This window comes from Tildeniella sp. (assembly GCF_059505325.1).
On sequence record NZ_JCACKI010000053.1, the window covers coordinates 277,810 to 335,480 of the forward strand.

The 57,671-nt window shown below is 51.5% G+C and carries 51 protein-coding genes, 1 tRNA gene and 2 pseudogenes (1 of these 54 running past the window's edge); 27 read left to right on the forward strand and 27 right to left on the reverse strand.

Features of this window, described 5'->3' with window-relative positions; all coding sequences use genetic code 11:
• Positions 1-340 carry the 3' portion of an alpha/beta hydrolase gene (locus AC5JO6_RS19690; RefSeq protein WP_496082748.1) on the forward strand. 209 nt of this gene lie to the left of the window's left edge, so only the last 340 of its 549 coding nucleotides appear in the window; its start codon lies off the left edge, out of view; it ends in the stop codon at positions 338-340.
• 16 nt (positions 341-356) lie between these two features.
• On the opposite strand, the gene AC5JO6_RS19695 is transcribed toward AC5JO6_RS19690, so the two are convergent.
• Entirely contained in the window at positions 357-605 is a 249-nt protein-coding gene (locus tag AC5JO6_RS19695; protein ID WP_496082749.1) for a hypothetical protein, read from the reverse strand.
• Positions 606-827: 222 nt separating this feature from the next.
• Between AC5JO6_RS19695 and AC5JO6_RS19700 the strand changes: the two genes are divergently transcribed.
• Positions 828-2,297 (forward strand): molybdopterin molybdotransferase MoeA, encoded by a 1,470-nt coding sequence (locus AC5JO6_RS19700; RefSeq protein WP_496082750.1) that lies wholly within the window; start codon positions 828-830, stop codon positions 2,295-2,297.
• A 36-nt stretch (positions 2,298-2,333) separates the two neighbouring features.
• Positions 2,334-4,175, forward strand: a complete 1,842-nt coding sequence (locus AC5JO6_RS19705; RefSeq protein WP_496082751.1) for a glycosyltransferase — start codon at positions 2,334-2,336, stop codon at positions 4,173-4,175.
• A gap of 6 nt (positions 4,176-4,181) precedes the next feature.
• On the opposite strand, the gene AC5JO6_RS19710 is transcribed toward AC5JO6_RS19705, so the two are convergent.
• Both AC5JO6_RS19710 and AC5JO6_RS19715 read right to left on the reverse strand, forming a co-directional pair.
• Entirely contained in the window at positions 4,182-4,319 is a 138-nt protein-coding gene (locus tag AC5JO6_RS19710; protein ID WP_496082752.1) for a hypothetical protein, read from the reverse strand.
• Positions 4,279-9,957 carry a tetratricopeptide repeat protein gene (locus AC5JO6_RS19715; protein ID WP_496082753.1) on the reverse strand — a complete coding sequence of 1,893 codons (5,679 nt, stop codon included), beginning with the start codon at positions 9,955-9,957 and terminating at the stop codon, positions 4,279-4,281. The genes AC5JO6_RS19710 and AC5JO6_RS19715 overlap by 41 nt, the downstream gene beginning before the upstream one ends.
• Before the next feature lie 74 nt (positions 9,958-10,031).
• On the opposite strand from AC5JO6_RS19715, the gene AC5JO6_RS19720 reads away from it, so the two are divergent.
• The 4 genes and pseudogenes from AC5JO6_RS19720 to AC5JO6_RS19735 all read left to right on the forward strand — a co-directional run bounded on the left by AC5JO6_RS19720 (position 10,032) and on the right by AC5JO6_RS19735 (position 13,563).
• A complete protein-coding gene (locus tag AC5JO6_RS19720) occupies positions 10,032-10,256 on the forward strand; it encodes a hypothetical protein (protein WP_496082754.1) in 225 nt (74 codons plus the stop codon).
• 201 nt (positions 10,257-10,457) lie between these two features.
• The gene (locus AC5JO6_RS19725) at positions 10,458-12,992 is read left to right on the forward strand and encodes an ATP-dependent Clp protease ATP-binding subunit (protein ID WP_496082755.1); all 2,535 of its coding nucleotides are present in this window, start codon (positions 10,458-10,460) and stop codon (positions 12,990-12,992) included.
• 118 nt (positions 12,993-13,110) lie between these two features.
• A pseudogene (locus AC5JO6_RS19730) lies at positions 13,111-13,332 on the forward strand (PIN domain-containing protein); the annotation flags it as partial.
• 3 nt (positions 13,333-13,335) lie between these two features.
• Positions 13,336-13,563 carry a hypothetical protein gene (locus AC5JO6_RS19735; protein WP_496082756.1) on the forward strand — a complete coding sequence of 76 codons (228 nt, stop codon included), beginning with the start codon at positions 13,336-13,338 and terminating at the stop codon, positions 13,561-13,563.
• 11 nt (positions 13,564-13,574) lie between these two features.
• Here AC5JO6_RS19735 and AC5JO6_RS19740 read toward each other — a convergent pair whose 3' ends face one another.
• Positions 13,575-13,760, reverse strand: a complete 186-nt coding sequence (locus tag AC5JO6_RS19740) for a hypothetical protein (protein ID WP_496082757.1) — start codon at positions 13,758-13,760, stop codon at positions 13,575-13,577.
• A gap of 235 nt (positions 13,761-13,995) precedes the next feature.
• Here AC5JO6_RS19740 and AC5JO6_RS19745 point away from each other — a divergent pair, with 235 nt between their 5' ends.
• Positions 13,996-15,471 (forward strand): IctB family putative bicarbonate transporter, encoded by a 1,476-nt coding sequence (locus AC5JO6_RS19745; protein ID WP_496082815.1) that lies wholly within the window; start codon positions 13,996-13,998, stop codon positions 15,469-15,471.
• A 23-nt stretch (positions 15,472-15,494) separates the two neighbouring features.
• Here the strand turns inward: AC5JO6_RS19745 and smpB are convergent, their stop codons facing one another.
• Positions 15,495-15,962 carry an SsrA-binding protein SmpB gene (smpB, locus tag AC5JO6_RS19750; protein ID WP_496082758.1) on the reverse strand — a complete coding sequence of 156 codons (468 nt, stop codon included), beginning with the start codon at positions 15,960-15,962 and terminating at the stop codon, positions 15,495-15,497.
• Between the two features lie 336 nt (positions 15,963-16,298).
• On the opposite strand from smpB, the gene AC5JO6_RS19755 reads away from it, so the two are divergent.
• Positions 16,299-17,144, forward strand: a complete 846-nt coding sequence (locus AC5JO6_RS19755) for a M48 family metallopeptidase (RefSeq protein WP_496082759.1) — start codon at positions 16,299-16,301, stop codon at positions 17,142-17,144.
• Between the two features lie 6 nt (positions 17,145-17,150).
• On the opposite strand, the gene AC5JO6_RS19760 is transcribed toward AC5JO6_RS19755, so the two are convergent.
• A complete protein-coding gene (locus tag AC5JO6_RS19760) occupies positions 17,151-18,002 on the reverse strand; it encodes an alpha/beta fold hydrolase (protein WP_496082760.1) in 852 nt (283 codons plus the stop codon).
• On the reverse strand, positions 18,003-19,136 hold the full coding sequence (locus AC5JO6_RS19765) for an SAM-dependent methyltransferase (protein WP_496082761.1): 1,134 nt from the start codon (positions 19,134-19,136) through the stop codon (positions 18,003-18,005).
• A 114-nt stretch (positions 19,137-19,250) separates the two neighbouring features.
• Between AC5JO6_RS19765 and AC5JO6_RS19770 the strand changes: the two genes are divergently transcribed.
• Both AC5JO6_RS19770 and AC5JO6_RS19775 read left to right on the forward strand, forming a co-directional pair.
• Positions 19,251-20,348 carry a fatty acid desaturase family protein gene (locus AC5JO6_RS19770; protein WP_496082762.1) on the forward strand — a complete coding sequence of 366 codons (1,098 nt, stop codon included), beginning with the start codon at positions 19,251-19,253 and terminating at the stop codon, positions 20,346-20,348.
• A 99-nt stretch (positions 20,349-20,447) separates the two neighbouring features.
• Positions 20,448-21,044, forward strand: coding sequence for a DUF4126 domain-containing protein (locus AC5JO6_RS19775; protein ID WP_496082763.1), 597 nt, complete (start codon positions 20,448-20,450; stop codon positions 21,042-21,044).
• A 433-nt stretch (positions 21,045-21,477) separates the two neighbouring features.
• Here AC5JO6_RS19775 and AC5JO6_RS19780 read toward each other — a convergent pair whose 3' ends face one another.
• The 12 genes from AC5JO6_RS19780 to AC5JO6_RS19835 form a co-directional block, all read right to left on the reverse strand.
• Positions 21,478-21,903 (reverse strand): hypothetical protein, encoded by a 426-nt coding sequence (locus AC5JO6_RS19780; protein ID WP_496082764.1) that lies wholly within the window; start codon positions 21,901-21,903, stop codon positions 21,478-21,480.
• A 25-nt stretch (positions 21,904-21,928) separates the two neighbouring features.
• On the reverse strand, positions 21,929-23,005 hold the full coding sequence (locus AC5JO6_RS19785; protein ID WP_496082765.1) for an ABC transporter ATP-binding protein: 1,077 nt from the start codon (positions 23,003-23,005) through the stop codon (positions 21,929-21,931).
• A gap of 57 nt (positions 23,006-23,062) precedes the next feature.
• Positions 23,063-23,947, reverse strand: coding sequence for a carbohydrate ABC transporter permease (locus tag AC5JO6_RS19790; protein ID WP_496082766.1), 885 nt, complete (start codon positions 23,945-23,947; stop codon positions 23,063-23,065).
• 3 nt (positions 23,948-23,950) lie between these two features.
• Positions 23,951-24,868, reverse strand: a complete 918-nt coding sequence (locus tag AC5JO6_RS19795; RefSeq protein WP_496082767.1) for a carbohydrate ABC transporter permease — start codon at positions 24,866-24,868, stop codon at positions 23,951-23,953.
• A gap of 133 nt (positions 24,869-25,001) precedes the next feature.
• Positions 25,002-26,330: an ABC transporter substrate-binding protein gene (locus AC5JO6_RS19800; protein ID WP_496082768.1), complete on the reverse strand. Its 1,329-nt coding sequence runs from the start codon at positions 26,328-26,330 to the stop codon at positions 25,002-25,004.
• A gap of 472 nt (positions 26,331-26,802) precedes the next feature.
• Positions 26,803-29,742: an FkbM family methyltransferase gene (locus tag AC5JO6_RS19805; protein ID WP_496082769.1), complete on the reverse strand. Its 2,940-nt coding sequence runs from the start codon at positions 29,740-29,742 to the stop codon at positions 26,803-26,805.
• 120 nt (positions 29,743-29,862) lie between these two features.
• Positions 29,863-30,684 (reverse strand): prepilin peptidase, encoded by an 822-nt coding sequence (locus AC5JO6_RS19810; RefSeq protein WP_496082770.1) that lies wholly within the window; start codon positions 30,682-30,684, stop codon positions 29,863-29,865.
• A 217-nt stretch (positions 30,685-30,901) separates the two neighbouring features.
• Positions 30,902-31,165 carry a hypothetical protein gene (locus AC5JO6_RS19815; protein WP_496082771.1) on the reverse strand — a complete coding sequence of 88 codons (264 nt, stop codon included), beginning with the start codon at positions 31,163-31,165 and terminating at the stop codon, positions 30,902-30,904.
• A gap of 264 nt (positions 31,166-31,429) precedes the next feature.
• On the reverse strand, positions 31,430-32,518 hold the full coding sequence (gene leuB, locus AC5JO6_RS19820; protein WP_496082772.1) for a 3-isopropylmalate dehydrogenase: 1,089 nt from the start codon (positions 32,516-32,518) through the stop codon (positions 31,430-31,432).
• Between the two features lie 409 nt (positions 32,519-32,927).
• Positions 32,928-33,710, reverse strand: a complete 783-nt coding sequence (locus AC5JO6_RS19825; RefSeq protein ID WP_496082773.1) for a response regulator transcription factor — start codon at positions 33,708-33,710, stop codon at positions 32,928-32,930.
• A gap of 142 nt (positions 33,711-33,852) precedes the next feature.
• Positions 33,853-34,755, reverse strand: coding sequence for a 2-hydroxy-3-oxopropionate reductase (locus tag AC5JO6_RS19830; RefSeq protein ID WP_496082816.1), 903 nt, complete (start codon positions 34,753-34,755; stop codon positions 33,853-33,855).
• A 284-nt stretch (positions 34,756-35,039) separates the two neighbouring features.
• On the reverse strand, positions 35,040-36,365 hold the full coding sequence (locus tag AC5JO6_RS19835) for a four-carbon acid sugar kinase family protein (RefSeq protein WP_496082774.1): 1,326 nt from the start codon (positions 36,363-36,365) through the stop codon (positions 35,040-35,042).
• Positions 36,366-36,557: 192 nt separating this feature from the next.
• Between AC5JO6_RS19835 and AC5JO6_RS19840 the strand changes: the two genes are divergently transcribed.
• From AC5JO6_RS19840 to AC5JO6_RS19890, 11 genes are all read left to right on the forward strand, one after another.
• Positions 36,558-36,830 (forward strand): BrnT family toxin, encoded by a 273-nt coding sequence (locus AC5JO6_RS19840; protein ID WP_496082775.1) that lies wholly within the window; start codon positions 36,558-36,560, stop codon positions 36,828-36,830.
• Entirely contained in the window at positions 36,817-37,071 is a 255-nt protein-coding gene (locus AC5JO6_RS19845) for a hypothetical protein (RefSeq protein WP_496082776.1), read from the forward strand. Before AC5JO6_RS19840 ends, AC5JO6_RS19845 begins: the two co-directional genes overlap by 14 nt.
• Before the next feature lie 67 nt (positions 37,072-37,138).
• Complete coding sequence (locus tag AC5JO6_RS19850; RefSeq protein ID WP_496082777.1) at positions 37,139-38,674, forward strand: cryptochrome/photolyase family protein; 1,536 nt, start codon at positions 37,139-37,141, stop codon at positions 38,672-38,674.
• A gap of 174 nt (positions 38,675-38,848) precedes the next feature.
• Positions 38,849-39,844 (forward strand): ligase-associated DNA damage response exonuclease, encoded by a 996-nt coding sequence (locus AC5JO6_RS19855; RefSeq protein WP_496082778.1) that lies wholly within the window; start codon positions 38,849-38,851, stop codon positions 39,842-39,844.
• Positions 39,841-41,457: an ATP-dependent DNA ligase gene (locus tag AC5JO6_RS19860; protein WP_496082779.1), complete on the forward strand. Its 1,617-nt coding sequence runs from the start codon at positions 39,841-39,843 to the stop codon at positions 41,455-41,457. Before AC5JO6_RS19855 ends, AC5JO6_RS19860 begins: the two co-directional genes overlap by 4 nt.
• Before the next feature lie 88 nt (positions 41,458-41,545).
• On the forward strand, positions 41,546-44,962 hold the full coding sequence (locus AC5JO6_RS19865; protein ID WP_496082780.1) for an NACHT domain-containing protein: 3,417 nt from the start codon (positions 41,546-41,548) through the stop codon (positions 44,960-44,962).
• Between the two features lie 113 nt (positions 44,963-45,075).
• Positions 45,076-45,267 (forward strand): DUF6888 family protein, encoded by a 192-nt coding sequence (locus AC5JO6_RS19870; protein WP_496082817.1) that lies wholly within the window; start codon positions 45,076-45,078, stop codon positions 45,265-45,267.
• Positions 45,251-45,454: a DUF6887 family protein gene (locus AC5JO6_RS19875; protein WP_496082781.1), complete on the forward strand. Its 204-nt coding sequence runs from the start codon at positions 45,251-45,253 to the stop codon at positions 45,452-45,454. Before AC5JO6_RS19870 ends, AC5JO6_RS19875 begins: the two co-directional genes overlap by 17 nt.
• Positions 45,455-45,497: 43 nt before the next feature.
• The gene (locus AC5JO6_RS19880; RefSeq protein WP_496082782.1) at positions 45,498-45,779 is read left to right on the forward strand and encodes a DUF4926 domain-containing protein; all 282 of its coding nucleotides are present in this window, start codon (positions 45,498-45,500) and stop codon (positions 45,777-45,779) included.
• Between the two features lie 151 nt (positions 45,780-45,930).
• Positions 45,931-46,116, forward strand: a complete 186-nt coding sequence (locus tag AC5JO6_RS19885; protein ID WP_496082783.1) for a hypothetical protein — start codon at positions 45,931-45,933, stop codon at positions 46,114-46,116.
• Positions 46,103-46,573, forward strand: coding sequence for a type II toxin-antitoxin system VapC family toxin (locus AC5JO6_RS19890; protein ID WP_496082784.1), 471 nt, complete (start codon positions 46,103-46,105; stop codon positions 46,571-46,573). Before AC5JO6_RS19885 ends, AC5JO6_RS19890 begins: the two co-directional genes overlap by 14 nt.
• A 66-nt stretch (positions 46,574-46,639) precedes the next feature.
• Here AC5JO6_RS19890 and AC5JO6_RS19895 read toward each other — a convergent pair whose 3' ends face one another.
• The 3 genes from AC5JO6_RS19895 to AC5JO6_RS19905 all read right to left on the reverse strand — a co-directional run bounded on the left by AC5JO6_RS19895 (position 46,640) and on the right by AC5JO6_RS19905 (position 48,274).
• Positions 46,640-46,828: a hypothetical protein gene (locus AC5JO6_RS19895; RefSeq protein WP_496082821.1), complete on the reverse strand. Its 189-nt coding sequence runs from the start codon at positions 46,826-46,828 to the stop codon at positions 46,640-46,642.
• Positions 46,773-48,080, reverse strand: coding sequence for a glutamate-5-semialdehyde dehydrogenase (locus AC5JO6_RS19900; RefSeq protein WP_496082785.1), 1,308 nt, complete (start codon positions 48,078-48,080; stop codon positions 46,773-46,775). Before AC5JO6_RS19900 ends, AC5JO6_RS19895 begins: the two co-directional genes overlap by 56 nt.
• 112 nt (positions 48,081-48,192) lie before the next feature.
• Positions 48,193-48,274: transfer RNA gene (locus AC5JO6_RS19905), tRNA-Leu, on the reverse strand.
• Between the two features lie 331 nt (positions 48,275-48,605).
• On the opposite strand from AC5JO6_RS19905, the pseudogene AC5JO6_RS19910 reads away from it, so the two are divergent.
• Positions 48,606-49,220, forward strand: a pseudogene (locus tag AC5JO6_RS19910) (SAM-dependent methyltransferase); the annotation flags it as partial.
• 760 nt (positions 49,221-49,980) lie between these two features.
• On the opposite strand, the gene AC5JO6_RS19915 reads toward AC5JO6_RS19910, so the two are convergent.
• The 5 genes from AC5JO6_RS19915 to AC5JO6_RS19935 all read right to left on the reverse strand — a co-directional run bounded on the left by AC5JO6_RS19915 (position 49,981) and on the right by AC5JO6_RS19935 (position 53,398).
• Positions 49,981-50,196 (reverse strand): type II toxin-antitoxin system TacA family antitoxin, encoded by a 216-nt coding sequence (locus AC5JO6_RS19915; RefSeq protein WP_496082786.1) that lies wholly within the window; start codon positions 50,194-50,196, stop codon positions 49,981-49,983.
• A 505-nt stretch (positions 50,197-50,701) separates the two neighbouring features.
• Complete coding sequence (locus tag AC5JO6_RS19920) at positions 50,702-50,926, reverse strand: hypothetical protein (protein WP_496082787.1); 225 nt, start codon at positions 50,924-50,926, stop codon at positions 50,702-50,704.
• A gap of 71 nt (positions 50,927-50,997) precedes the next feature.
• Positions 50,998-51,195 carry a hypothetical protein gene (locus AC5JO6_RS19925; protein ID WP_496082788.1) on the reverse strand — a complete coding sequence of 66 codons (198 nt, stop codon included), beginning with the start codon at positions 51,193-51,195 and terminating at the stop codon, positions 50,998-51,000.
• 122 nt (positions 51,196-51,317) lie between these two features.
• Positions 51,318-52,097, reverse strand: a complete 780-nt coding sequence (gene panB / locus AC5JO6_RS19930; RefSeq protein WP_496082789.1) for a 3-methyl-2-oxobutanoate hydroxymethyltransferase — start codon at positions 52,095-52,097, stop codon at positions 51,318-51,320.
• 170 nt (positions 52,098-52,267) lie between these two features.
• Positions 52,268-53,398: a ligand-binding sensor domain-containing protein gene (locus tag AC5JO6_RS19935; protein ID WP_496082790.1), complete on the reverse strand. Its 1,131-nt coding sequence runs from the start codon at positions 53,396-53,398 to the stop codon at positions 52,268-52,270.
• 515 nt (positions 53,399-53,913) lie between these two features.
• On the opposite strand from AC5JO6_RS19935, the gene AC5JO6_RS19940 reads away from it, so the two are divergent.
• From AC5JO6_RS19940 to AC5JO6_RS19955, 4 genes are all read left to right on the forward strand, one after another.
• Positions 53,914-54,141: a hypothetical protein gene (locus AC5JO6_RS19940; RefSeq protein ID WP_496082791.1), complete on the forward strand. Its 228-nt coding sequence runs from the start codon at positions 53,914-53,916 to the stop codon at positions 54,139-54,141.
• A 135-nt stretch (positions 54,142-54,276) separates the two neighbouring features.
• Positions 54,277-54,933 carry a TetR/AcrR family transcriptional regulator gene (locus tag AC5JO6_RS19945; RefSeq protein WP_496082792.1) on the forward strand — a complete coding sequence of 219 codons (657 nt, stop codon included), beginning with the start codon at positions 54,277-54,279 and terminating at the stop codon, positions 54,931-54,933.
• Between the two features lie 140 nt (positions 54,934-55,073).
• A complete protein-coding gene (locus AC5JO6_RS19950; RefSeq protein WP_496082793.1) occupies positions 55,074-56,300 on the forward strand; it encodes an MFS transporter in 1,227 nt (408 codons plus the stop codon).
• 17 nt (positions 56,301-56,317) lie between these two features.
• A complete protein-coding gene (locus AC5JO6_RS19955; RefSeq protein WP_496082794.1) occupies positions 56,318-57,490 on the forward strand; it encodes an ABC exporter membrane fusion protein in 1,173 nt (390 codons plus the stop codon).
• Positions 57,491-57,671 lie beyond the last annotated feature (181 nt).

Here is a 57,671-nt window from a genome sequence, read left to right on the forward strand (position 1 = left end):
CAAAAAACCAGAAGAGATACGGGATGCGTTGACGAAACAAGTGAAAGTAAGCCCAGTCGTGCTTGACCGGGCGCTAAATAACTTTGTGGGAGAGCGCTTGCTGGATGAAGTTGGAAGAACAGTCCATACCTCTACCGATACTGCCAACCGTCAGGCTTTACGCTCAGCGCTCGTGCTATCTGCCAGTGATGACAGCAAAATCTCGCTGATAGAGGCAATCCAGAAGTATCCCACTCAGGAAGTTGAGGTTGAGGGCGATCGCTTAGTCGATACCGCAACCAAGCTCAGCGACCTGGAAAGTGGTCTTCGCAAAATTTTAGGTGTTTTTGACCAGCTTTAGTACTGAAGCGAACGCTTTAGTAAGCTAGCGTCTCCAGGGTCTCGCGTAAGTAGTACCGCACTAGATTGTCAAGATTGAGTCCGCTCAGCCGACCGTCTGTATTGCGCTCCAACTGCCAGCGCTCGAATCCAGAACTTGCTGCGATCGCCTGCTTGAGGCTGTGCCAAATTTCAGAATCCACTGGAAGCTGACTAAGAAGATCTTTGTTCACGCCTCCCAGAGGCGAAGTATTCTCAAAGGAGGAGCGGAATTGCGAATCAGCCATAAACACCTCAAGGAGAAGAGACTTCAGCGTTCTACCAGTGCTCAACACATTAGCCCTAACAGCAGGTAATGTGGCAGAACAGATGCTACTCCATTACAGAATAGCGCACCCCAAAAAATGGAGTGTGATGGCTACAACATTTTAGTACCATGTTCTTGAAGTTCGTACCACGTTCTTGAAGATTTCAGGTTTCGATCGCTAAGCCCTAATCGCCAAGCCCCAATGATTTCAGTTGAGCAAGCAGAGTCGATCATCCTGAACCTCGTGCAGCCGTTTGATGCCGATCGCGATCGTGAGGTGTTGGCTTTACTGGATGCCGCTGGTCGAGTGTTGGCAGGCTCTATCACTAGCGCGTTGGACTTTCCACACTGGGATAATTCGGCGATGGATGGCTATGCCGTGCGCTATGCAGATGTGCAGACGTGTTCGGCAGAGACTCCTGTCACGCTGGAGATCATTGAGACGATTCCAGCAGGCTATCAGCCGCAACATACTGTAGCAGCAGGGCAGGCAGCGCGCATTTTGACGGGTTCAGTGATGCCTGATGGGGCTGACACGATCGTCATTCAAGAAGACACTCAGCGAGACGGCAATTTTGTCACGATTTTGGCGGCTCCCCAACCCAATGCTTTTGTGCGTCGTCGTGCTGCCTTTTATCAGGCAGGTCACCCTCTCTTGCCATCAGGGCTACGGCTTCAGGCTCCAGAAATGGCTGTGCTGGCGGCAGCCCAGTGTGCTCAGGTAACCGTCTACCGTCGTCCACGGGTGGCAATTCTTTCCACAGGTGATGAGCTGGTCAGCATCGATCAGCCGCTCAAACCAGGTGAAATTGTAGACTCCAATCAGTACGCGTTGGCAAGTTTGGTCGCGCAGGCAGGTGCCATTCCGCTACGGCTAGGCGTTGTACGGGATGAACCAGAGGCACTCAAACAGGCGATCGCCATTGCGCTCGATCGTGCCGACATGGTGCTTTCATCCGGTGGTGTCTCGGTTGGCGATTATGACTACGTTGAAGACATCCTCACGGCACTGGGTGGCGATATTCACATTCGCGCAGTAGCAGTGAAGCCAGGGAAACCGTTAACGGTGGCAACGTTTGGAAGGGAGGAGAGAGGGGAGAGGGGAGAGGGGAGAGGAGTCAAGAGTCAGGAGTCAGGAGAACGTGAACTCAAAGCTCCCCTGCCTCCCCTTGCTTCCCCTGCCTCCCTTGCTTCCCCTGCCTCTCTTGCTTCCCCTGCCTCTCTTGCTTCCCCTGCCTCCCCTGCCTCCCCTGCCTCCCTTGCTTCCCCCGACCCACACTCTACACCCCATACCTTTACACCCATTCTCTACTTCGGTCTTCCTGGCAACCCGGTTTCGGCGCTAGTGACCTTTTGGCGCTTTGTTGAGCCTGCGTTACGTAAACTGTCGGGGCTGCCTGAACCTGCCTGGAAACCAACCTTTGTGAAGGCAAAGACGCAAGTGGCGTTGCGATCGGATGGTAAGCGCGAGTCGTACCTCTGGGGGCAATTGCATCTGGTGGACGGGTTGTATGAGTTTACTTTGGCAGGAGGGAGCCATAGTTCGGGAAATTTAATCAATCTGGCTGGAACGAGTGGGTTAGCCGTCGTACCAATTGGGCAAACTCACATTAGCAGCGGAGAACTGATTCGAGTCATGCTAATCAGCTCAGGACTGCGATCGTTAAGTTAGGGTTTCAGCACATTCGAGCAACTGAGGTGCGAAGGCATGGTTAACTCATTTTCTGTGATTGTTCCAGTACTGAATAAAGAAAATGAGATTATTCGTACTTTGGAAAGCATTGATGCCAGCATTGCTTTTTTTAATGAGCAGTATGATGGTGCTCAAACGGTTCGCTCTGAGCTGATTGTGGTGGATGAAGGATCGACCGATCGCACACCAGCACTGCTGGCAGAATTTGGTCGAGACAAGCCTTACTTTCAGGTGATCAAGCATTTTAGAAGTTTGGGCATTGGTCCCGCCAGAAACACGGGAGTCAAGCTTGCCCAAGGCGAGATTCTCTTTTTTTGTGATGGGGATGATTTGTTTTTTAAAGAACATATCTATCTCTGTTTTACACTGCTGAATTATCAACCGATTCCTGCTGATAAAGCGAGCCACACGTTTGAAATCACAATCGGCGATCGGTCTTATCCGCTGACGCTGCCACCGCATCCAGTCGGTATTGTGCGGACGGGTGTGCATATGCAAGATCCGCTCTATCCCTATTGGAAAGCCGCGATCGAAAACACATTAGCGCTGAATTTATGCATCCGTCGAGAGTGCCACGAATTTATCGAAGGTTTTCCTGAAGCACCTGTCTATAAACAGATTGGTGGTTGCGAAGATGTGTCCTATGATTTGTGGATGGCAAAATTTTTCAAGGTGCTTAAAGTTGAGATCGAAACAGTTGAGTATATCCGCTATCCTGGAAACAACTTCGATCGCCAGCTCAAGAAGTTTCAAACAGCACCTGATCGCTATCAAGACGAAACTCCACCTGAAGAAACAGCGCTCCACTTGCTACGACGAAAGCTAGAGCAAGATCGATTTAGCTATCTTGCTGAAAAGTTCAAAAAGGTTGCCTGGAACGCTGCCTTTGTTCCCATTTTGAACTGGCAGCAGTTAGCGGGCGATTATTTGGCACAAGACTGCTACCTTGAAGCCATTTCACTTTATGAACAGGGCATTGTAGCAGAACCGAGTACATATGAAAGCGTTAAGAATATTCTGGCAGCCGCTTACAATAATTTTGGTTCTGCGTTTCATAAGCAAGGCGATTTGGAGCATGCAGGACTTTATTTTAAGAAGGCGATCGACCTGAATCCAACACTCTCTCATAGTGATTTTGCTAGAGTCCACTTCAACCTTGGTACGGTACTTTATAAGCAGACTCAATTTGAACAAGCGATGCTGTATTTACAGAAAGCAGTTGCCTTGCAGCCAGACTTTACAGAGGCGATCGCAGAGCTTTCGACAGTAAAAAATCAATTTCAATTAATAACAAAAGGCTATCAGTTTTCGAGCAGTGCTGCTGTTGATTTCACCCCTTTAGCAAGCTATTTCGACCAATTTAAGCCAGTCGCTTTGAACGCATTAGCGATCGGGAGCGACGATGGTCGCATTACATGCTGGCTATTGGACAATGTTTTACTTCAACCAGATGCAACAATTACCTGTGTCGATCGCTTTGAAAAGCTGTCTGACGGGCAACCAATCTTAGAGCGCTTTGAGGCGAATATTGCTCGTACAGGTGCTGCTGAAAAAGTGCATAAAATTGCTGGTCAGCCTCATGACGTGCTGCGATCGCAGCCATTTCACAGCTATCAATTAATCTATATTGGCAGCATGACAACTGCTAGTGAAACGCTCGAAATAGCCGTACTGAGTTGGGGATGTCTCACAGTCGGCGGTGTCATTGTGTTTGCAGATTATGAACTGAAACCATTATCCAGCATGACCGATATGCCACCTAAAAGTGCGATCGATGCTTTTATGACCCTCTTTAGCAGTAAGCTCAAGCGACTCTACCAAGGCAGCCAGGTGCTACTGGAAAAAATTGCAGATTAGCGATGTTCATGGTTTTGAGGAGCTGTTAGCAGCCAATCCTACCATCATCGCTGACGGCTGACCGCTGACGGCTGACCGCTGACGGCTGACCGCTGACCGCTCCTTACTGCTGACATTCTGCCAATAGCCATAAATCTGCTGCAACCCGCTCAAACACCCCTTGCCAGCTTCCTCGTTGTCGTTGCCGAAACAGGCGCATGGTGGGATACCAGGGGCTATCGTCGCGCTCTAGCAGCCAGCGCCAATCAGGAGCAAATGAGAGGAGTAACCAAACGGGCTTACCCAATGCGCCTGCTAGATGGGCAACTGCCGTATCGATCGTGATGACCAAATCGAGTTGCGCGATCGCGGCGGCTGTGTCAGCAAAATCGTGCAATGACTGACTCAGATCCTGAATGGGCAATGGCGCAAGGGTCTGTAGATCGGCGACAGCGGCACCTTTTTGCAAACTAAAGAAAGACACTCCAGGCAATTCGCACAGTCGTTGAAACTGATCGATCGCACAGGCGCGATCGCGATTGTTTTTGTGCTCAGGATTGCCCGTCCAAGCAATGCCGACTTTGAAACGAGTTCCCAGGGGAGTCTCCAAGCGCAACGAACGGTCGGTCGGTGAAGACAGGTAAGCAACAGACGCGGGAATCGTCTCCAGGGTTGTACCGAGAAGATGAGGTAGACTCAATAGCGGCGCATGAACATCAAACGTAGGCAGAGATGTACCTTGAGCAAGCAATTGGTCAATCCCTGCTCCTGTTTCGAGCAACCGCAAGAGGGCTGGCTGGCACTCGACGATCACTCGTCCACCCCGATCGCGCACTAACGCGGCATAGCGAATGAATTGAATCGTATCCCCAAACCCTTGCTCTGCGTGAAGCAGAACCGTCTTACCGTCTAAAGGCGATCCATCCCAAAGTGGTTGTGAAAACGCACGAGGTTCCCAACCTGCTTGTCGCCAACGCCACTCATATTCCTGAAAGCCCTGCTGCAAAGCGCCTGTGAGTAATAAAGCGTGACCCAGGTTTTTGTGCGCTCCGGCTGAATCAGGGGCAAGCTGAATTGCCGTACCATAGTGCGCGATCGCCGCCTCTACCAGCCCCAACCGTCGCAAGAGAAAGCCCTGATTGTAATAAGCATCCGCAAACTCAGGTTTCAGCGCGATCGCCTGCTGGCTGTGAAACAAGGCATCTTCTAGCCGATCTTGCGCTTGCAGCACCAACGCTAGATTGTAGTGAGCGTCTGCGTAATCTGGTTTGAGCGCGATCGCACGGTTGAAATGGGCGATCGCCTCCTCATGTCTGCCCTCCTCCTGCAACGCCGTTCCCAAATTGCACCACGCTTCAGCGGCATCAGGCTGTAGTTGCACCACTCGCTGAAGGTAGGGAATTGCCGCCCCTGACCGCCCTGCGCCACACAAAGCAACACCCAGAATTTGTAGTGCTTCTACGCGATCGGGCTGCTGCTGAAGGATTTGACGACACACCCGTTCAGCTTCAGCGAACTTGCCATGATGGTAGTGCTGAAGGGCAGAGGAGATGAGGGAGTGAGGAGTGGGGAGTGGGGTGTGGGGAGTAGGGAGTGGGGTGTGGGGAGTAGGGAGTGGGGTGTGGGGTGTGGGAGAGTTTTGAGTTACCGCTGACGGCTGACGGCTGACCGCTGACCGCTGACGGCTAACCGCTTTCCGCCTCCGCGTCTCTGCGCCTCTGCGGTTCCCTACTGCTTCTCTTTCAATCAACGCCTCCTTCACTGCCCCCATGACACTGCCCCAGTCACCGTACACTGATTGGCGAAACAGGCGCATCGTAGGATACCAGGGGCTATCGTCGCGCTTGAGCATCCAACGCCAGTCGGGGGCGAAGGGCAGCAGTAGCCAGACAGTTTTACCCAAAGCCCCTGCCAGATGGGCAACCGACGTATCAACAGCGATGATGACATCAAGCTGGTTGATCAAAAGCGCAGTATCAACAAAATCGTGTAAGTGTTCTCGTAAATCGTGTACGTGGGGATATGTCTGCAACTGTGCTTGATCGTCAGGAGACAGTTCTTTTTGCAGACTATACAGAGTAATGTCAGGAACATCCGTTAGCGATAAAAGCTGATCTAACGGACAGGCGCGAGTGCGGTTGTAAGGATTTTGTGGATTGCCTTCCCAGACGATACCGATCTTGAGAGAGGAGTGAGGGGAGGGGAGAGTGTCAGATGTTGGTAGTTGGAGGTAAGGAATATCGGCAGGAATCGTGTCGAGACTGATACCAAGAATGTTTGGCAGGCTCATAAGGGGTGCGTGGACATCGAATGCAGGAGGAGCACTACCGTAGGAGACGATCGCCTGAATATCAGGCAGACTCTTGAATAGGTTCATCAAAGGCGCATGGCATTCCAAAATAATTCGTCCACCACGCTGAGCCACTAGCGGCACATAGCGGACGAACTGGATCATGTCGCCCATGCCCTGTTCGGCGTGCAGGAAGATGGTTTTGCCATTGAGGGATGAACCGTCCCAGCGAGGCTGTGAGAAGGGGCGCTGAGGTTGAAAGGTGGGCAGTTTAACTTGCCAGCGCCATTCGTATTCAGCAAAACCGGGCTGCAATTCGCCGTTCAGCAACAGTGTTAGCGCTTTGTTCCAGTGTGCTTCTGCAAAGTCTGGCTCGATCGCGGTTGCCCGGTTGTAATAATGCACCGCTTCTTGCAATGCACCCCGATCGCGAAAAATGTTGCCCCAGTTGTTGAACGCCTTGGCGTAGTCTGGCTTTAGCGCGATCGCCCGTTCGTAATGCGCGATCGCCTGGTCAAAATCGCCTAGTTCTTTCAGTGCATTACCCAAATGGTTGTGCGCCTGCGGAAAATCTGGCTTCACTGCGATCGCCTGTCGATAGCAAGCGGCTGCCTGTTCAAAGCTTCCCTGCGCGAAGTAGATGAGTCCCAAATTGTTGTGAGCATCGGCATAGTTGGGTCGAATGGCGATCGCTTGCTGATAGTGCGCGATCGCCTCATCCGTCCGTCCTTTGTGACGTAGGGCATTCGCAAAATTGTTGTGAGCGTCGGCATAGTTGGGCTTGAGGGCGATCGCTTTTTCGTAATGCGCGATCGCGTCGTCAATGCGGTCTTGCTCCTGAAGCGCGACTGCCAGATTGTTGTAAGTGTCATAGTTGTCAGAATTGGTTGCCAGTGCACGACGATAGGCAGCGATCGCTGCGTCAAAGTGCCGCTCCTGATGAGCAATCATGCCCAACAAATGCCATGCATCCGACTGCTCTGGCTGCTTCTCTAAAACTTGACGACACAGCCGCTCTGCCTCGCGGTAGCGCCCTGCTTGATGATGGCGCACAGCCTCTTTGAGTGCCTGTGGCAGTGGGGAGTGGGGAGCGGGGAGTGGAGGGTCGGTGGTGGAGTGTCTTAAATGGCTCTCTCTGCTTCCCGTGCCTCCCGTGCTTCCCGTGCCTCCCGTGCTTCCCGTGCCTCCCCCGCCCGCTTTCTGCCTCTGCGTCTCTGCGTCTCTGCGGTTCCCCACGTGTCCTTCAATCAATGCTCCCTTCACTGCCTCTAAAACACCGTCCCAATCGCCGTATGCAGGCTGACGAAACAAATGCATAGTGGGATACCAGGGGCTATCGTCTCGTTGTTGCATCCAGCGCCAGTCGGGAGCGAACGGCAGCAACAGCCAGACGGCTTTGCCTAAAGCGCCTGCCAGATGCGCGATCGCGGTATCAACACTAATAACGAGATCAAGCTGATGAATGATGGCAGCGGTATCAACAAAATCTTGGAGATGTTCCCGCAAATCGTGCACATTGGCAGGTGCTTGCAAGTGCTGCTGATCTAGCAGAGATGGCTCTTTTTGCAGGCTGTAGAGTGTGACATTGGGCAACGCTGCCAATGTTAGCAGCAACTCTAGCGGACAGGCACGGCAGCGATTGTAGGGGTTCTGCGGGTTGCCTTGCCAGACGATGCCGATTTTGAGAGAGGAGTGAGGGGTGAGGAGAGAGGAGTGAGGGGAGGAGGGATTACCGGATATTGGTAGTTCGAGGTAAGGGATAGCGGCGGGAATAGTCTCCAGCGTGGTGCCGAAGAGGTAGGGGAGGCTCATCAGAGGAGCATGAACATCAAAGGCTGGGAGAGGCGTACCGTAGGGAATGAGCTGCTGAATGCCTGCAACGCCCTGTAGCAGATTGATCAGAAGAGGTTGACACTCGACGATGACTTGTCCGCCACGCTGGGCAACCAGTGATGCATAGCGAATAAACTGAATGGTATCGCCCATGCCCTGTTCGGTGTAGAGCAGGATGGTTTTGCCGTCTAATGGAGTCCCGTCCCAGCGGGGTTGGGGGAACGATCGCGGTGGGTTTTGCTCCTGAAATTTGCTCCACTGCAAGCGCCATTCGTAGCCAGCAAAGCCTTGCGCTAAATCACCAGTAAACAGTTGAGTGAGGGCTTTGTTCCACTGCGCTTCCACAAACTCTGGATTGAGCGCCAGTGCCTGTTCGTAGGCGGCGAAGGCAGCTTCAATGTCACCGTGATTACGTCGAGCAATGCCGAGGTTGTTGTAAGCGCCTGTGTAATCGGGCTGAACCGCGATCGCTGCTTCCAAATGCTCAAACGCCTCTGTAAACTCACCTTCCTGCTGGAGCAAATTGCCCAAATTGCTACGAATTTCGGCATAGTTGGGATTGATCGCCAGCGCCTGACGGTAACAGTCGATCGCCGCTTCCAGCTTGCCTTGATCCTGGTAGGTGTTGCCCAGGTTGTTATGCACTTCTGCGTAGTCGAGTCGAATGGCAAGCGCTTCGTGAAAGTGAGCGATCGCCTCGTCAAACTTGCGCTGTTCTTTCAGCACTGAACCCAGGTTGCTGTGTGCTTCGGCAAAGCGCGATCGCAAGGTGAGTGCCCGCTGGTAATGCGTGATCGCCTCATCAAACTTGCCTTGTTCCTGTAAGGCATTACCCAGATTGTTGTGTACTTCGGGGTAATCATCCCGCAGCGTCAGCGCATCGTTGTAAGCCGCGATCGCCTCGTCTAGCTTGCCCTGCTGCTGCAAAGCATTTGCCAGCCCATGATATGCCTCGGCATACGTTGGTTTGAGCGCGATCGCCTGCTGATAGTGACCGATCGCCGCTTCCAAATGACCCTGCTGCTGAAGCGTATTACCCCATGCATGGTGAGCTTCAGGATAGTTAGCTTTGAACGCGATCGCCTGTTGATAGTAATGAGTTGCGTCTTCTAAGTGCCCTTGACGCTGAAGTGCGACTCCCAGATTATGGTGAGCCTCTGCATAATTGGGCTTCAAAAGAATCGCTTCTCGATAGCGGGCGATCGCGTTTTCTAGCTGTCCCTGGTCTTTCAGCGCAATACCCAGGTTGTTGTGCGCTTCGGGGTAGTGCGGTCGCAGGATGAGCGCTTGCTGGTATACGGCGATCGCTCCGTCCAAATCACCTAACTCTTTGAGTGCATTGCCGAGATTGTTCAACGCTTCTACATGATCGGGCTGAAGAGTGAGTACCTGCTGATAGTGCGCGATCGCCGCTTCTAGTTTGCCCTGCCCCTTCAAGGCGATGCCCAGGCTGTTGTACGCATCCGGGCTATCAGGTTGCAGGGTTAAGACTGTTTCAAAGCAGGCGATCGCGTCTTCAAAGCGGCTTTGCTGATAGACCAAGGCACCCAAAAGATTCAGTGCATCTACCGCACGTGGCTGCTGTGCAATGATCTGGCGGTAGGCAGATTCCGCCTCAGCAGTGCGTCCATTACGATGAAGTTGTAGTGCAGCAGTCAACGAGTCGGGGGGAAGCGTCATTGGCAGGATTCCTATCCTGTGCTGTCTGGCAATTTATTCTACCCGTCGCATAGCAGCTAGTAACGCCCTGCGTAATGCCCTGTAATGTGAAGGCGGTCAAGGAGGCAGGAGCAGGGGAAGCAAGGGAGCAGGGGAAGCAGGGGAAGCAAGGGAGCAGGGGAGCAGGGGAAGCAGGGGAAGCAAGGGAAGCAGGAGAGGGAGCCATTCAACACTTCTTCCTACACCCCACACCCCACACCCCACACCCCACACCTGTCTCACTACCGCCCCTGGGCATACGGCTTTCCCTACTGCCATAGCGGCGTTGCCAGCGATAGAGTAACAGTAATTAGAACACAAAAGTACATACGGTCTCATGGGGAGCCGAACCCCACTACTGCAACTGATCCGATTCATCACAACTGAGGATCTGGGCTACAGCGATGTCCTTCTAACCACCGCCTCTTGCTCTGTCAGTTGTCTCATTCATCGCTACAAACGGCGTGGTAGGAGAACCAATCATGTTTGAACTATTCACAGAAAAAGCTATCCGGGCAGTCATGTTGTCCCAGGAAGAAGCCCGTCGTCAGGGGCATAACCTGGTGGGTACTGAGCAGATACTGCTAGGCATTCTTCGAGAAGGCACGAGCCTTGCCGCTCAACTATTAACGAAATTGGGCATCACGTTAGATGCTGCACGCCTTGAGTGCGAAAAGATGACCGGACGCGGGACGGGTACCATCCCTGCTGAACTGCCGTTTACTCCTAGAGTGAAGCGGATGTTTGCCGAAGCAATGCAGCAAGCCAAGCAGCTTGGGCAAAATCACGTCAGTCCTGAACATTTGCTGCTGGCACTGACTCAAGGCAATGAAACGGTTGCTATCAAAGTACTGCAAAATTTGAGTGTCGATGCATTGGCTGTTCAAGACCATATGCTTCAGGCGATCGGCTCCCAAACGATCGGAGAAGCTGTCGCCGCTTCGGTTGGAGGCGGACAAAACGACTCCTTCAATCGTGGCAACGCACAAGCTGTAACACTGGAAGAATTTAGCACAAACCTGACGAAACTGGCTGCTGAAGGCAAGCTTGATCCCATCGTGGGTCGCCAATCTGAAATCGAGCGGGTCGTCCAAATTCTCGGTCGCCGCACGAAAAACAACCCTATTCTGATTGGGGAACCCGGTGTGGGCAAGACTGCGATCGCCGAAGGACTCGCCCAGCGGATTGTCAACCGCGACGTGCCCGAAAATCTGGAAAACAAGCAGGTTGTCAGTTTAGACATGGGCGCGCTCATCTCTGGCACACGCTTTCGGGGCGACTTTGAAGAACGCCTGAAGAAAGTGGTGGAAGAGGTGCAAACCAACGGCAACATCATCCTGTTCATCGACGAAGTGCACACGCTGGTTGGTGCAGGTGGCACAGAAGGCGGTATGGATGCCGCCAACCTGCTCAAGCCTGCACTAGCACGAGGTGCAATGCAATGCTTGGGTGCCACGACGCTGGATGAATATCGCCAGTACATTGAGCGTGATGCTGCGCTAGAACGTCGTTTTCAGCCTGTCAAAGTAGCTGCACCTAGCGTGACTGAAACGATCGAGATTCTGTTCGGCTTGCGCGATCGCTACGAGCAGTTCCACAAGGTCAGAATCGAAGATACCGCACTGGTTGCTGCTGCGACGCTCTCCGATCGCTACATTGCCGATCGGCATCTACCCGACAAGGCGATCGACCTCATTGATGAAGCGGGTTCTCGCGTCCGACTGGCACACACCCAGCACTCACCTACCAAAGCGTTTCGCAAAGAACTGCGGCAGGTGACAAAGGATAAAGAAGAAGCTGTCAATGCTCAAGATTTCGACACGGCTGGAAAACTGCGCGATCGAGAGTTGGAGCTAGAAGCACAGATCAGCGGTCAGCGGTCAGCGGTTAGCGGTCAGCAGACGAAAGAGGCGGAGGGAACACTTTCCGACTCCCCACTCCCTACTCCCCACTCCCCGTCTGTTACTGAAGACGACATCGCCCATATTGTCGCCTCATGGACAGGCGTTCCTGTTCGGAAACTCACCGAATTGGAGTCAGAGCAATTACTGTACCTGGAAGATGCGCTGCATGAGCGGGTCATTGGTCAGGATGAGGCAGTTAAAGCCGCTTCACGGGCGTTGCGACGGGCACGGGTGGGGCTGAAGAGTCCCGATCGCCCGATCGCTAGCTTCTTCTTTTCGGGTCCTACAGGTGTGGGCAAAACGGAACTAGCAAAAGCTCTAGCAGCCAATGTCTTTGGTTCTGAAGATGCCATGATTCGACTCGATATGTCTGAGTTTATGGAAGGGCACACGGTGTCCAAACTCATCGGTTCACCTCCCGGCTACGTTGGTTATGGTGAAGGCGGACAGTTGACCGAAGCAGTACGGCGCAAGCCTTACTCGGTGGTGCTCTTCGACGAAATCGAGAAGGCTCATCCCGATGTATTCAACCTCATGCTGCAACTGCTGGATGAGGGTCGTTTGACCGATGCTCAAGGGCGTACCGTTAACTTCAACAACACGCTGGTCATCATGACCTCTAACGTCGGTTCCAGAGTGGTTGAAAAAGGTGGCAGTGGGTTTGGCTTTGAGTTTGCCAGTCAGGCTGATGCCCAATACAGCCGGATGCAAGCATCGGTAAACGAAGAGCTGAAACAGGTCTTCCGTCCCGAATTCCTGAATCGTCTGGATGAGATCATCGTCTTCCGTCAACTGACTCGTGACGAAGTGAAGCAAATTGCTGATCTGCTCATCCGTGACGTAGCGACCAATCTCACCGATCGCGGCATTGCCCTGCAAGTCACCGATCGCGTCAAGGATCGCTTGGTGGTGGAAGGCTACAATCCTAGCTACGGTGCCCGATCGCTTCGTCGAGTCATTACCCGCCTGCTCGAAGATGCTCTAGCAGAAGCATTGCTGTCAGGAACCATCAAGGATGGGGATACGGCGATCGTTGATCTAGATGATGACAATAACGTTGTGGTTCATCCGGCAACGCAAGCAGAACGATTACTGGAATCGATCGTCGCTTAAAAGCTGCTCAATCTCTAATCTATGCCCTGCACTTCAACGGTGTAGGGCTTTTTCATAGTAATGGCTGGATTTTGAAAAGATGCAGATGTTTCTCGCTAATGACCTACACCAGAGAGATTTAGCTACACAATTTCTTGCTCAAAGTAGCCTTCCTTCAAAGGCGAAGGTAGACGCAATCCACATTGCAGTCGCTACCATACACAGCATGGATTAGCTGTTAACCTGGAATCACAAACATATTGCTAATGCTCAAATTCAGGGGAAGTTGGTGGAGATTAGTCTCGACTTTGGCTATGTGCTGCCTATCCTTTGCACACCCAACGAACTAATGAGAGATTAGGTCATGTGGACAGATGAGATCGTTGAAGAGATTCACCGAATTCGTGAAGAGTATGCGAAATCCTTCAACTATGATTTGGGCGCAATCTTTGCAGACCTACGCAAGAAAGAAGCAGAAAGTGGCAGAGAAGTCGTGAACTTATCGCGGAAGCGCGGTCTAACAACACGTTGGAGCGGACAGGCAAGGGATCTTGGTGAAGATGCAAAGGATACTAGCCGTCACTCAACTTAGCCGTTAGCTGATCAAAAAAGCGGGGAAGCATCATTGCCGCCCCGCTTTTTGTTTTGATTGTCCGACTGGTCTTTCAGCTTTTGCCGCAGTGCTTGAAACTGCTTGCGGCGCTGTCGTTGGCGGGCAGAGCCGCCCTTGCCTTTGTCGTTTCGTCCTTCGCGGCGGGGAGACTCCCATCGCTTTAGTTGTTGTGCCATGAGGGGTAGGGGATGAGTGGTGAGGGGTACGGAGTGAGGGATCAGAAGTTTCTCTCACTATTGTAGAAATTTTTTTGGGTTGATCGCTGCCATTCAGTCAACTACGCTCTCAATGCGATCGTTTCCAGATTCTGATGCAACCTGATGTCACGTACTCTTATTTTCCTATTTGAACTCAAAACCCTCACCGTGTCCCCTAAAATAGCCAGAGACCATCTCAATGATTGGCGCACCTATGAACGCTCTCTGGCAACACCTGACATTATCGACGCTGTCGTTTGAGCAGTGGCGTAGTGCCAGTTATCTGAATCGCTTGCTGAGTCCACTACGACGTTGGCGGCAGAGTAGTTTTATGCTGCGGTGGGGCGATTTACTGGGAGCCGTTTTGGTGAGCCTGGTGTTTGCGATCGCCCCGTTTGTTTCAGACGACAAGAGTTCGCTTGCGGTCTTGCTCGTTGCCTGCGCTGGCTTCTGGGTGCTATTAACCGTGTCCGATGAGGATGCAACTGAGGTGCGAGCCGCGATCGATCCTCAAACAGAGCCGCGATCGCTCCAGCGCTTTTGGCATGATGTTACCAGTCCCGGTCGCTCGTCTCCATTGGCGACACCGATTCATTTTCTGGTCGTGCTGTATTGGGGGATTTCAGCCGCAGCAACTGCTTTGTCTCCGGTTAAACGAGCGGCATTTACAGGGTTGAGCAAGCTGACGCTCTACCTGATTTTATTTGCGCTGATGGCAAGGGTGCTGCGATCGCCCCGCGTCCGTTCGTGGGTGATTGGGATCTATTTACATGCGGCGCTGCTAGTCAGTTGTTATGGCATCCAGCAGAAAATCTCTGGGGTTGCCGCTCTCGCAACCTGGGTTGATCCGACCTCTCCTTCTGCCAAGGAACCGCGCGTTTACAGCTATTTGGGCAATCCGAATTTGCTGGCTGCGTATCTGCTGCCAGCGATCGCGCTGAGCATCGTTGCCGTCTTTGCTTGGCGACGGTGGGGACCGAAACTTCTGGCGATGACAATGGTTGTTGTGAACGCGACTTGCCTTTACTACACAGGTAGTAGAGGTGGATGGATTGGCTTTGCCGTCATGATGCTCGTGCTCTTAGCGTTGCTGTTCCATTGGTGGAGTGTGGCTTTACCGCGCTTTTGGCGCACGCTAGCGTTGCCTCTTGGCTTGGGAACTATCGCCGCCGTGATTGTCTTAGCGGTTCTGGTCGTAGCGCCACTCCGCGATCGCTTCAGCACCATTTTCGTGGGACGCAACGACAGCAGCAATAACTTCCGCATCAATGTCTGGACAGCCGTCATCCAGATGATCCAAGACCGACCGATTCTAGGCATTGGTCCGGGTAACGTCGCCTTCAACAGCATCTACCCGCGCTACCAGCGCCCTCGCTTTAGTGCCCTCAGCGCTTACTCCATTCCGCTCGAAATTGCGGTTGAAACTGGCATTATCGGTCTCACCTGTTTTGTTTGGCTCTTGCTGGTCACGTTTAATCTTGGTTGGAGCCAACTACAGCGGTTGCGGACAGTGAGAAATCAGGATGGCTTCTGGCTCATGGGCGCGATCGCTACCCTCGTTGGATTGCTCGGTCACGGGTTGGTAGATACCGTCTGGTACCGTCCCCAGGTCAATACTCTTTGGTGGTTGATGATTGCTCTCATTGCGAGCTACTACAATCGAGCCGATGAACCGCAGGAAGAGGTATAGAGGACTAACGTAAGCGCGATCGCTTAGAAGTTCTTCAGTGCGCGCTGCATGGTACGCTGATCTTCTCGTTTCTTGATATCTTCGCGCTTGTCGTGCAGCTTTTTGCCCCGTACCAGTGCCAGATCAACCTTCACCCAGCCGCGCTTCATGTACATTTTGAGCGGCACCAGCGTTAGCCCTTGCTGCTCGACCTTGCCGATGAGCTTGCGGATTTCTTCGCGGTGCAGCAACAGCTTGCGGGTACGAGTGGGTTCGTGGTTAAAGGTCTGACTGGCTGTTTGGTGCGGCGAAACGTGCACATTCAGCAGCAGAATCTCACCATTGCGAATGAGCGCAAAGCCATCGCGCAGGTTGACTTTACCTGCGCGAATGGATTTAACCTCCGTGCCCATCAGTTCGATGCCTGCCTCGTAGGTTTCGAGAATTTCGTAGAGATAGCGAGCCTGACGGTTATCGCTGACAATTTTATAGCTAGTACTGTTATCGCCCATACCTTTCACTCTAGCGCTTCAGGTGACGGTCTGCTACCCGTTTGAGGAACAAAAAGGGTTGCTTGACGGTCGTTTAAGTTCACAGGCAGATCATTCAGGGCATGTTTAAGTAAGACACTGAATCACCTTTGCTTTAGATAGCCATCATTGCCTGCCGCTGATCCGTCAGTTTGACTCTTTCGCTCTGTTTGTGCGTTCCAAATGAGCCGACGATCGGTTACTTTTTTGAAAGATGTCACTGCTTAGCCTTGCTGCTAACGTGCCAGCCAGGGTAAGTATGAGGCGAACCGTTTCTCGATCGATGACTTTAATTCTTCTCACTGCCACCATCTAGCCATGCTGAAGCTCTCTGAATCATTCTTTCGCCGCTCCTGGGTCTATCCGCTACTCTCGGTTGCTGTCGCTCTGGGTATATGGTTTGGTCAACCGCTGCTGGTGCGTGCCTTTTCGTTAGGCGACATCATCCGCGTGATTCCGAGTGGCATACAGGTCATCCAGCTTGCCAATTTGTCTGACCAGCAGGAAGTGGCGATCGGCAAGCAGATGAACGAGCAAACGATCACACGCCAGTTTCGACTTTATCGCGGCGCTGAGCTTAATCAGTATGTGAATCAGATTGGTCAACGGTTGGCGGCGCAGAGCGGACGGACGCAAATTCCTTACACGTACCAAATTGTGGATGATAAGAGCGTCAACGCCTTTGCAACGATGGGTGGCTTTGTTTATGTGACTACTGGGCTGATGAAGACAGCCGATAATGAGGCACAGCTTGCCAGCGTGATTGGGCACGAGACGGGGCATATTGTCCGGCGACATCTGGTGAACCAATTAAAAGAAGAAGCAACATTACAGGGTGTCGCAACACTTGCTAAAGTAAACAACAACACGATCGTGAACCTGGGGACAACCCTAGCGCTCAGTCGCCCACATAGCCGCAATGCAGAATTTGAAGCAGACCAGGCAGGTATGAATATGCTGGGACGAGCGGGCTATGCTCAGTCGGCAGCACCCGCATTTATGAGCAAGCTGCTAAAGCAATCTGCCACACCGACGTTCTTGAGTACTCACCCAGCAACGGCTGACCGTGTGGCTCGCCTGAAACAAGCAGTTAACCCTACGATGGCAAACGGAGCGGGGCTGGATAGCGCTGCGTACAAAGCACGGCTGCGATCGCTATCGTAGATTGCTTTAGCCTATACCCACCGCGTTTGGACGCTCAGCCAGCACAAAGGGCACAATCAACTCAGCCAGTTCGGCAGCGTACTTTTGCGGCAGGGCATGATCGGCGTTGGGGATGACTGCCAGTTGTGCACCTGGAATTTCGTTGGCATACGTTTGCGAGTGCCACAGAGGAATCGTCTCGTCACGATCGCCGGTTATCACCAGCGTTGGCACTTGTAGACGATAGATATCTTTCTCCACTGTGTCGATCGCGTCTTCGGGGCGCAGGCGATCGAGCAAAAAGGAGCAGGCAGCGGGCTGTGCCATCAGTTCGCGTCGAAACCAGGCGATTTGCTCTACGGCTGAGCGTTGACCAATACTGGCGGCGATCGGCTTTGCCAAATTTAGTGCCCAATCCACAGCCGGAGTGCGCCAAAGTAAAGGGCGAAGATGGTCGTAACGTCCACAAAAGCTATCGTCTCGAATGCCCGCCGGAGCCGCCAGCAGCAACCCTTTGACTGTCTCTGGATATGCCAGAGCATAGGCTGCCCCCACCCATCCACCAAACGAATGCCCCAGAATGTAGCACGACTCGAGGCTAAGCGCTGCCAAAACCTGGTGGACAAAGGCAACTTCTTGAGCAATGTCATACCGAATGGAGGGCTTTGCAGAATCGCCAAAGCCCAACAAGTCTAGACTGATGCAACGAACGTGAGCGCTCAACCGCCCCATCAGCGGTAACCAGTTGGTTGCATCACCTAAAAACCCATGCAGCATCAAGAGCGGAGTGCCATCTCCCTGCTCCAGGTAAGCAGCCAAGTAAGGGGTTTGACCGGGTAATACAGCCGATCGCAGGTTGAGAAGCTGCTTTTCAATCAATTACGTATGCACCATGAGATATTGACCATTCCCATTATATTCACCGTCAGACGTTGCAAAAATTGTCCCCAACAGCAGCATGTAAAAGCGCCACATGCGACGAAACTTGGCGTAATCCATACCATAATCTAAATGCTTGACCGTTTCTTGGCTGCTGTCAAAGCGCTGTAGCCAGGTCATAGCGGTCTGATGGTAATTCGTACCATTGATGTACCATCGTTGAACTGTTTTAAGATCCTGATTATGGTTAGGAACTGCATCGTAATTCCAGTAACGACCGTTGGGAAAAATGTACTTGTGCGTGAAACCAGATGAAAAATTGTTCGGAATACGCACAGTAATGATGTGAATAAAAACCTTGCCGCCACTTCTAAGCAGTGATGCTAGCTTTTGAAAGGCTTGTGTCAGATTGCCAACATGGCAAAAAACACCGATCGAGAGAATCTTGTCAAATTTTTCTGGAAACTGAGCATCGTTCAAATCACCCTCGTACAGTGTAAAGCGACCTGAACTCAAGTAGCTTTCAGGGTCTTGCATTTTGCGACGCATGTATTCACATTGCTCATGGCTTAAGTTCAGCCCCGTAAAACGCACATTTGGAAACTTAGAAAGGATGTAGTTAGGCACACAGCCCCAACCGCAACCAAAATCCAGGATATGATCGCCATCTTCAATGCCTAAGCGATTAATTACCTGATCGATCATGTGTTTTTGAGATTCTTCCAAATCGACGGCACCGTTTTCCCATAAACCCATGCTGTATTTAGGATAAATGAGCTTCCAATCTCCCAGCATTTGGTTAAGCATTGCTTGGGGTAGGTCGTACTGAACTTTCATCAGTTCCCGTGAACCTTCAGCAATCCGATTGGTCTCATTTAAGACCCATTCATAGGGAGCCAGCACACCAGGGGCGTGTTTGAATAAGACAGGCATAGAGGCATGAATCGACCTTTGCAGTAGTGAATCCGGTATTTCCAAACCGTTGATGTAGGCTTCTGCAAGTGCCATGTGAGACGCATTGAGCACTCTAGCCATGCTACGAGTTACTTTGTAGCCGAGCTGACTTTTTTGAGCGAAATCTGTCGTTAGAGGGATGTCTCTTGGAATATTTTGTAGCTCAGGAGCGGTCTTCATACTGAACCTCCAATTAGCTCTGAACAGACTATTACGCTACTACAAAAAGAAAAAATTTCTCACGTTCTTTAGGATTTAAAACAAAGCTACACTTGATTGAATTCAAGAGGATATATGACTGTACCGACCGACCAAGCATTAACTCATCAATCGGTATATGCCAAAAAGCTGCGCCCTCTTTTACCACCAGAAGCATTTTTCCCAGATGCCAGCAAAGCGGTGATTCTGTGCATCAATCTGGCGATCCTGGTGTTGGGTTGGGCGATCGCTGACAAACTCGATCGCTGGGATATCCGTCTTTTGTGGCTTTATCTGCCGTTAGCCCTAATCATGGGGAATAGCGTTGCTGTTCTGGCATTTAGCTGCCACGACCTTATGCATGGCACTGTAGCTCGAAATCACCGCTTGATCGGTGTGCTCAGCCTCTTGGGGCAAACAATACTATGGATGCCGCCGACACTGTGGAAACTATTACATAATCGAGTGCACCACAATACGACAAATTCTCTCAGTGATCCTGACCGTAATTATTTACACACTCAGCCCAAAACTTGGGGAAAATGGCTGCAAAACTTATGCTTTCCCTCCTTTGAAGTTCATCCGATCGGTTTAGTTGTTGGCATGGCGGCAGCCTGGGGCTTTTATGCGTTCCGCAACTTGACTTCGGTACTTTTGTTTAATCGTGAAACAGTTGATTACCTTCCTGCCGCCTTTAAAGTTAAAGCAAAAGAACGGCTAGCGATCGCAGGCGAGTTTCTGGTGATCTTAGTGTTGCATTTGGGCATTTTGTCCTATCTTCAATTTAGCCTCGTGAAAATTGTTATGAGCTATCTGCTGCCGATTTGGGTTGGCTATAGCATTATGATTTTCTACATTTACACTCAGCATTTGGTTTGTCCTCTGACAGCCGTTAACGATCCGCTTGTTAATAGTGTTTCGCTCCGGGTGCCAAAGATCGTTGATCGGCTGCATTTGAATTTTTCTTACCATGCCGAACACCACATTTTCCCAAGTATCAACTCCGATTATTACCCAGCCGTGAGAGAGCTATTGCAAATTTACTACCCCGATCGCATGCACTACATACTGGATGCGAGAGAGGCTTGGCGGTTTTTGTTAGCAACACCCCGACACTATCAGGATGAAACGACTCTGACAAACTGGTCAGGGAAAGCTTCAATTGCCTGCCTCTTAAATTTACCGACACTCTAAAATTGCGTCAAACTAGAAGTGGTAGGCTTCCACTGCTACTGTGCATTAGATGCATCTGCCTTAGCAGCTAAGGACGCAAAACCTAGTTTGACCATTCTTATGATTGAAATCCTGGCTGTGCTCTCTGCTTCCGCAGCAGGAGGGATGAGGATTGCGCTCCCGTTGCTGCTCATTGGGTTGCTGTATGGAGGCAGTTTGTGGTCACGAGTGCCGCTGCTGTCACATCTTTCGCCGCCCGTGGTTTTAGGTGTGTTGGTCAGTTGGTCGCTGGTAGAAATTTTTGCCTCTAAAGATCGTCTGGGGCAGCGATCGCTGCATATTATTCAACTCCTCTTTAGCCCCTTGGTCGGCGCGATTATGGGTATGGCGGTTGCACAGGCTGCTGGCATTCCGACCTGGTTAGTGTGGCTGTTGGGCGGCATTGGTGGGCTGGTTGCCCTGGTTTTGCAACTGGTTCAGGTGGGCTGGTTTTACCGTCTGAAGCAAATTCCGCTCTGGGTTGTCTTCGCGCAAGATGCACTCTGCTTTGTACTGGTTCTGTTTGCGCTAGACGCACCTCGGCAGGGCGGTTTAATCGCTTTGCTGTTGCTTTGGTTAGCGATTCGGAGTTCTAAAGAGTGGCGGCGCTGGTATTTGGAGCAAACGGAGGGGCACGATCGCCACAACCCAAGACGCTACAAACGAGACCCAGATTGATGCGGGAGAGGAGCGAGGTGTGAGGGGCGAGGTGTTAATTTTGACGACTGACTGCACTGTTAACATTTTGCCGTCTTCTTTCCCGCTTAGGAATGAGAATGGGAGCATGTCATCTTTGCCGATTCCGAACTGCCCTCATCCCCTAACCCCTTCTCCCAAAGGGGGAGAAGGGGAACCGAACCGGATTGAAGTCCCTCTCCCAAAAAGGGAGAGGGATTTAGGGTGAGGGCGCAAAAGTGACATGCTCCCAATGAGAATTAAATAAGATCGGCTTTTGTAGGATGTGTATAGCCTTTGGCATGGCTTCGCTAAAGGTGATAGCCGTAACGCATCACAACCCCCGGAAGCGATGCGTTACGCTGCGCTTTTCTGGGATGCCGGAACGGCTTTACACATCCTACGCAAGCATCCGGTTTTATTAAATCCACGATCCTTAGAACTCCAGCACAAAGTCAAGAATGTGTGTTCGATCCCAAAACGATCGCCCCAGGTAGATGCCAGGTGCAATTTGTCGAATTTCGTCGCGGATTTTTTGGGCAATGAATGACGTTGTACTGTAGTCCAAAATGATTGCGTCCTTCCCATCAATCCAGCTAACGCCCAGATAGACCTGTGCCTTCACCAGCTTCAGCCCAAACGGTAGCACTTTGTTCAGCAGCGATCCCTGGTCTTGGTTAAAGCCTTTTCCTTGCCAAACCAGCGACTTAGCGATGGCAGCAAGCCATTGGTTGGCTTTTGATCCAGGAGCCAAAATAAGGGTTCCCTTGCTGTCGCCGTTGGGGCACTGACCAACAGCACTCCGTCGATAGAGCGTGTCCAATTCGGCTTTTGTCAAAGTCATCAAGGTTGCTGTCTTCATCAGTCTTTTCCATGTTTTATGAGCTTTATGAGCGTCGTACGAGCGAGTCACCCGTTTGCACGTCAAACCAATGCATTGCTTCGGGTAAAACAGTCAGCGACAACTCTCGGTTTGCCCAGCGATCGGGAGCCAGCAGTAGCCGCAGAACGATCGGTTCACCTTGAGCGTTGGGCACTTTGATACTGACAAGATTGTGCATCCCCAGGTTTTCCACGAGAAACACCTGTCCTTTGAAGAGTGGGGTTTCCGTCTCGGCAAGGCGCACATTCTCCGGGCGCATACCCAGCACAATTTGGGGCGGTGCGGTCGGCAGATCAGGTAGCGGCAGTTTGAAGTCTCCCAATAGCGCACAGTTACCCTGGCAGGGAAGCGTGAATAGATTCATTTGAGGGCTACCGACAAAACCCGCAACAAACTGATTTGCCGGACGATTGTAGATTTGCTCTGGTGCGTCTAGCTGTTGGAGATAGCCGTTGTTTAACACGGCAACCTGAGTAGAAAGCGTCATTGCTTCCGTTTGGTCATGCGTAACGTAGACTACGGGTGCATTTTGCGATAGGAAGATTTGCTTCAAGTCGGCTCGTACATGCTCTCGCAGGAGTGCATCCAGGTTGCTGAGTGGTTCGTCTAGCAGAAACACATCCGATCGCCGCACCAGTGCCCGACCAACGGCAACGCGCTGACGCTGTCCACCCGAAAGCTGTCCGGGTTTGCGCTGCATCAGGTCGTCTAACCCCAGCACCCGCGATACTTCGGTAACACGCTGCTCAATTTCATCAGCAGGCACTTTTTTCAGCTTCAAGCCAGCACACAGGTTTTCATACACGTTCATGTGTGGATAGAGGGCGTAGCTTTGAAACACCATCGCAATGTTGCGATCGCCCGGTCGTTTGTTAGTGATATCGCGATCGCCAATAAGCACCTGTCCCCGTGTGGGTTGTTCCAAACCCGCAATCATCCGTAAAATCGTCGATTTCCCACAGCCAGACGGTCCCAGTAAACTCAGTACTTCACCATCTTCAACGGTCAGACTAATGTCTTTAACGGGGATCACTTTGGGAGTGAATGTTTTGTTAAGGTTTCTGAGTTCAAGTCGAGACATGGGGGAAAGGATAAAGGATAAGGGATGAAGGATAAAAAGCGTTTTAGCCTTTAGCTTTTAGCCTTTTACGGCTCCTGCCGTCAGCCCTTGCACAATCTGGCGCTGAAAGATGAGAACAAGGATGACAAGGGGGATGGTGCCAACGACGGTAGCAGCAGCGATCGGTCCGTAGGGAATCTCAAACACAGAGGCACCACCAATTTGAGCAGAAGCAACGGGGATGGTCTTCATTGTTTCTTCAGTGATGAAGGTGAGTGCAAAAATGAATTCATTCCAGGCAAAAATGAAGGTAAGAATGCCAGTAGTCACAAGGGCAGGTAAGGTGATCGGCATCACAATTTGTACAAGCATTTGTAGCGTACTGTAGCCATCGACTCTGGCGGCATCTTCTAAGTCTTTGGGCAACTGTTCGTAGAAGCTCCGCATGACTAGAATGGTGAGTGGTAAGTTAATCGCCGTATAAGGAATGATCAACGCCAAATAGTTATTGCCCAGCCGAAGTACTTGAATTATTTCTAGCAGTCCCTGAAGCAGCAGAATGCCAGGAAAGAGTGTGATTAAAAGGATACCTGCCTGAATAATTTTGCCGCCCAACGGACGTAAGCGAGCGAGGGCGTAGGCAGCGGGTGAACCGATCGCCAAACACGCGATCGTCGAAATAAATGACACCACAAAGCTGTTGAGAATATAGCGCCAAAACGGACGACGACTAAAAATTTCGATGTAATGATTGAGCGTCAGCCGTGTTGGAAGATACACATTCGGTACGGCTGAAATGTCCTCATTCACTTTGAATGAAGTCAGTACTTGCCAGAGGATCGGCGCAAGGCAAAAGATCGCAATCGCTACCACTGCTGCCCAAAAGAAAACGCTGCCGATCGAGAAGGACGTTTTCGATCGAGTCGGTTGGGTTGGTGAAGTGCCGTTCAGTATCGTAGCCATACGCTATAAAGCTCCTGATGTGCGAGAACGATACCGGATGATCAACGAACTGCCCAACGCTACAGCGATAACAAGCAGCAGAAATGTAACCACAATCAGCGCCGAACCATAGCCGAAATCTAAATACCGCATGGCGTTGGAGTAAATGTAAAGCGCCACAACCTCTGTTGCGCCACCGGGTCCACCACCCGTCATCACCTGCACCAAATCGAAGATGCCAAACGCCTGAGCAAAGCGAAAGAGCGCTGCAATAATGATTTGGGGCAACAGCATTGGCAGCGTGATCCGCCAAAAGCTCTGCCAGCGGTTAGCACCTTCTAGCGCATAGGCTTCGTAAAGATCGCCTGGAATAGACTGTAGCCCTGCCAGCAGTAGCAAACTGATGAACGGTGTCGCTTTCCAAACGTCTGCAAAAATGAGCGCGATCGTGGCTGTGAACGGTTCACCCAGCCAGTTCACACCGTCTTGCGCCAGTCCCAACCGCAGCAAAATATCATTGGCAATGCCGTATTGATCGTTGAAAATCCAGCGCCAACCGAGGGCAATCAGGGCAGTTGGCAGTGCCCAGGGAATAATGGCGATCGTCCGCAGCACATTCCGTCCCCGAAACGATTCGTTTAGCACCAATGCAATGCCCATGCCCAGGATCAGTTCCAGCACCACAGAAATGATCGTAAACCGCACTGTGACCCAAAACGTCTGCCAAAAATGTCCGTCTCCTGCAATCCGAATATAGTTATCAAAGCCCGTGAAGACAGGCTTGAGTCCAGTGCCAAGGTTTTGAGCAAAGAACCCTAACCAGAGCGATCGCCCGATCGGATACGCAAACACCAGCAGCAGCACCAACACTGCTGGCAGGATCAGATACAAGCCAGTCCATTGTTCGCGCGATCGCAGGGTTCTTGTTTTAGTGGGTGGCATAGAGCGGGAGTAGGGAGTAGGAGTGGGGAGTGGGGAGTGGGGAGTGGGAAGGAGTTTTGAGTTGATCCTGACCGCTGACCGCTGACTGCTGACCGCTGACTGCCAACAACTAGCAACTAAAAACCAACCACTTCTATGCCGCGTTTACTTTGCCAGCCTGTAACAGTCGTCGAGTTTCATCCGCCGCTGCTTTCATCGCTTCTTCTGGCGATCGCTGTTGGGTCAAGGAGGCACTCAGATAGCGCTGTAAAATATCTGACGCTTGAGCATATTGGGCAACGGGAGGACGCAGCACTGCCTTATTCACCACGTTAAGCAGTTCGGGATAGTGACTGTACCGACCAACAATATCTGGATCATTAAAAAGCGCTTTTCGACTGGGGACATAGCCCGCTTCCTGAATAAAGCTTTTTTGGGCATCGGCGCTGGTCAAGAAGCGAATAGCGGTCAGGGCTTCTTTCGGATGTTTTGAGGTTTTGGCAATGCCCAAACCCCACCCACCCAGGCAAGAACCACCGGGATGTCCCGGTGTGCCCAAGAGCGGCATGATGCCAATTTTGCCCTTGATTGGTGATTTGTCGGCATTTGCCAGGGTCCAAACGTAGGGCCAACTGCGAAGAAACACCGCTTGACCACTTTGAAAAATCTGGCGAGTATCTTCTTCAATGTAGTTGGTCACTCCGGGCGGAGAGATGCCCTGATCGACCGTGCTGCGAAGAAACTTGACGGCTTGAATGGCTTCTGGGCGATCGAGTCCCACGTCTAGCGTTTCAGGGTTGACCCAAAAGCCACCGAAGCCTTGAAGCACCTCTACAAACATGGCAGCAGAGCCTTCATATTGCTGCCCTTGCCAAATGTAGCCCCAACGCGCTGCCCCCTGTTGCTGGATTGCTTTGGAACTTTTGACCAGATCTTCAAACGTTTTCGGTGGCTCAAGCCCTGCTTTTGCCAACAAATCTTTGCGGTAGTAGAGTACGCCTGCATCCGATCGCACAGGCAAGCGATAAAGCCGATCTTTGTATTTACCACCGTCGACATCAGCAGTAGAAAAGACGGCTAAATCCTGTTCTGAAAATTTATCGGTGAGATCCAGAAGCCATCCCGCTCCAGCAAATTTGGGTGTCCAAATGACATCCATATTAATCAGATCATAGGGAGAATCACCTAAGAGAAAAGCAGAGGTATAAAGGTCTTCAATCAAGTTCGTTTGATTAGGTCCTTCGACAATTTGTAATCGAATGCCGGGGTTTTGCTCTTCAAACGCTTTGACCATCACCTTGTTCCACGGAGGCACATCGGGAGAGGTCATTAACAGTTTTAGTGTCACAGGCTGCGATAGTGCGGGCACTATAATCAGCAGCGCACCCAGGCTGAAAGCACAGAGTAAGCAAATGCGACGAAACCAAGCGGACTGCTGCCACTGCTGCCTAAGCGATCGCTGAAGAGAAGCAAAAAAAATCATAAGCAAACGATTGGCAAATAATGTTAGTCAAGGCTATTGAGCACTACTTCATTGCAATCAAATCAAGGCTAGTTTCTGCAATCGATTCGTAGTCAGTACTCAAAGCAAGTATGAATCAATGGACATAGAATGAAGACAGTATAGTGCTTCGGTAATAAAAAAACTCTCTATTGCTTACGCTGAGAGATTACTAAAATAACTAATAGGTATAGTTTTCTCAAAGTATAATATGGATCGTAAAGCTACGGAAAACCTCCCTTCGGTGATTAACTCAGCGCTCCAGTTTATTTAAGAGGCTGTTTGAAAAGTGTTTGGCGGTTAAAACCGCGACTACATCAACAAAGTCCGCCTGCGCGGACTACCTCAGCACGAGGGTTTTGGAACCTGCGTAGGCAGGTTTTGTGCGTGTAGCCGCGACTTCAGTCGCCAGAGCTACACGCATCTGGACTTTTAAAACATCCTCTAAGCGTATTTAGCCGATACTGGCGATCGTATCAGCAATGCTCACGCGCTCCAAACCTTCGATTGCCAGACGATGTGTCGGTAAAAGCCCTAGCATATTGACAGAGATTGTGTTGCCAAAAACGTTTTGTGGATTTTGTAAAAAGTTGTCTACGTTATAAATTGGTGGACAGTGCCAGTACAGTTCATAGCCGATCGCTACGAGATATTGAATGAGCGCAGTTGCTTTGTCCTGACGATCGTTCTCAATGTACAAAATGGGTTGACAGCGCTGAATCGTTTCAGTTGCGCCTTGAAGTACCTGTAGCTCCATGCCTTCCACATCAATTTTGAGAAGGTGGCACTGTGGTAAAGCGAAGCTATCGAGTGTAGCAATCTGGATCTGCTCTCCAACCGCCTGCGTTTCAGCAGCATTGTGACTGAGACTCACACCACCGTAGTTATTGAGTTGGTGATAGTCGAGTATGGGAATCTGGGCAAAACCGGGAGCTTCACCAAGCCCGATCGCATAGGCATGAACATTCGTAAGGCTATTCAATGCAAGGTTGGCGCAAAGCGTTTGAAACACAATGCGCTGTGGCTCGATCGCCAATACACGACCCTGAGAACCCACCGCTTTCGCAAAAAAGACGGTATGAGTACCAATATTCGCGCCCACTTCTACTACCGTGTCGCCCGATCGAATCAGCGGTTGGAACAGTGCCACTTCTCCTTCGCTCCACTCGCCATACAGTTCGAGCGATCGACCGATGTACAGATCATTTTGGTTGTAGAGGAACGTACCATGACGGCAGGCTTTGAGTTGATTGAAACCATTAGTGGTGTGGGGTATGGGGTGTGGGGTGTGGGGTGTAGAGGAGGGTTTTGCGCTTTGACTTGTAAGAGAAGAGAGATGATTCTGACTGCTGACTGCTGGCTTCATTTCTCTGCGTCTCTGCGCCTCTGCGGTTACTCCTAACCCCTCACCTTGCTCCAATACCGATCGCAACGCCTCTGCAACTTCCTCAAAAACCCCATCCCAATCACCCTCTTGCGCTTGCCGAAACAGACGCATAGTGGGGTACCAGGGTGTGTCATCGCGATCGCGCAGCCAACGCCAATCAGCAACGTTTGCCAGCAGCGTCCAAACAGGCTTACCGAGCGCACCCGCAAGATGGGCAACGGCTGTATCAACGCTAATCACCAGATCCAGTTGGGCGATCGCGGCGGCAGTATCAGCAAAATCCTGCAACTGTTCATGCAACTGTACGATTGGATGTGCCTCAAGCAGCGCTAAATCCGCTTCAGTGGGATTTTTTTGCAGGCTGTAGAGTGCCACGCCCGAAAGATTCAGGAGAGACAGAAAACGTTCTAGCCCACACGATCGCTTACCGCTGGTAGAACTGTCTGGATTCGCTGCCCACACAATGCCAATTTTGAAGGGTGTAGGGTGTGGGGTTTGGAGTGTGAGACAGTCAGCAGCGATCGGTAGATGAAAGTCGCTGGATGGGGTAAGGTAGGGCACGTCACTGGGAATCGTTTCTAGTGTGGTTCCCAGCAGCAGTGGTAAATCCAGTAACGGTGCGTGAACATGCGTCTGGACATCGACATTGGCGCGATCGACACAGCGATCGATGCCTGGAATCGTGTTGAGCAACCGTAGCAGCGGTTTTTGGCAAGCAATCACCACATGCCCGCCTCGTTGAGCAACCAGGCTGGCATACCGCGCAAACTGAATCGTATCGCCATAGCCTTGCTCTGCGGTCAGCAAAATGACCTTACCATTCAAGTCTGAACCGTCCCACAACGCATTCGGGTAGCGTAGAGAGGCACACTGCCGATTCTGCCAGCGCCAGTGATATTCTTCAAAGCCCTGCTTGAGGTCGCCCAACAGCAGTAGCACAATGCCCAGGTTCAAATGGGCGTTGGCGTGATTGGGCTTGTAATAAATTGCCTGTTTGTAGTATTCGATCGCCGTCCCAAAGTCTCCTCGATCGACTAAACCGCTGGCATAGTTATTGTGGGCATCTGCATGATCAGGCTGAAGTTGAATCGCTTGTAGGCAACTGGCGATCGCTTCATCAACGCGTCCCTGTGCCTGAAGTGCCGATCCTAGATTGTTATAGGCATTGGCAAGATTCGGATCAAGCGCCAGCGCTCGTCGATAGGAGGCGATCGCCGCTTCAACCTTGCCCTGTTCTTGCAGTACCGTGCCCAGATTATCGTGAGCGCTGGCATACTCTGGATTGAGCGCAAGCGCCTGCTGGTAATAGGTTGCGGCTTCTTCTAACTTGCCCTGCTTTTGGAGTGCAGTGCCCAAGTTGTTGTAACTGCTGAAGCTGTCTGGCTTGAGAGCGATCGCCCGTTCGTAATGCTCAATTGCCTGCTCCACCTGTCCGTGATGAAACAGTGCGACTCCTAACCCATTCAGCGCGTTGACATGATTAGGATTGAGCACTACTGCTTGCTGATAGTGAGCGATCGCGTCCTCCAGTTTGCCCTGCTTATACAGCGCCATTGCCAGATTGTTGTGTGCCGCACCATAATTGGGCGCAAGCGCGATGACCTGCTGATAGTGAGCGATCGCCTGATCAATCTGCCCAATCTGACTTAGAATCACGCCCAGATTGTAATGCGTCTCCGGCTGATCTGGTTTCAACGCGACTGCCTGCTGTTGATGTTCAAGCCCCTCTTGCACTCGCCCCAGACGACACAGCAGCGTTCCCAAATTGCTATGTACTTCTGCACTCGGTTGTAAGCTCAGCAAGCGATCGTAATAAGCGATGCTTTCTTCCGGTCTACCCAACTGATCCACAATGAGCGCCAGCCAAGTCAGCGCCGCAATCTGCTCTGGGTCTTGCTTCAGCATTTGACGGTAAAGCGTTTCTGCTTCAGCTAGCTGCCCCGCTTGATAGCACTGATGCGCAGCAATGAGTTGACTAACCGTGAGATCTGAAGGGGGTAATGACATAGAAACAAAGGGGGCAGGGGGGCGGCAGCTGGGGAAGTTTTGAGTTAAAGCTTCTGATTCTTGGCTTCTAACTGCTAACAACTAAAAACTAATAACCAACAACTTTCCCTAACCTTCCCCTTACACCAGCGGAAAGAACACCCGAAAATAGGCTGAGAGTATCGCGCTGCCCCAAAAGACGACGATCGCGGCACCCAACGCTAAAAAGGGACCAAATGGCATTGCTTGCCGACGATCGAGCCAGCCCAAGGCGATCGCACCACCACCAGCAAAAGCACCGATCGCGCAGGCAAGAAAACCAGCCAGCAGCAGATATTTCCAACCCAGCCATGCGCCCATCATGGCAGCGAGTTTGGCATCTCCTGCGCCCATTGCTGCCTGCCCCAGAAGCATGGAGCCAGCAAGCGCAATGATATCCAGCAGCCACAGCCCGACGACCGCACCTAAAATGCCGTGCATCAATTGTGTCAAAGCCTCTGTAAAACTGGCGCTGATCGAAAAGCCGATGATCGCTTGAAAGACCAGACCGATCGCTAACCCAGATTGCGTCAGCGGATTTGGCAACGTCATCGTATCCAGGTCAATGAGCGACAGTGCCAGCAGCCAGCTCAAAAAAGCCCAGTAGCCAATGGTCTGCCACGACCAGCCAAACGCCCAGAAGGTAGCGATAAACAAAATTCCTGCCATTCCTTCTATCAGAGGATAGCGGGCAGAGATCGAATTTTTGCAGTGCCGACAGCGCCCCTTGAGCAGCAGCCAGCCCAAAACTGGAACATTCTCACGCTTGCCGAGTCGATGCAAACACTTAGGGCAGCGTGACGGCGGATGCACCAGCGACAACCCTGCAGGTAACCGATAGATCACCACATTCAAGAAGCTACCGATCGATGCTCCTAGAATGAAAACCGCGATCGTCGCAGACAGCTCAAATAAAAGATCCATGAAAAACAAGGGTTAGGGGAGGCATCGGCAATACTGAGCTGACAATGCTTAAGTTACCCTATGGGCACAGAAAAATTGTTGTTGATCAATGAAGGATCAGCATAAATCCCCGACTTCTGAACCAGGTTCAACGAATGCCTCAGAGTTTGACAAAGAAGTCGGAGCTTTGGCACCCACCGATCGCGCCCCTATACCCTACACCCCAACCCCCCAACTCCTAATACATCTCCGACTCAATCTGACTAAACGGCACAAAGCATTCTTGAGGCAAGAGAACAGGCTTACCCGAAAAAATCAGCTTGCCCCGATGGGTGAAGCGATTGATTGCCACTCCAAGCGGGCGCTGAATCAAACCGGGATGCACTTCATAGTAGGTCGTGTAAATGACCCGCGCTGAACGAATCAGAGCGGGGTCTAGTAACGCCGTAAAGTCCGAGTCATCCACCCTGCTTTGATTTTGTCGTTGCGAAGCGTATACCACCGTTTTGCCTCTTCGTTTTTGCTGACTTTAGTATATCTGTACGTTCTTGGGAAGGGTAGCCTTCAAATTTAGGGCTTGTTAAAAAATAAGCTCGTGGTTTGAGGGAGCGCTCAGCCGTCAGACTATCAGCAACGACCATTGCCTTCATCGCTGATCGCTGAATGCTAATTGCTTAACAACTCTGCCGCCTGAGACTACCGAAACCTCGTAAAAGTATACTCAGGTTCGACGAGATGGAGCCGATCGCGTCAATTCTTTACAAAACTACACTTCATGAAGCGCCTGAATCAGCGCCTCACCCATTGCCTGACAGCCTAACAGCGTCATACCTTCAGACATGATATCGCCCGTGCGGTAGCCGTTATCCAGCACGGTTAGCACTGCCTGTTCAAGGCGATCGGCGGCAGTAGGTTGCTTTAAGCCGTAGCGCAACATCATCGCCGCACTCAAAATCTGTGCCAGAGGATTTGCCTTGTCCTGACCAGCAATATCGGGTGCCGAACCGTGTACTGGCTCAAAGACACCGGGACCTGATGCGCCCAAACTGGCAGATGGCAACATCCCGATGCTTCCGGTCAACATTGCCGCTGCGTCGGAGAGAATATCGCCAAACAAGTTGCTGGTAACAATCGTGTCAAACTGTTTGGGGTAACGCACTAGCTGCATCGCGGCATTATCGACGTACATGTGGGAGAGTTCTACGTCGGGGTATTCGGGTGCAAGGGCAGTGATGCGATCGCGCCACAGTTGCGACACTTCCAGCACGTTTGCCTTATCCACCGAGCAAAGGCTCTTCCCTCGCTTCTGAGCCGTTTCAAAGCCCACACGACCGATGCGATCGATCTCCGATTCGGTGTATGCCATCGTGTTCACACCGCGCCTTTCCCCCGTCTCTGTCTCAAAAATGCCTTTAGGTTGACCAAAATAAACGCCACCTGTCAACTCCCGCACGACTAGAATATCTACCCCTTCAACAATTTCGCGCTTCAGGCTAGAAGCATCAACCAACTGGGGCAGAATTTTGGCGGGACGCAAATTGGCAAATAACCCCAACCCTGCCCGCAGCCCCAGCAAGCCTGTTTCGGGACGTAGGTGGCGCGGTAAGGTATCCCATTTGTAACCGCCGATCGCGGCTAGCAGCACGGCATCGCTATTCTTACACAGGTCTAACGTCTCAGCGGGAAGGGGTTCGCCTTTTGCGTCGATCGCCGCTCCACCCATCAGCGCCTCCTGAAACTCAAACGACAGATCCAGTTGCTCGCCAATGACTTTCAGCACACCGACAGCCACTGTCATAATTTCGGGACCAATGCCATCGCCAGGAAGAAGCGTAATGCGGTAATGCTGAGTCATAATGTGCCGTGAATTCAAGCGCTAAGTTTTGCCATAACAGCTTTGCCGTAACAGCGTTACTGTGTCACCGCAAAGCAATTGCAACAAGCAGATTGCAGGCTCATTATCATACCGCGAGATGGACATACCACAAGGTAGCAAGCACTGTGACATCAATAAAAGCACACATTGACAGGCACTGTCCCCATGAATGTCTAGAGAAAGAATTCCATCAAATAGTTGTTAGACTGCCCCGATCGGTGGATCGAGTTGGAACACGATCGCAAGCCCTTTACCGTTGTTATGCTGCGTTTAGGAAAAGCGTCAGTGGTGTACCACTGATACAAATGGTTAGCAAACCGCTCCTGTAGACAATGCGTGTGCTACTGCGTGAGGCTAAAGGCGATAGTGGTTTTCCCAGCGTCCGATCCTAACTCCTACCCCTTTCGCTAACCATCATCCGGGTTGATGGGCGCGCCAGAGACTTTTGATGCGGCGGATAGTCTGTCGGGTGCACTGATGTGGAAGTGAGAAACTCCAGGTTAAACCGATAGCCCACATTGCGAACGGTTTGAATCAGGCTCGGTTGACGCGGATCGGTCTCAACTTTTTTGCGGAGCGACAGGATGTGAGTGTCTACCGTGCGGGGATTGTCGATCGCGTCGGGCCACGCTCGTCGCAGCAGTTCCAAACGGCTAAGAGGCAGTCCACCTGCCTGAGCCAGCACATACAGCAGACTAAACTCTTGAGGTGTTAAATCGACCAGATCACCTTTAAACCGCACCCGACGATGGACGAGATCGATCTTCAAGTCGCCATAATCTAGCGATGCGGGGGGTGCAGGCGCTTTGCTGCGTCGAGTCAGTGCCTCCACCCTAGCGAGGAACTCTTGCATTCCAAATGGCTTGGTCAGGTAGTCATCAGCGCCTGCCCGCAGCCCTTCGACAATATCGGTTTCACTGCTGCGAGCAGACAGCATCAAAATCAGTGATTGCTGCTGTTGTTGCAGCCAGCGGCAGAATTCGATGCCACTGCCATCGGGCAGTTCAGAATCCAGAATAATTAGCGTTGGCTGGCGATGCTGAAAGACCTCTCTTGCTTGGTGCAGGTCAGCCGTTTGATGCACCCAATATCCTGCCTGCTGCAAATGCCAACCCAGTAGCGATCGCAGATGCGGATTTGCCTCGACAATTTGAATACAAAAAGCTCCCACGGAGGCTGCATTCCTCAACGACTGTGGTTATAAACTTATCAGAGCCTTCAGTCTGGGTTTGTAATCGGCGCTACCCCTACTGATTCAGCCATTTCAGGAAGCTTGCATACCCTCAACCGGATGCACACTTACGTTTGATCGCTCATTCTGTCTCAGTAACATCGTCTGAGCGAATGCCTGCCAACAGCTCATATAAGGTAGCGAGAGCAGCGTTGTCCAAATCGCCTTTGCCCTGCGCCAGTAGTGCATCCATCAAGGTCGTCACCTGGGCTGAGCCAAGCAGCGGTACGCCCACTTCGCGCCCTGCTTGCAGAACAATATTCATATCCTTGCGGTGCAGGTTTAGTTTGAAGCCTGGTTGAAAATTGCCTTCCAGAATGCGTTTACCATGCACTTCCAGGATGCGACTTTGAGCAAAGCCACCCATTAAGGCATCACGCACTCTGGCGACATCGACCCTTGATTTTTTAGCCAACGTGAGCGCTTCAGCCACTGCCTGCACCGTGAGCGCAACAACAATCTGGTTACACGCCTTTGTCACCTGCCCCGCACCTGCTTCGCCAATGTAGATGATATTCTTACCCATTATCTGCAAGACGGGCAGCGATCGCTGAAACGCCGCTTCATCCCCCCCAACCATGATCGACAGCGTTCCCTGCTGTGCGCCAATATCGCCCCCTGAAACGGGCGCATCCAGAGCATCAACGCCCTTCTCCTTGAGAGCTGTGTACACTTTGCGGGCAGTGGCAGGGGCGATCGTGGACATATCAATATAAAGCAATCCTGGCTTTGCGCCCTCAATGATGCCATTGCTGCCTAATGCCACTGCTTCCACATCCGGTGAATCAGACACGCAGCTAATGACGATATCCGTTTGTTGAGCAACAGTTTTGGGTGACTCTGCCAGCACTGCCCCCTCCACTGCCAACTCATCCATCGCCGAACGGCTACGGTTATAGACGACTAGTGGATAACCCGCCTTGAGCAAATTCTGCGCCATCGGCTTACCCATAATGCCGAGTCCGATAAAGCCAATGCGTTGCATAAGAGAGGTGAGGGGTAAGGAGTGAGGAGTGAGAGGTGGGGAGTAGGGAGTGGGGAGTAGGGAGTGGGGAGTAGGGGGTGGGAGTGGGCTGAAAGCAAATGACTGAAGGCTCAACCTCCTAACTTCTGCCTTCTGCCTTCTACCTCTTCGCGGAAGTGAGATGTGAGGTGTGAGGAGTATTGGCTTCTGCCCTCTGCCTTCTGCCCTCTGCCTTCTGCCTTCTGCCTTCTGCCTTCTGCCCTCTGCCTTCTGCCCTCACCGCCATCAAATGAGCTGAGATCGTACTACAGGTCGTGCTTGCTTAAGCGTTGATAGACAGTAGCAAGCGCATTCGCATCACCAACGTTGCCGGGGAAGAGAACGACGGGCAGATCTGGAAACTGTGGATGATTTGAGGGCGATCGCACCATTGAAACGCCTGCCAGCACTTGCCCCAACAAACGTGCGGTTCTCAGAGCCAAACCGTTGCTAAGGGTATCGTTAGAGGTAATACCACCTTTGCTGATCAGGAAGCCAATATCGTTGGGTAGGTGACGGATGATGTCCATGAGCAGGGCAGAAACGGCTTCGCCAAAGTCCAAGCGAGTTTGCATGTTGTCAAAGGTGAGTTCACGGCGACTGGTATACACAACAGGCGTTTTGCCTGCGGTATGAGCCGCATTCACCTGTTGGATGGCTTCTGTGAGCAGGTGCGATCGCGCCTCACCAGCATCTAACAAGCGAGCCACCTCTAGCTCAACGCCAACAATACCAGGCTGTGCCAGCAGTTGCTCTAGCTGTTCGGTTGTTTTCTGGACGTGCGACCCAACGATAATGGCACCAGGTTTGCCGTTGCGGACGTAGTTTGCCATTGCTTCAGGGGCGATCGGCTGTGGTGGTAACGCTGCCAACGCCGTTAACAAACTGGCAGCACTGCGAAAGAGAAACCGTTTGCCCTGCGATGCGGCGGTCAGCACATCGGCAGCAAAGCGATTCAGGTCGTCCTGGGTCTCTGCGTCGACGACACCGCACTGATTGTCATGGAGTTGCAGCAGGCGATCGAGCGCTCCCGCACGAATGTCTTTCAACAAAAATCGCTCCACGCGATCGGCAGCGATCGTGCCTCTCGTCTTCTCTTGCACGTAGTCGGGCAAATAGCTGTGGTGATAGCCAAACACCGAATCACGCGCAAACTCCGTTTCATGCACCGGAGTATCAACCCCGTTTACCTTGAGGTAATGGATACTGTCTCTCGTGGTGCGTCCCCCTTCAAAAAAGGCAGGCGTGAGAAAATGGGCATCAAAGGAACCAAGTGACTCAGCAATGACATCGGTTTCGATCGGATAATGTCCACGCAGAGTAGAGTCCGATCGACTGACGACCAGAAAATCGTGGATATTTTCGAGGGCGATCGCCTCCTTCAGATTGTGGCAAACCTCCCGCGTCACCGCTGCCGCTTTTTCAGGTGACAACGCGCGTGTATTCGTCAGCACGAAAAAAATCGGCGCATCGTCCGCCAAGCCTAATCGGAGCGTCTCGACATCCCACTGCATGAGCAACAGGCAACTGTGAACCGTTTGCGACCCGGTTGGATCGTCGTCCAGGACAATAATCTTGGGTTGGTTGGGCATGATTGGCGTGGGCGGAATTTGGTGTTAGCCAATTATCACGCGAGTTGGGGAGTAGTGATGAAGGGTGAAGGAGAAAGTAGAATGTGGAGCATACGTTTGCTGGACAGCTTGAACTGTTGAGACGGATCATACATAAAGGAATTGGGGGAGTTAAAGCACACCACGTTTGGGTAAGCACTGCGATAAAACGTGATGAAATTTGACTGGGACGAAAATAAAGCAGTCAGCAATTTATCAAAGCATGGAGTTCGATTTGAAGAAGCGAAGACTATTTTCGATGATCCACTCTACGTTGACTTCTACGATCCTGACCACTCCGACGAGGAAGAGCGTTATCTTATGATTGGAGAGTCAAGCCAAGGACGTTTGTTGATTGTTTCCTACACGGAGAAAGGCGATTCCATCCGTCTTATTAGTGCCAGAGAAGTAACCCGATCCGAGCGAGAAGCGTATGAAGAAGGATAATCCAGATGTGGAAGATGAACTTCGATCAGAATACGACCTGAAGAGTTTGAGAGTTAGAAGGTTAGGGGCTGGACGAAAAAGCTTCAATGGGACAGTCATTCGTCTGGAACCTGATGTAGCAGCGCTCTTTCCGAATGCCGATGCAGTCAATGAGGCACTACGGTTCTTGATCAGAGTGACACAAGAAAATCAGTTGCCCGACTCCAAACCGCCGCTCGATCGATCGATTGAGGTGGACTGAGGGAGAGCTCGTGTGGGTGCTGATTCTAACAGCCATGCAACAAAATCGTTAGCGTTAGGAACAGCAGATGACGATCGGCATTTGGGTGCTAGGTGATCAACTTTGGGCAGGACAAGCAGCGCTACAGAGCTGCACTGACCACAAACAAGCGACTCCAGTGATCTTGATTGAGTCGCTGCATCATGTTCAAGCGCGACCGTACCATTTGCAAAAACTGGTGCTGGTGTGGTCTGCCATGCGTCATTTTGCGGCAGAACTGCGGGAGTCGGGATGGTCAGTGGCTTACGAGCAGGCAGACGATTTTCAGACACCGCTAAAACAGTGGATTGAAACGCAGCAGATCACAGAACTGCGGGTGATGGTGCCGAACGATCGCCCCTTTGCCCGTCTGATTCAAGCGCTCAAACTCCCCTGTACGATCACTCTTGTATCCAACAATCACTTCATCTGGAGTGAGGACGATTTTAGAGCATGGGCGGGCGATCGCAAACGTCTGGTGATGGAAGACTTCTATCGTGAAGGTCGTCGTCGCTGCAATCTTCTCATGGCAGGCAAACAACCTGTTGGCGGTCGCTGGAACTTTGACCAAGAAAACCGCAAACCGCCAAAAGGCAAACTGTCGCTGCCGGAAGCGCTCTGGTTTGAACCCGATGCCATCACGCAGGACGTGATCGATTGGATTAAACAGAGCAGCCACTTTCAAGCGAGTCAGCAGTACTGGCAAAGCGAACCGTTTCAATGGGCAGTGACGCGTGAGCAGGCGCTTCAGGTATTGCATTTTTTCATCACAATGCGCCTCTCTGATTTTGGTCCGTATCAGGATGCCATGGTGACAGGCGAAGTGACGATGTGGCACGCGATGCTGTCACCCTATCTTAATCTTGGACTCTTGCAGCCGATCGAAGTCATAGAAGCCGCCGAACGAGCCTATCTCGAACACCAGGAGACCTGGAGCCTTAGCAGCGTCGAAGGGTTCATACGACAAGTCTTGGGCTGGCGAGAGTACATGCACGGCATTTACAGCTACATGAGTGACGACTACCCAGAGCGCAACTGGTTCAACCATACCCAATCGCTACCAGACTTTTACTGGACTGGCGAGACACCGATGAACTGTCTGCATCAGATTCTCATGCAGGTCAAAGAAAACGGCTATGCTCACCACATTCAACGCCTGATGGTATTAAACAACTTTGCACTGATTGCGGGCATTTCACCCCAGGCGATCGAACACTGGTTTCATGCCGCTTTCGTGGATGCCTATGACTGGGTGATGCAAACCAACGTGATTGGCATGGGGCAGTTTGCCGATGGGGGGGTGCTGGCATCCAAACCCTATGCTGCGTCCGCCAACTATGTCAACAAAATGAGCGACTACTGCGGCAAGTGCGCCTACAACCCCAAAGCGCGCACAGGTGAAAACGCCTGCCCCTTCAATTTTTTCTACTGGGACTTTCTCGATCGCCACCGCGCCAAACTCACGTCTCAGGGACGCATGAGCTTCATCCTCAAAAATCTGGACAAGATGCCACCGGAGGAGTTACAGGCGATTCGACAGGAGGCGATCGCATGGCATGAGGGTATGAAATCAGATCATGCTTAAACCAATAGAGATTTATGCAGAAGAGATCCCCCAACCCCCTTAAGAAGGGGGCTTCTAGAGTTCCCCCTTCTTAAGGGGGCGAAGGGGGATCAAGGTTTCAAGCTTCAAGTGCGTAAGTTCTAAACCGATCGTCCCTGGGTTGTTCTCCCACGCTTTTTCCAACACAATACAAAGATGACGCTCATTACCGTGCTTGCTGAAGGTCTGTATTGTGAACAAGGGAACTTCTTTATTGATCCCTGGAAGCCTGTAGAGTGTGCGCTGATCACCCATGCCCACTCTGACCACGCGCGATCGGGTTCACAGCACTACATCGCCACCAAAATCTCCGAAGGCATTTTGCAGAAGCGATTAGGCAACAGCATGAGCCTTCAGGGTGTGGACTACGGGCAACGCATCAAGTTAGGCAACACCTGGGTTTCGTTCCATCCAGCGGGACACGTGCTGGGTTCGGCACAGATTCGGGTGGAATGTGGGAATGAGGTCTGGGTTGTTTCTGGCGACTACAAACGTGGCTTCGACCCTACCTGTGAACCCTTTGAAGTCGTTCCCTGCAATACATTCATTACAGAAGCCACCTTCGGCTTACCCATTTATCGCTGGGACACAGGCGCTGAGACCTGTCGTGAGATCCATCAGTGGTGGCAGGGCGATGCAGACCGTCCGTCCCTTTTGTTTTGTTATGCCTTTGGCAAAGCGCAACGGGTGTTGAGTGAACTCTGCCAGTTTACGGATAGACCTGTTTATGTGCATGGTGCCGTGCATGTATTGACAGAGATCTACCGTCAGGTGGGTGTGAAGATGGTGGAAACCATTCCCGTATCTGAGATGCCCCGCAACTACAAATTCACAGGCGATCTTGTGTTAGCTCCACCATCAGCCTTTCGATCGCCCTGGATGAAGCGCTTTGCACAACCTCAAACCGCCTTTGCTTCTGGCTGGATGGCTGTGCGAGGTGCCCGCCGCAGACGAGGCTATGAGCGTGGTTTTGTGCTGTCGGATCATGCAGACTGGCAAGGATTGGTGAATACAGCGCTGCAAACTCAGGCAGAAACCATCTACGTTACACATGGACAAACCGACGTGCTGTCACGCTATCTCAGCGAAACTTATGCGCTCAATGCTCTGCCCTTAAAGACACTCTTTGAAGGTGAGGGAGATATTGAATGAAACGGTTTACACACCTGTTTCAGCAGATTGATGCGACGACTTCTACCAATGAGAAAGTCAAGGCATTGCAGCAGTATTTTCAAACTGAAGAACCTGCAAATGCCGTTTGGGCACTGTATTTGCTGCTTAGCAAAACGCGCAAACGCTTAATTACATCTAGAGTGTTGCGCGACGTTTTTTTACAACTTTCAGACATGCCCGAATGGTTGTTTGAAGATTGCTACGCACAGGTGGGCGATACGGCTGAGGCGATCGCGCTCCTGCTACGAGACACGCCCTTTGAAGCGAAAACTGCTTCTCCTGTGCCACTCCACGTCTGGATGGAAGCGATCATTCCCACCGTCAAAACCGTTGACTCGGATGACGCATTGCGCGATTTGATCGTTTCCTGGTGGTCATCGTTGGCTGAGTTTGAAGTCTTTGTGTTGAACAAAGTCTTGACGGGAGCCTTTAGAGTGGGTGTTTCGGAAAAGTTAGTCATCAAGGCGTTAGCGGCAGCATTCAATCTCTCAGAAGCCGTTTTAGCGCATCGGCTGATGGGTGATTTTCCACCCACGGTTAGTTTTTACGACAGCCTGATCGCGGGTGAAGATGCTGCTGATGGAACGCCAGCCCCAACGGGACCGTATCCCTTTTTCTTAGCGTCTTCCTTTGAGGATACTCGGTTGCAAGATGCGGAGTTAGCAGCGTGGCAGGCGGAATGGAAGTGGGATGGCATTCGGGCACAAATCATGCGTCGTCCCGATCGCTTTGCCATCTGGTCGCGTGGCGAAGACTTGATTACGCCTCAGTTTCCAGAGTTTGCAGCACCGTTTCAGCAATTGCCAGAAGGCGTTGTGTTGGATGGCGAAATTCTCTGTTGGGCTGGCGATCGTCCCCAAAATTTCAGCTACCTGCAAAAACGCCTGGGACGCAAGCGCGTGACGCAAAAGATCATTGATGAAAACCCTGCCCACTTTATTGCCTACGACTTGCTGGAAGAGGACGGACAGGACATTCGATCGCATCCCCTGCACGATCGCCGCGATCGCTTAACGAACCTACTCGCCAACGCGGATCCAACCTGGATTAGCCTTTCTCAAGCGATGCCGTTTGACTCGCTGGAAGCACTCAAGCAACTGCGCGATCAGGCACGCGAACACGGAGCCGAAGGCTTGATGCTCAAGGCGATCGACAGTCCCTATTTAGTGGGGCGCAAACGTGGCTATTGGTGGAAATACAAAGTTGAGCCGATGTCGTTGGATGCTGTGCTCATCTATGCTCAGGCGGGTTCAGGCAAACGTGCCAATCTGTTTACCGATTACACCTTTGCGTTGTGGCAAGGGGATGAATTGAAACCATTCGCCAAAGCGTATTCTGGCTTGGATAACAAAGAGATTGACGAACTCGATAAATGGATTCGTCGTCATACGGTAGAAAAGTTTGGTCCTGTGCGATCGGTGGAACCCCTTTACGTGTTTGAAATCGGCTTTGAAGGCATCGCTGCATCCAATCGCCACAAGTCGGGTATTTCCGTCCGCTTCCCTCGTATTCTCCGCTGGCGCAAAGACAAACCCGTCAAAGAGGCAGACACCCTTCAAGCCGCGCTTGAACTACTATCGCCAAGTTCGTAGACCTCGGAGGTTTTGAACCCCTCGGCGGTCTAAAGCCAAGGTCTACAGTCGTTGCGCCATAATACGGTCAGAGTAAACGGATCTCGCTATGGTGTTTGAGTCGATCGCGGGTGGATTGGTCAAAGCAGCATTGCCAAAAGTAGCAGGCGCGATCGCAACAGCGGTCAAAGACAAGCTACATCCAACGCAACTGCAACGATCGTTGGAAATCGGCTTGCGAGAGTCGGGCGCGTTCGATCGAGGGCAAAAGGTCAACAATGCGGTGTTCTACCACTGGGAGCCTGGGAGAACGGATACGTTTCTAGCGGCACTGCTCAACCATCCAGACGTGCAGCGCGAATTACAGAAACCGCTGGAGCAGGAAGGAACGCTGGACGTTGAGATTCTGGTGCAGGCAGCGCGACACGTTGCAACGACGCACAACCTTACGATTGCCACTGACCCTTTAGAAATTTGGCTGACGGCATTTGCAAACGCTTATTTCAACGCCATTACCGCGATTCGGTTTCAGGTTGCGAAAGCAAATTATCTCAAACAACTCGCCAACTGGTTTGATGATGTGAAGTTCGCAGGCGTGGCGGTGCCTGGTCAGGATGTAGAACGAGCCGAACGGTTGGCGCAGATCTTCGTGATGCCGGATGTGGAGGAGGATGGGGGGCAGCGATCGCGACTGGCGTTTGAGCGATCGTTGTTTGAGGAGCAGGGGGAGCAGGGGCGGCAGGGGGAGCTTTTGCAGGAGCAGCGAATGAGGGCGCAGCTTGAGCGATCGGGGCGCAAGTTTTCGGCGCGGCAACTGCTGAACCAGCATCAGAAGAAGATCGTGCTGTTGGGCGCACCGGGTTCGGGTAAAACGACGCTGATGAGTTTCTTTGCGGTGACGCTGGCGGAGAGGCAGGGGGCGGGGGAGGCAGGGGGAGCAGGGGGGGCAGAGAGGCAGGGAGCGATCGCACTAGCAAGTGATGCTTCTACAGAAGGAATTGATCGTGATGCAGAAGGAAGCGATCGTGATGCAGAAGGAAGCGATCGCGATCGATCTCAAATGCAGCGCGATACAACTCGAATGCAGCCGCATACAGAAGGATTGCGACTCGATACAGAAGGATTGCAGACGGATACAGACGCATTGCCGCTGCCGATCTTGATTCGGATTCGTGATTGGGCACGGACTCCTGATGTCACCCTTCCTGAGTATGCGCGGCAGTTTGCCGAAACCACCATGTCTTGCAAGGCTTTACCGAAGGGCTTCTTTGAGCACTGGTTGAACAATGGTCGGGCGCTCATCCTTCTCGATGGGTTAGACGAAGTGGCAGAAGAATCCAAGCGCTACCATCTGGTGCAGTGCATCGAAAACTTTTTAGGACAGTATCCACAGAATCGCGCCATCATTACTTCGCGTCCGGCAGGCTACAAGCGCGACTTTTTCCGCATGGAGGAGTTTCCGCACTACGAGTTGCAGCCGTTTGATGATGGGAAGATTGAGGAGTTTTGCGATCGGTGGTATCGGAGTAGAGTACAGGACACCGCTGAGGCGCAGAGGCGCAGAGAGAGTTTGCAGAAGGCTTTGGGGCAGCAGGATCGGATCAAGTTATTGGCGCGGAATCCCCTGCTGCTGACGATCATTGCCCTGATTCATCGCTATCAAGCACGACTGCCCCGCGAACGCTACAAACTCTACGACAAAGCGGTAGAAACGCTGCTCACCGCCTGGGATGACAACAAAGAACTGAGCAATCAGACCGTCCTCAAATACCTGCAATTGGACGACCTGCGCCGCTTGATGGAAAGTCTGGCGTATTGGATTCACACGCAAGGGAGCACGGGCGACACGGAAGGTGGCACCCTCATCGACAAAGACGAACTCATCCAAAAACTCTGCCAGGAAATCAAAACGCTGAAACAACTCCAGCACTACGAAGCGAAAGCCGAGGCGGAACGGTTTGTGAAATTCAGCCGCGACAGAACCGGACTGCTCAACGAACAGGGACAGGACTGCTACGCCTTCGTCCACAAGACCTTTCAGGAATACCTCGCCGCGCAAGACATCAATTACCAGGCAGACAACGAAGACGACTTCGAGATTATCCTCACCCACATCGAGCAACACCTCCACGACCCCCACTGGCGCGAAGTGCTGCTGCTGCTCATCGCCCAACAAAGCCCCAAAAAAGCCGCGAGAGCGATCCGCAAGGTTCTCACTGCCAATAGTCCCTATGAACAATGGCTCCACCGCGATTTGTTGTTTGCAGGGCGTGGTCTTGCAGAAGATCCAAAAAGTTTATCAGTTGCAGATCCAGCTCTTGGCTTAGAAATTTTGACAAGACTGATTGAGTTGGAAAAAAGCAAATCGCCGTGCATTGCTCAGTCAACCCGAAATCAGGTATTTGAGGTGGTTTGCAGCCTTAGTGAGTCTGAATTTGAGACACAATCTCTACAGCTTTTAAAGAGTGCAGCAGACGATATCGAGCAAATTCGACTCCAACAGTATCGAATTGCTTTGGGGGAGAGAGAGGAAGCGCTAGCACACATACTGATGCTGTTGAGAGGTACTAATTGCGAGATGCGTCGAAGCGCTGCTAAAGCTTTAGGCAAGTTAGGGGATGCCTCTGAGCCCGTACTTCAAGGACTCCTTGCTGGACTACAGGATGAAGACTCATATGTCCTCAGATTTTCTGCCATTGCATTAAGTGAGTTAGGTTGCGTCACCGAAACAGTTCGTCAGGCAATCTTTGAAATGCTCAAACGTGAAAAATCTGATACACCATCCGCTGGTGCAGCGATTGCTCTGGTAAAGCTAGCTTCTACAACTGGAATGACATCTCAGCACATTTTGCCTTTGCTAAAACACGAAAATTGCGCGGTTCGTGTCTATATAGCTTTTGGACTGGGCTATGCAGGAGATTCTTCTGAAGAAGTAGTTCGTGCATTGCTACCTTTACTTAAGGATGAAAATGAGAGTGTACGTTTCAACACTGCTAGAGCACTTTGTGAACTAGGAGATACCTCTAGTTTAGCTGTTCAAGAGCTTCTCTCATTAATGGCTAACAGCAAACATAAATTTTATATATCTGAGTCTATTTTTCAACTAGGTAAATTGGGGAATAACTCTGACTCTGTGATTCAAGCACTTCGTAATAAGTTAATAGACGAATCGCCTGGTGTAATTGTTGGTACTACCAGCGCGCTTCTTAAGCTAGGTGAACCCTCCGAAACGCTACTTCCAATACTTTTATCCTGTTTAGAAAGTTATATTGGTAATACTGACGAAATGACTAGAAACTTCCAGCACTTGGATCAACTCACTGAGGTGCCAATCCAGACGCTTTTAGTGCTTCTCGAAAATGAAGATGCATATATACGACGGAAAATTGCCAAGGCTTTAGTAAAAGTGGAAGAAAAATCCAGTGCTATTCTTCCTGCGATCGTCCAGTGGATTGAGCAGCATCAGGATGAGGAGTGTGTGGGAGCAGGGATTGATGCGCTGTGGGAGATTGTTGAAGGGGTGTAGGGTGTGGGGTGTGGGGTGTGGGGTGTGGGGTGTGGGGTGTGGGGTGCAGGGTGTAGGGGGAAAGGCTAAAGGCTAAAGGCTAAAATGGTGAGATTAGAGTTGAGGGGTGAGCGATTTTACCAACACCGAAACAGAATTTCGCCAGCGTCTGTGTCTGCCAGATGCTGTCAAACTATTATCAAGCCATCCATCTTTTTCGCTTTGATGCCAAATCAGGAACAATTTATATCCTGGCTGCTGAGTCACTCGAACTTGTCATTAGCCGTGATGGAACCTGGAGGTTTTTAGATGAAGCCGAATTTTAAGACGATGCCCCGGAAAGAACTTATCGCTTACGTCTTGGCACATCGAGATGATGACGAAGCCATTGAAACGCTAATCAGCCGCCGCAGCCCTGATGAGGAAGCAACCTGGTATAACGCTCCTTATACCGAGGAAGGTTTACAACAGATGGAAGAGATTTTCCGACGTAAGTTAAATGGGGAAATCTGAGCATAAACTGCTGAGTGGATTGAGTAGCTTCAAGCGAAGGATAATGAACCAGCCAAAACTTCTAGACACGGTTGCCCTTCTCAAGCCAGTTCCGGCTAAACAGCTAATTTTAGTTGAACCAGAGTATGCATCTGTGAATCTACCTGTTGGGCTAGTAGGCACCATTGTCGAAGTGTACGATCGCGAAGACGGCAACCACTTCCTCATTGAATTTGCCGATTCTGATGGCTGTGAGTATGCAATGGCGACTCTACAAGCAGATGGCTTTCTGGTCTTAAAGCATGACCTCGCAGAAGCCGATCGGCAGCTAGCTTCAGTGGTATAACGCCGATGAAAACGATTCGCTACAGCAACGCAGCATCAGGATGAAGCGTGTGTGGGAGCGGGGATTAATGCGCTGTGGGAGATTGTTGAAGGGGAGTAGGAAGTGGGGAAAAAGCAGAGATAATGGCAAAAGGCTTGGGAGGAAAGCAGTCATGAAGGGATATGTCAAAGACAAAAGCATTGTTTTAGTCGATGCGTTGCCAGAAGAGATTCAGGACGGTGATGAAGTTGAGGTCGTTGTCACGCTGATTACCAAGCGGAAATATCCCTTTCCCACGTTTAAGCTAGGGGTTAAAGAGGATTACGTGAATCGAGACAAAATTTATGAGTCCGATTAGAGTCTTCTTTGATACCAACGTCTTGGTCTACGCGCATGATCAAGCCTCGGTTTATCACTCTGACGCTGCATCATTGCTAGAAACTGCCTTTCAGCAAGGCGTTCAAGGCATCATCGCTGAACAAACCATCGTTGAGCTATATCGAGTTTTGACGAACCCCGTTGCCATGACGGGTAGCCCTTTAACACCATCTCAAGCAAACCAATTAATCGCTGGAACGTATCTCAGTGGCACCTTTGAGATCCTCTATCCAACTCTGGCAACGATCAAGAAGACTTTAGAACTGGCAGTTTCTCGACAAATCACCTCCGCCAAGATTTTCGATTTACGGTTGTCTGCGCTAGCGTCTGAAGCCGCGATCGATTACTTTGCAACCTACAATATGCGCGACTTCCAAGGAATCTCAGACTTACCGACGATGCTCCCCCATGATGTTTTGGCAATCATTCAACCTTAAAAAAGTAGTTAGAGGAATGAAATACACGATCATCATCAATGCAATTGCGGCATCAATGCCTTCCGTTTACAGGGTATCCATCAACTCACGGGTAATCTCCCGATTCAAATCAATGCCGTTCAATATTGGCAACGGATGCCCCAACTTCAGACCAACCACAATCCAATCTTCTAGCGTCGATCGCAGTTCTTGTAAAACCTTACAAATCCCTATGCGTAAAGGGTTTGGCAGTTGCGCCAGCGTAGGTAGCGACAATCTGCCCATTACCGACCAATTGATATTTGTAAGTGACTAAACCTTCTAGACCAACAGGTCCACGGGGCGGCATTTTCTGAGTGCTGATGCCCACTTCGGCACCGAAGCCGTAGCGGAACCCATCGGCAAAGCGAGTCGAGCAATTGTGGAAGACACCTGCTGCATCGATCTGCGCCATGAATTTTGCAGCGGTTGCAGGGTTTTCAGTGGCGATCGCTTCCGTATGTCGAGAGCCGTAGGTATTGATATGCTCGATCGCCTCGTCCAGGTGATCCACAATTTTGATCGCCAGGATCAGGTCAGTGTATTCGGTAGACCAATCGGCTTCAGTGGCAGCAGTGATATTGAGAATCTCCAGTGTGCGATCGTCACCTCGCAGTTCGACGTTGCGGAGTTGGAGAGCAACCACCGCTTCGAGCAAGAATTCGGAGGCGATCGCTTGATGCACCAGTAAGGTTTCGATCGCGTTGCAGGCAGCAGGGTATTGCGTCTTGGCATCAACCGCGATCGCGACTGCTTTTTGCACATCTGCCGCTTCATCGACATAGAGGTGGCAAATACCATCGGCATGACCCAAAACCGGAATGCGCGTGTTGTCTTGCACAAAGCGCACAAACGAGTTAGAGCCTCTAGGAATGATGAGATCAACGTATTGATCAAGTTGCAGCAGTGCGATCGTTTCTTCTCTGGTGGTCAAGAGCTGCACTACGGCTGGATCGATGTTGGTCTGAGTTAATCCCTGACGAATGGCGTTGACTAGCGCTTCGCACGATCGCACCGCTTCCTGTCCGCCTTTAAGAATGACACCGTTACCTGACTTGATCGCCAGACTGGAAATTTGCATCACTGCATCCGGACGTGCCTCAAAAATCACGCCCAGCACGCCTAAGGGACAGGTGATGCGCGTCAAGATCAATCCCTGATCGAGTTCGCGGTGAATCTGCACAGCGCCCACGGGATCAGGTAGCTTGGCGACATCACGCATCCCCGCGATCGCCCCTTGCAGTTTTGTCTCATTCAACTTTAAACGAGCAATCAGCGCTGCTGGAAGTTGAGCTGCTGTCGCTGCCTGACAGTCTGCCTGATTCGCTGCCAGAATCTCTGCACTGGCTATTTCTACTGCCTGAGCGATCGCTTCGAGCGCCTGATTCCGCATGTCACTGGTCAGCGCTGCCAGGTAACGGGCACTGTAACGAACGTGCTGGGCAATTTCAGGTAGAGAAGCCGCTGCGGTGGGAAAGACAATAGACATAGACGCTCATCCGGTAAGAAACGGCTAGCTGTTTGAGGTGAATGATTCTAAGTACATACCCCTATGAGACCAACCTGTCTACCAAATTTTGAAGCAAAGCTGGAAAAAAGAATGCGGATGGCGAGACTCGAACTCGCAAGGACTATGCCACACGCACCTCAAGCGTGCGCGTATACCAATTCCGCCACATCCGCAAAAACTGGCTTTGAGAACCAGATTCTTTCAGTTTGAATTGTGCCTCTAGCCTGACGATCAGCCTTGCCTAATGATTAAACCGCTAGACCAAAACTGATTCAGACACGCAGCTCTGAGGGTTGACCTGCTTTAAGACTTACTAAGCATAGCAAAAAGCGGTCAGAGGTTGACGATCGCCGCACTAAATTCGTGAATAAAAGTTGGGGAACTAATCGATCGCCCTAGGGTTCTATGCGAAAGTAGGTATCGAGCGTCAGAAACCAGGTACGCTACAAAAGAATTCTGCCTACGTTCTACAAGTCTGGAGTCGTTGCTGTGACGTTACGGAAAATGGTTAGTCTTGGGGCTTTGGGGCTGGGTGTTAGTCTTGCTGTCGCCTTTTTAGGTGGGTTGGGAAGTCAGACTGCAACGATCGCGCAGTTAGCCCCAACGCCAAGCCCCACGGAAAATCCAATCCCTAGCAAACCAGATGTGCCCTATGTGCCGACACCGGAGATCGTTGTCACGGAGATGCTAAAGCTGGCAGGTGTCAATCGTGACGATGTGGTGTATGACCTAGGCTCTGGCGATGGGCGATTGGTGATTACGGCAATTAAAGATTACGGCGCTAGACGCGGTGTTGGCGTAGACATTAATCCAGGGCTGGTGCGCTTGAGCAATGAAAATGCCCAGAAAGCTGGAGTAGGCGATCGCGCACAGTTCCTACAGCAGGATCTCTTTCAAACCGATTTCCGCGAAGCCAGCGTGGTGACGCTTTACCTGCTGCCTCAAATCAACCTGAAACTCCGCCCTAAATTACTGAGCGATTTGAAACCGGGTACACGGCTGGTCTCTCATGCCTTTACGATGGGCGACTGGAAACCTGACAAAACGGTGACGGTGCCCGGTAACGCGACTTCGTCAGTGCCACGAAACATTTACTACTGGGTTGTTCCAGCTAACATCTCAGGCGATTGGCAGGGACGGGTAGAGTATGCTCCTGGTCGTAGCCAACCGTACACGCTTCGGTTTAATCAACAGTTTCAGCAGGTGAAGGGCGATGCGATCGCCGATGGCAAGAAGTACACGATTCCAAACATTACGCTGACGGGCGATCGATTAACCTTCAGCCGCTCCGAAACCATTCAAGGGCAACAGGGCACGATTCAGTTCAACGGACGCATCGAAGGCAATACGCTGAAGGGTACCGCTGGGATCAAGTGGGGTGTGCTAACGAGAAACTTCCCGATCGTGGCTCAACGCAGTACGACCCTTCAAGGAAGAGCGCAGCGCTAACGGCATCAAGCTGTTTGCAGCTTTTAGTTCTCTGAACAAGTGTTTCATGCACCAACAAGAATCTGTATACAGACCGTTTGCCAATGAATGAGCGCCTGACTGGGCTGGCTTAAGAGCGCTTAGGAATGAGAATTAAATAAGATCGAATTCTGTAGGATGTGTTGGCGCAGCGTAACGCATCAAGCTCTGGCAGCGATGCGTTACGGCTAGCGCCTAACAACTTCTACGCAAGCGTTCGGTTTTATTAAATCCACGATCCTTAACGCGATGTGCGACTTTCCTGAAACACCTGCTGAACTACCCACCCTTCGGGAAGCAAGCTACACCCTAGCCCTCTCCCAGCAGGAGAGGGAACCGGAAAGTTTGAAAGCCCTTCTCCCTGGGGAGAAGGGTGGGGATGAGGGCAAATTTAGTTGCACATCGCGTATCCTTAGGTAATTAGAATCTCTTTAACGACTCGATCGCCTTCTACAACACCGAGAGTGCGACCAGCGTGGCGTTGCTCTTGTGCGATGTTGTACAGCGCTAAACCAGTGCGTAGGACTTCTGCCATATTCTTGCCAGAGTCGTCTGCCAATTTCTGAAGCAACTCATAGGCTTCGGGAGTCAAGTCTAAATTTAAACGTTTTTTCTTCGTAGCAGTCATCGTTTCTCACACCTTTCATCAAAAATCGGCAGAATCGTTTATCGCAAAAAGCAGGCGATCGACTCCCTAAAACTGATCCCGGGCAGTTGATACACGGCAGAGTTCAGGGCTTGTTTTCCAAGCTTTTTATTTAGATAGACACATCCAGATGCACACATGACAAGGAGCTAACTGAGCTTGGAACTCTTGCACAGTTAGCGAAACGCTGTCAAACGCGCTGTCTCACATTTGCATAATATATCACATATCTATGATGTAGCGCAAACATAAATTATATGTAGATTCAGCGCATCAGCAGCTTTAAACCATTTATGAAAGGTATGTCACGGTTTAAGCCCTCAGCGGTCAGCCGTCAGCTTTAAGGTAAGCGCTGAAAATTGACGGCTGAGAGCTAATCCAGCGTAACTTGACACAATTCAAAGAGGAGCGCTACATAGGTTTAGCGTTTCGGGCTTTACTAACGCTTCGTTGAGGGTGCTTCGGTCTTTATAACGGTTGGCGATCGCTACCGTGACAACGCTGCCCAAAAGCCACCCAGCAAAAAAGATGCCATGGAGAGCAGCAAGGTTCTGCCCAAACACGGTAAGAGCCATGCCATCGGCAACGTCACGTTAAATGATAGCAACACGAGGTGTAGTGGCAGAAGCACCAGCAGCAGTAGGTAGATACTTTTCAAAAGCCAGCCTGCCAGCCGCAGGGCAATGTTATAGCGTGGCGTTTGTTTATTCATTGGTATGACCTCCTAGCTACAGCGCTCAACCTTGGTTGAGCGCTGTAACCAATGGTGTTGGTTGTTAGGGACTATTTCTCTGCCTTGATCGATGCATCTGGCGCGGGCACGTAGGTTGTTGTGCCGCTCAGCCAAGCAGTTTTATGGATCACGGTTTTGCCGCCTTCGTGCGTCATCGTTAAATCTCCAAATAACGGGCGTTCCAGCTTGAGAGTAGAGTTGCCCTCTCGGTCTTGGATGACAATGCGCTCATAGCTTTCATCGGTCATGACCCTTCTCCTTGGATAACGATTGAACAATTGCTAAATTGATGTATTTAGCGTTCAATTTATATTCAAAATACTACATATTTTTTGTGTAATCAAGTGGGGTAGAACACTTGTGTCTTACATCATGCTGGTGGGAATGTCCCTTCCCGCACGTCGGTGCTGTAGGTTTGCACTGCTTGAGTAATAGCTTCGCGCAAGTTGACGTAAGACTTGGCAAACGGTGGTTGACGGACAGAAAGACCGAGCAAGTCAGCCGTCACTAGCACTTGCCCGTCACAGTGGGGACCTGCCCCAATGCCGATCGTGGGAATGGTCAGCTTTTGGGTGATTTGGTGAGCGAGATCAGTGGGGATGTGCTCTAAAACAATGGCAAACGCACCCGCTTGCTCCAGCGCGATCGCCTCTAACAGGATCTGCTCTGCGTTTTCGGGAGATTTCCCCTGTTGTCGATAGCCCAGACGGTGCACTGCTTGGGGTGTTAGTCCCACATGACCCATCACGGGAATCCCTGCTTGTACCAGTTGTGCCACAGTCGCTGCGATCGCCGGGTTGCCACCTTCTACCTTCACTGCCTGTACGCCCGTCTCTTTCAACGCTCGTCCGGCTGAATGCAACGCCTGCTGTACGCTTTCCTGATAGCTCATGAAAGGCAAATCAGCTACCAGTAGCGCCCGCTTGACACCGCGTCGCACTGCTTTGGCATGGTGAAGAATTTCGTCCAGCGTGACTGGCAACGTGGTGTCGTAGCCCAATGCCACCATTGCCAGCGAATCACCAACCAAAATGAGGTCAACATCTGCCTCATCTAATACGTGAGCGATCGCGTAGTCCCAGGCAGTCAAGGCGACGATCGCGCGCCCTTGCTGTTTCCATTGGGTTAATTGATGAGTCGTCACTGGCATGGGGAGGGGTTCGGGTGGAGGTATAGGGTATAGCGTACAGAGGTAAGGAGCGGTGAGAAAGGTACAGATTACCGAATGCCCCGCTCCTGTCGTCGTTGGCAGCTAGCAGCGAACGAACTCAAAACTCCTTCTGCTTACCCTGCCCCCTCATCTCCCCGCCGCCATGCGCTCTACTGATTGCGGCTAAACGTATTGTGCGCCCCAGTGCGAAACGTTGTCATGCTAACCCAGGCAAGCCCTTCGCTCGTTCCCACCCAAAGCTTGTCACCACTATCTGGTGCCAGAGAAAGAATGCGGCTAGATGGCAGTCTGGCGATCGCGCCCGCAGACGCACCGTTAAATGGGTTGATGCGTAGTAACCCTGTTGTGGTGCCAACCCAAAGGCTATTGACCTTATCAAATTGAAGCGCTGTTACGTTTCGACCCCGCAAGGTTGTGACCGATCGCACCTGTCCAGCTTTGTCTAGTTCCAGTAAGCCGTTCGGGGTACCCATCCAGAGCGTTCCCCATGAGCTGAGCGCCAGGGTTTGCACGGTTGTACCCGGCAGATTGCCGATTCGCTTGATGATGTCTGCACTAGCGGTATTAATTTGTACTAATCCGTCCAACGTGCCGACCCAGAGATTTCCGTCGGCATCCAGACTCAGTGCATTGGCGCTCACTCCAGGCAAATTTTTCACTGTGGTCATCAGCAAACCCTTGTCTGGGCTAATGAGTGACAGCCCACTGTCAGTACCGACCCACAGATAGCCGCGTTTGTCGATGAGTAACGACAGCACACGATTAGACGGGAGTGAGAAATTTTGCGCGGTCACGTCACCAGTGCGGGGATCAATGCGTGTTAGCCCTTCATAGGTGCCAATCCAGAGCCGCCCCACACGATCGATCGCTAGAGCGCCCACTGTCTGATTCGGCAAACTGATGCGGGCACGAATCTTGCCGCTGGCAGGATTAATCTGCGCTAACCCTTGCCACGAGCCAACCCAAAGTGTACTGGCATTACCGGATTGAAGGGCGCTAACGCGGTAATCAGCGCTGACGGTTTGCTCTTCTTGACGCTGCCGCTGATCGGGTAAGGGGGTTACTGCGGGAGGCGGAGCGGCGGAGGGATACAGTGGTGCCGCGTTAGGATCGCTGGTCGTCTGTGCCAGTGTTTGCTGTAACGGCACCGATGTTAGTGCAGAATCATCGTTTGTGCTGGCAGTCTGTGCGGTACCAGAGGGGCTTTTAACCACTTGTAGACTCAAAAGCAACAGAGTACCACTGAGCGATCGCCCGAACCATCCTGTTCGCCACACCATATCTCACTCTCCACCAACGACAGAAACAGCGCTCTCAGCCACTTAGCCCTAATTTTGGACTGTTGCAGGCTAAGTCTATTGCGCCCCATGATACCGCCAGTCTTTGCGGATGGACGCTAGACTTAACGAATAGCATTAAGTGCTCTTGGGTGCGATCGGGAAACGCTTCACGTCTCTATACACATTCAGCTTTCTGTCAGTCCCCGTGTGCCCAGCAGTGTCATCCGCCCACCGCACCGACTCTAAGAGGATGTCTTAAAAGTGTCTGGCGGTTAAAACCGCGACTACGTAAACAAAGTCCGCCGTTGCGGACTACCGCAAAACCAGGGTTCTGTAACCTGCGACGGCAGGTTTTGTCTCTGTAGTTGCGACTTCTAGTCGCCAAAGTGACAGAGAACGGGACTTTTCAAACGCCCTCTAATCGTGCAAGACCTGTTTTAAAGCGCGATCGTCCCTCTTCACGCAATGGGAACAATGACCTTACCCACTTCACAAGGCATTTGCCGACCTCAGCCATGTTCAACAAAAAAGCGGCTATTCCCCTTTTTCTCATTCTGGCTCTCGTCTTCATCGGCTTTGGTGATCAATTTCTGCCTCAGCCGCTGCGGAGTGCCAGCTTCAAAACTCGTGTAGCGCTCGATCGGTGGGTGACGAACTCATTCCATCTCTGGCAACCGAAAACAAACCCCAACGCCCGCACCGAACGTGCGTTGGAGCAGCAAGAGCCAGGGAAAAATCCTTAGGAGTGGTACAGAAATAACCGCATGGTTTGTAGTTGTCAGCCGTCAGCGAAAAACTGATAGCTGATAGCTGATAGCTGATCCAAACGTGTGCAGTTATTTTTTAGCAAGGTTTTTCAAAAAAGATCGCTGATCCCCTTGACCGAAGACCGTCCAGCCAGTATAGTAAAACTGTTGGCATACCGTCTGGACGGTTTCCAAGAAATCATTTCTGGTGTTCCTGTGGTTCCTAACAAAAAGTCACAAGCGCGATCGCTCACCCATGACACCCTGTTGCGTGCTGCGGCTCAAGTCATTCTTGACAAAGGAGTGGAGGCACTGACACTGGATGCCGTGGCGCATCAAGCTGGAGTCAGTAAAGGCGGATTGCTCTACCATTTCCCCAATAAGAATGCTTTGGTGGTGGGCTTGGGTGAGCAACTGATTCAGGACTTTGAGGCAGGTCTACAGCAGGAGTTTGACCAGGATGATGCTCCAGGAACTACAGGACAGTGGGTGAGGGCGTATATTCGCTCGACGTTGCAGATGAGTAAACAGTCATTAGCGCTGATTGCCCGTTTAACATCTCTCATTGTAGAGATGCCGCCTGAGCTGCTGAAGTCTGCTGAAGCGTATGAACAGCGCTGTCGGCAACGGCTCGAAACCGATGGACTTGACCCGACTCAAGCAACCATTATTCAGTTAGCGATCGATGGCTTGTGGTTCTCGGAAGTGTTTCAACTGGGCGCACCGGAAGAACCTCGTCGCGCTCAAGTGGTGGAAAGGTTGTTAGCGATGACGCGAGTGTCTAGCTAGCTCGAACGATTTGTTCTAGTCCGTGTGTTCAATGCTGATGAATCTCAAGTTCATCTGGCAAGCTTGACCTGCAATTTTTTGACCGAATTTGTTCTAGTCACAAGCTACTCCCTGACAAGCGATGGACTTCATAAACATCAATGACCAGGAGAAATCCAATGGGACGATCGCTGTTCCACTACTTAAACTTTCGTCTGCTCTGGCTGGGACAATCTTTGATCCTCTGTGCTGTCCAGTTCTGGCTCGTTGCCTTGACCTGGCTCATCTTGCAAAAAACTGGATCGGGCGTGGCGATCGGAACGGTTCTCCTCGCCGCTGCTGTCCCTCGCGCTTTGTTGACCTTGGTGGGTGGAGCGATTAGCGATCGCCTGCCACCTAATCGCATTGCGATGGTTTCTGCCGCTATCAACACCATTCTGGTGGGCAGCGTTGCGGCTCTTCTCTGGTGCAATCTCTTTCAGCTTAGTTATTTGATCATCATTGCCGGAGTCTTTGGGATCTCCGATGCCTTTCTCTATCCCGCTACTTTGTCGGTGTTGCCCCGATTAGTGGATAAGTCACTGTTGATCCAAGCCAATTCACTAATGCAGGGCGGTGAACAAATTACTAACGTGATTGGTCCAGCGGCAGCAGGAATCGTGATTGGGGCATTGGGACTGCCGATCGCCTTCACGTTCAACACCATCCTATTTGCGTTGGGTGGCTTATTTCTCTCCTTGATTCATCAACCTGAACAGAAGCAAGCAGCCATTACGCCATCTGTGCCACAGCTATTAGGCGAAATCGTCGAAGGCGTACGTTATGCCTGGAATCATGCGGCAATTCGGATCAGCCTCCTGCTCGTCGCAATGCTGAATCTGGCAACCTTGGGACCGTTAGTAGTCGGTGTGGCGAAACTGGTCGAACTCCGATTTGGCGGCAGTGCGACGACCTACGGCTACATGCAAGCCGCATTCGGTGTGGGAGCATTTGTGGGCGTGTTGGCGACCAGTCAGATCAAGTCGGTGCAGAATCCTGGTCTATCTTTAGTCTGGCTGGCATACGGATTGGGCGTTGGCACCGCCGGACTGGGATTTGTCAAACAGCAGTGGATGGCGTATGGCTTGATTGTGCTGATGGGATTGGGTGGTGGCTTTGTGGGAGTGATTGCAGTCTCCTGGCTTCAGGAGCAAACGGGCGCTGCGATGCAGGGGCGGATGATGGGCTTGTTGACTTTTACCTCGGTGGCGCTTGACCCTTTCTCCCAAGCGATCTCAGGCTTTCTGATGGATATTAACTTGACGCTGATGTTTGTCGCTGCGGGAGCCACCATGCTGCTAACGGCGGCTATCACCTCGTTTAATCGCGCCATTACGACAAAAGCTTAGAACAAAAGAAAATGATCATGAACATTCAACAACTGGTCAAACCAAATAATCGCTGGATGCTGGGTTGGGTGGTAGGCGGAGTGCTGCTCACTGGTGGCATTGCTTACTACGGTATTGAGCAGTATCAGCAAGCCAGCAAACCACCGGAGCCGACTCAACCCACGATCGCCCAATCCATCACTGCATTAGGGCGGTTGGAGCCAGAACAGGAAGTGATCAACGTCTCTGTGCCTGCCGCATTGAATAACGATCGCATTGCTCAATTATTAGTGCAGCGAGGCGATCGAGTGAAAGCAGGTCAAGTCATTGCAGTGATGGATTCGCATAATCGCTTGCAAAAAGCATTTCTGGAAGTGCAGGAGCAGCTCAGTGTGGCTCAATCAAAGCTGGCGCAGGTACGAGCTGGCGCTAAAGCGGGAGAAATTGCGGCACAGCAAGCGCAAATTGCTCGATTTAAATCTGAATTGCAGGGCGAAATTGCTACAAAACAAGCTGAAATGAGGCGGCGGCGATCGGAAGTTGAAAACGCACAAGCTGAATACGATCGCTATCAGTTTCTCCAGCAGCAAGGAGCCATTTCTGCCTCACAGTTTGACCAGAAGCGACTGACTTTAGAAACCGCACAAGCACAACTAACGGAAACTCAATCCAACCAAAATTTGCGGGCAGATTCACTGCAAGCACAAATCCGCGAGGCACAAGCCACGCTGGACAAAGTGGCAGAGGTGCGCCCAACGGATGTGCAAGCGGCTCAAGCAGAAGTAAAGCAGGCGATCGCCTCTACCAAACGAGCCGAAGTAGAGCTAAATCAGGCATTGATTCGCGCGCCAATCACAGGTCAGATTTTGGAAATCTACGCCAAACCTGGGGAAGTCGTCGGCGACAACGGCATTGTGGAATTGGGACAGACGGATCAGATGGAAGTTGTCGCGGAAGTGTATCAGAGCGACATCGGCAACGTGCGGCAAGGTCAGGTGGCGATCGTCACAGGCGAATCCTTTGCTGGAGCACTGCGGGGAACCGTGCGCGAAGTTGGCTTACAGGTGAATAAGCAGGAAGTGAACAGCAATCAACCGGGCGAAAACCTGGATCAGCGCGTGGTAAAAGTGCGAATTCGGGTCAACCCTGTCGATAGCAAGCGAGTCGCCGGATTGACGAATCTACAAGTACAGGCAGCAATTCAGCCTTGAGTGAGGTGTTATGAAGCGGCACAAAAGCTTTTATCTTTGGTTCCGGTTTGCTCGGCGTAAAGCTATGCCCTGGCTAGTACTGACGAGCTATACCCTCAACTTGACTTGGGTATGTGGATCTGAACACACAAAAGAACAAGCTCGCCTCATGACAGCACTCGCAAAAATTAACTTTGCGCAT

Bases quoted from the DNA above. Each gene is read 5' to 3' on its own strand.
- AC5JO6_RS19865 (WP_496082780.1), top strand. From the start codon at position 41,546: ATGGTGTTTGAGTCGATCGCGGGTGGATTGGTCAAAGCAGCATTGCCA.
- AC5JO6_RS19720 (WP_496082754.1), top strand. From the start codon at position 10,032: ATGCCCTGTAATGTGAAGGCGGTCAAGGAGGCAGGAGCAGGGGAAGCA.
- AC5JO6_RS19805 (WP_496082769.1), bottom strand. From the start codon at position 29,742: ATGTCATTACCCCCTTCAGATCTCACGGTTAGTCAACTCATTGCTGCG.
- AC5JO6_RS19835 (WP_496082774.1), bottom strand. From the start codon at position 36,365: ATGCCCAACCAACCCAAGATTATTGTCCTGGACGACGATCCAACCGGG.
- AC5JO6_RS19775 (WP_496082763.1), top strand. From the start codon at position 20,448: ATGATTGAAATCCTGGCTGTGCTCTCTGCTTCCGCAGCAGGAGGGATG.
- AC5JO6_RS19900 (WP_496082785.1), bottom strand. From the start codon at position 48,080: ATGTCTATTGTCTTTCCCACCGCAGCGGCTTCTCTACCTGAAATTGCC.
- AC5JO6_RS19840 (WP_496082775.1), top strand. From the start codon at position 36,558: ATGAAATTTGACTGGGACGAAAATAAAGCAGTCAGCAATTTATCAAAG.
- AC5JO6_RS19955 (WP_496082794.1), top strand. From the start codon at position 56,318: ATGAACATTCAACAACTGGTCAAACCAAATAATCGCTGGATGCTGGGT.
- AC5JO6_RS19855 (WP_496082778.1), top strand. From the start codon at position 38,849: ATGACGCTCATTACCGTGCTTGCTGAAGGTCTGTATTGTGAACAAGGG.
- AC5JO6_RS19890 (WP_496082784.1), top strand. From the start codon at position 46,103: ATGAGTCCGATTAGAGTCTTCTTTGATACCAACGTCTTGGTCTACGCG.
- AC5JO6_RS19850 (WP_496082777.1), top strand. From the start codon at position 37,139: ATGACGATCGGCATTTGGGTGCTAGGTGATCAACTTTGGGCAGGACAA.
- AC5JO6_RS19940 (WP_496082791.1), top strand. From the start codon at position 53,914: ATGTTCAACAAAAAAGCGGCTATTCCCCTTTTTCTCATTCTGGCTCTC.
- AC5JO6_RS19915 (WP_496082786.1), bottom strand. From the start codon at position 50,196: ATGACTGCTACGAAGAAAAAACGTTTAAATTTAGACTTGACTCCCGAA.
- AC5JO6_RS19765 (WP_496082761.1), bottom strand. From the start codon at position 19,136: ATGAAGACCGCTCCTGAGCTACAAAATATTCCAAGAGACATCCCTCTA.
- AC5JO6_RS19705 (WP_496082751.1), top strand. From the start codon at position 2,334: ATGGTTAACTCATTTTCTGTGATTGTTCCAGTACTGAATAAAGAAAAT.
- AC5JO6_RS19795 (WP_496082767.1), bottom strand. From the start codon at position 24,868: ATGCCACCCACTAAAACAAGAACCCTGCGATCGCGCGAACAATGGACT.
- AC5JO6_RS19885 (WP_496082783.1), top strand. From the start codon at position 45,931: ATGAAGGGATATGTCAAAGACAAAAGCATTGTTTTAGTCGATGCGTTG.
- panB (WP_496082789.1), bottom strand. From the start codon at position 52,097: ATGCCAGTGACGACTCATCAATTAACCCAATGGAAACAGCAAGGGCGC.
- AC5JO6_RS19875 (WP_496082781.1), top strand. From the start codon at position 45,251: ATGAAGCCGAATTTTAAGACGATGCCCCGGAAAGAACTTATCGCTTAC.
- AC5JO6_RS19935 (WP_496082790.1), bottom strand. From the start codon at position 53,398: ATGGTGTGGCGAACAGGATGGTTCGGGCGATCGCTCAGTGGTACTCTG.
- AC5JO6_RS19860 (WP_496082779.1), top strand. From the start codon at position 39,841: ATGAAACGGTTTACACACCTGTTTCAGCAGATTGATGCGACGACTTCT.
- AC5JO6_RS19810 (WP_496082770.1), bottom strand. From the start codon at position 30,684: ATGGATCTTTTATTTGAGCTGTCTGCGACGATCGCGGTTTTCATTCTA.
- leuB (WP_496082772.1), bottom strand. From the start codon at position 32,518: ATGACTCAGCATTACCGCATTACGCTTCTTCCTGGCGATGGCATTGGT.
- AC5JO6_RS19735 (WP_496082756.1), top strand. From the start codon at position 13,336: ATGTGGACAGATGAGATCGTTGAAGAGATTCACCGAATTCGTGAAGAG.
- AC5JO6_RS19920 (WP_496082787.1), bottom strand. From the start codon at position 50,926: ATGAATAAACAAACGCCACGCTATAACATTGCCCTGCGGCTGGCAGGC.
- AC5JO6_RS19780 (WP_496082764.1), bottom strand. From the start codon at position 21,903: ATGAAGACAGCAACCTTGATGACTTTGACAAAAGCCGAATTGGACACG.
- AC5JO6_RS19770 (WP_496082762.1), top strand. From the start codon at position 19,251: ATGACTGTACCGACCGACCAAGCATTAACTCATCAATCGGTATATGCC.
- AC5JO6_RS19880 (WP_496082782.1), top strand. From the start codon at position 45,498: ATGAACCAGCCAAAACTTCTAGACACGGTTGCCCTTCTCAAGCCAGTT.
- AC5JO6_RS19790 (WP_496082766.1), bottom strand. From the start codon at position 23,947: ATGGCTACGATACTGAACGGCACTTCACCAACCCAACCGACTCGATCG.
- AC5JO6_RS19725 (WP_496082755.1), top strand. From the start codon at position 10,458: ATGTTTGAACTATTCACAGAAAAAGCTATCCGGGCAGTCATGTTGTCC.
- AC5JO6_RS19715 (WP_496082753.1), bottom strand. From the start codon at position 9,957: ATGACGCTTCCCCCCGACTCGTTGACTGCTGCACTACAACTTCATCGT.
- AC5JO6_RS19925 (WP_496082788.1), bottom strand. From the start codon at position 51,195: ATGACCGATGAAAGCTATGAGCGCATTGTCATCCAAGACCGAGAGGGC.
- AC5JO6_RS19845 (WP_496082776.1), top strand. From the start codon at position 36,817: ATGAAGAAGGATAATCCAGATGTGGAAGATGAACTTCGATCAGAATAC.
- AC5JO6_RS19745 (WP_496082815.1), top strand. From the start codon at position 13,996: ATGAACGCTCTCTGGCAACACCTGACATTATCGACGCTGTCGTTTGAG.
- AC5JO6_RS19800 (WP_496082768.1), bottom strand. From the start codon at position 26,330: ATGATTTTTTTTGCTTCTCTTCAGCGATCGCTTAGGCAGCAGTGGCAG.
- AC5JO6_RS19755 (WP_496082759.1), top strand. From the start codon at position 16,299: ATGCTGAAGCTCTCTGAATCATTCTTTCGCCGCTCCTGGGTCTATCCG.
- smpB (WP_496082758.1), bottom strand. From the start codon at position 15,962: ATGGGCGATAACAGTACTAGCTATAAAATTGTCAGCGATAACCGTCAG.
- AC5JO6_RS19830 (WP_496082816.1), bottom strand. From the start codon at position 34,755: ATGCAACGCATTGGCTTTATCGGACTCGGCATTATGGGTAAGCCGATG.
- AC5JO6_RS19950 (WP_496082793.1), top strand. From the start codon at position 55,074: ATGACCAGGAGAAATCCAATGGGACGATCGCTGTTCCACTACTTAAAC.
- AC5JO6_RS19695 (WP_496082749.1), bottom strand. From the start codon at position 605: ATGGCTGATTCGCAATTCCGCTCCTCCTTTGAGAATACTTCGCCTCTG.
- AC5JO6_RS19740 (WP_496082757.1), bottom strand. From the start codon at position 13,760: ATGGCACAACAACTAAAGCGATGGGAGTCTCCCCGCCGCGAAGGACGA.
- AC5JO6_RS19700 (WP_496082750.1), top strand. From the start codon at position 828: ATGATTTCAGTTGAGCAAGCAGAGTCGATCATCCTGAACCTCGTGCAG.
- AC5JO6_RS19785 (WP_496082765.1), bottom strand. From the start codon at position 23,005: ATGTCTCGACTTGAACTCAGAAACCTTAACAAAACATTCACTCCCAAA.